Annotated in this window: 61 protein-coding genes and 1 tRNA gene (2 of these 62 only partly in view); 36 read left to right on the forward strand and 26 right to left on the reverse strand. The window is 74.0% G+C overall.

Translation table 11 applies throughout. The annotated features are described in order from the left end of the window. Window positions 1-325, forward strand: partial view of an ABC-F family ATP-binding cassette domain-containing protein gene (locus O2W18_RS05200; protein WP_269186491.1) — the end only. The gene continues 1,295 nt to the left of window position 1, outside the view; the window shows 325 of its 1,620 coding nt (coding positions 1,296-1,620); the start codon falls outside the window, past its left edge; it ends in the stop codon at window positions 323-325. Window positions 326-367: 42 nt separating this feature from the next. After that, window positions 368-703, forward strand: coding sequence for a PASTA domain-containing protein (locus O2W18_RS05205; protein ID WP_269186492.1), 336 nt, complete (start codon window positions 368-370; stop codon window positions 701-703). Between the two features lie 110 nt (window positions 704-813). Here the strand turns inward: O2W18_RS05205 and O2W18_RS05210 are convergent, their stop codons facing one another. From O2W18_RS05210 to O2W18_RS05220, 3 genes are all read right to left on the reverse strand, one after another. After that, on the reverse strand, window positions 814-1,704 hold the full coding sequence (locus O2W18_RS05210; protein ID WP_269186493.1) for an oxidoreductase: 891 nt from the start codon (window positions 1,702-1,704) through the stop codon (window positions 814-816). 38 nt (window positions 1,705-1,742) lie between these two features. Continuing rightward, window positions 1,743-2,957, reverse strand: coding sequence for an MFS transporter (locus tag O2W18_RS05215; protein WP_269186494.1), 1,215 nt, complete (start codon window positions 2,955-2,957; stop codon window positions 1,743-1,745). 172 nt (window positions 2,958-3,129) lie between these two features. Continuing rightward, the gene (locus O2W18_RS05220; RefSeq protein WP_269186495.1) at window positions 3,130-4,311 is read right to left on the reverse strand and encodes a zinc-dependent alcohol dehydrogenase; all 1,182 of its coding nucleotides are present in this window, start codon (window positions 4,309-4,311) and stop codon (window positions 3,130-3,132) included. Window positions 4,312-4,604: 293 nt separating this feature from the next. On the opposite strand from O2W18_RS05220, the gene O2W18_RS05225 reads away from it, so the two are divergent. The 4 genes from O2W18_RS05225 (at window position 4,605) to O2W18_RS05240 (ending at window position 7,890) form a co-directional block, all read left to right on the forward strand. Continuing rightward, window positions 4,605-5,474 (forward strand): M23 family metallopeptidase, encoded by an 870-nt coding sequence (locus O2W18_RS05225; RefSeq protein ID WP_269186496.1) that lies wholly within the window; start codon window positions 4,605-4,607, stop codon window positions 5,472-5,474. Window positions 5,475-5,561: 87 nt separating this feature from the next. Further along, window positions 5,562-6,485, forward strand: a complete 924-nt coding sequence (locus O2W18_RS05230) for a cation diffusion facilitator family transporter (RefSeq protein WP_269186497.1) — start codon at window positions 5,562-5,564, stop codon at window positions 6,483-6,485. Between the two features lie 44 nt (window positions 6,486-6,529). After that, window positions 6,530-7,048 (forward strand): metallophosphoesterase family protein, encoded by a 519-nt coding sequence (locus O2W18_RS05235; protein WP_269186498.1) that lies wholly within the window; start codon window positions 6,530-6,532, stop codon window positions 7,046-7,048. A 32-nt stretch (window positions 7,049-7,080) separates the two neighbouring features. Then, window positions 7,081-7,890 carry a putative RNA methyltransferase gene (locus tag O2W18_RS05240; protein WP_442929127.1) on the forward strand — a complete coding sequence of 270 codons (810 nt, stop codon included), beginning with the start codon at window positions 7,081-7,083 and terminating at the stop codon, window positions 7,888-7,890. An 81-nt stretch (window positions 7,891-7,971) separates the two neighbouring features. Here the strand turns inward: O2W18_RS05240 and O2W18_RS05245 are convergent, their stop codons facing one another. Continuing rightward, window positions 7,972-8,247: a GlsB/YeaQ/YmgE family stress response membrane protein gene (locus tag O2W18_RS05245; RefSeq protein ID WP_269186500.1), complete on the reverse strand. Its 276-nt coding sequence runs from the start codon at window positions 8,245-8,247 to the stop codon at window positions 7,972-7,974. 274 nt (window positions 8,248-8,521) lie between these two features. Here O2W18_RS05245 and ctaD point away from each other — a divergent pair, with 274 nt between their 5' ends. Beyond that, on the forward strand, window positions 8,522-10,282 hold the full coding sequence (ctaD, locus tag O2W18_RS05250) for an aa3-type cytochrome oxidase subunit I (RefSeq protein WP_269186501.1): 1,761 nt from the start codon (window positions 8,522-8,524) through the stop codon (window positions 10,280-10,282). A 176-nt stretch (window positions 10,283-10,458) separates the two neighbouring features. Next, complete coding sequence (gene serB, locus O2W18_RS05255; RefSeq protein WP_269186502.1) at window positions 10,459-11,709, forward strand: phosphoserine phosphatase SerB; 1,251 nt, start codon at window positions 10,459-10,461, stop codon at window positions 11,707-11,709. Between the two features lie 112 nt (window positions 11,710-11,821). Here the strand turns inward: serB and O2W18_RS05260 are convergent, their stop codons facing one another. Further along, a complete protein-coding gene (locus O2W18_RS05260) occupies window positions 11,822-12,382 on the reverse strand; it encodes an isochorismatase family protein (RefSeq protein WP_269186503.1) in 561 nt (186 codons plus the stop codon). Window positions 12,383-12,436: 54 nt separating this feature from the next. Continuing rightward, window positions 12,437-13,732 carry a nicotinate phosphoribosyltransferase gene (locus tag O2W18_RS05265; protein ID WP_269186504.1) on the reverse strand — a complete coding sequence of 432 codons (1,296 nt, stop codon included), beginning with the start codon at window positions 13,730-13,732 and terminating at the stop codon, window positions 12,437-12,439. A 62-nt stretch (window positions 13,733-13,794) separates the two neighbouring features. On the opposite strand from O2W18_RS05265, the gene clpS reads away from it, so the two are divergent. After that, window positions 13,795-14,091 carry an ATP-dependent Clp protease adapter ClpS gene (clpS, locus tag O2W18_RS05270; protein WP_269186505.1) on the forward strand — a complete coding sequence of 99 codons (297 nt, stop codon included), beginning with the start codon at window positions 13,795-13,797 and terminating at the stop codon, window positions 14,089-14,091. Continuing rightward, window positions 14,088-14,600, forward strand: coding sequence for a DUF2017 family protein (locus O2W18_RS05275; RefSeq protein ID WP_269186506.1), 513 nt, complete (start codon window positions 14,088-14,090; stop codon window positions 14,598-14,600). The genes clpS and O2W18_RS05275 overlap by 4 nt, the downstream gene beginning before the upstream one ends. On the opposite strand, the gene O2W18_RS05280 is transcribed toward O2W18_RS05275, so the two are convergent. Beyond that, window positions 14,539-14,892 (reverse strand): hypothetical protein, encoded by a 354-nt coding sequence (locus O2W18_RS05280; RefSeq protein ID WP_269186507.1) that lies wholly within the window; start codon window positions 14,890-14,892, stop codon window positions 14,539-14,541. The two genes, O2W18_RS05275 and O2W18_RS05280, sit on opposite strands and share 62 nt — an antisense overlap. Window positions 14,893-15,015: 123 nt before the next feature. Between O2W18_RS05280 and O2W18_RS05285 the strand changes: the two genes are divergently transcribed. The 7 genes from O2W18_RS05285 to O2W18_RS05315 all read left to right on the forward strand — a co-directional run bounded on the left by O2W18_RS05285 (window position 15,016) and on the right by O2W18_RS05315 (window position 20,205). Continuing rightward, a complete protein-coding gene (locus O2W18_RS05285; protein WP_269182279.1) occupies window positions 15,016-15,489 on the forward strand; it encodes a M67 family metallopeptidase in 474 nt (157 codons plus the stop codon). A 137-nt stretch (window positions 15,490-15,626) separates the two neighbouring features. After that, on the forward strand, window positions 15,627-15,905 hold the full coding sequence (locus tag O2W18_RS05290) for a MoaD/ThiS family protein (RefSeq protein ID WP_036333445.1): 279 nt from the start codon (window positions 15,627-15,629) through the stop codon (window positions 15,903-15,905). Between the two features lie 43 nt (window positions 15,906-15,948). Next, the gene (locus O2W18_RS05295; protein ID WP_269171238.1) at window positions 15,949-16,899 is read left to right on the forward strand and encodes a PLP-dependent cysteine synthase family protein; all 951 of its coding nucleotides are present in this window, start codon (window positions 15,949-15,951) and stop codon (window positions 16,897-16,899) included. Further along, complete coding sequence (locus O2W18_RS05300; RefSeq protein ID WP_269186508.1) at window positions 16,896-17,552, forward strand: HAD-IA family hydrolase; 657 nt, start codon at window positions 16,896-16,898, stop codon at window positions 17,550-17,552. Before O2W18_RS05295 ends, O2W18_RS05300 begins: the two co-directional genes overlap by 4 nt. Before the next feature lie 71 nt (window positions 17,553-17,623). Next, complete coding sequence (murI, locus tag O2W18_RS05305) at window positions 17,624-18,451, forward strand: glutamate racemase (protein WP_269171240.1); 828 nt, start codon at window positions 17,624-17,626, stop codon at window positions 18,449-18,451. Then, entirely contained in the window at window positions 18,448-19,188 is a 741-nt protein-coding gene (locus O2W18_RS05310) for an MBL fold metallo-hydrolase (protein WP_269186509.1), read from the forward strand. Before murI ends, O2W18_RS05310 begins: the two co-directional genes overlap by 4 nt. 57 nt (window positions 19,189-19,245) lie before the next feature. Continuing rightward, a complete protein-coding gene (locus tag O2W18_RS05315; RefSeq protein ID WP_269186510.1) occupies window positions 19,246-20,205 on the forward strand; it encodes a DNA polymerase domain-containing protein in 960 nt (319 codons plus the stop codon). Between the two features lie 10 nt (window positions 20,206-20,215). Here O2W18_RS05315 and O2W18_RS05320 read toward each other — a convergent pair whose 3' ends face one another. Next, window positions 20,216-20,596 carry a VOC family protein gene (locus tag O2W18_RS05320; RefSeq protein ID WP_269186511.1) on the reverse strand — a complete coding sequence of 127 codons (381 nt, stop codon included), beginning with the start codon at window positions 20,594-20,596 and terminating at the stop codon, window positions 20,216-20,218. 282 nt (window positions 20,597-20,878) lie between these two features. Here O2W18_RS05320 and O2W18_RS05325 point away from each other — a divergent pair, with 282 nt between their 5' ends. Next, a complete protein-coding gene (locus O2W18_RS05325) occupies window positions 20,879-21,091 on the forward strand; it encodes a hypothetical protein (RefSeq protein ID WP_269186512.1) in 213 nt (70 codons plus the stop codon). Window positions 21,092-21,134: 43 nt separating this feature from the next. Here O2W18_RS05325 and gndA read toward each other — a convergent pair whose 3' ends face one another. From gndA to O2W18_RS05350, 5 genes are all read right to left on the reverse strand, one after another. After that, a complete protein-coding gene (gene gndA / locus O2W18_RS05330) occupies window positions 21,135-22,574 on the reverse strand; it encodes an NADP-dependent phosphogluconate dehydrogenase (protein WP_269186513.1) in 1,440 nt (479 codons plus the stop codon). A 110-nt stretch (window positions 22,575-22,684) separates the two neighbouring features. Then, window positions 22,685-23,185, reverse strand: coding sequence for a thioredoxin-dependent thiol peroxidase (gene bcp, locus O2W18_RS05335; RefSeq protein ID WP_269171245.1), 501 nt, complete (start codon window positions 23,183-23,185; stop codon window positions 22,685-22,687). A gap of 48 nt (window positions 23,186-23,233) precedes the next feature. Further along, window positions 23,234-23,638, reverse strand: coding sequence for a YjbQ family protein (locus tag O2W18_RS05340; protein ID WP_269171246.1), 405 nt, complete (start codon window positions 23,636-23,638; stop codon window positions 23,234-23,236). Between the two features lie 61 nt (window positions 23,639-23,699). Further along, window positions 23,700-24,497, reverse strand: a complete 798-nt coding sequence (locus O2W18_RS05345) for an SRPBCC family protein (RefSeq protein ID WP_269186514.1) — start codon at window positions 24,495-24,497, stop codon at window positions 23,700-23,702. Continuing rightward, window positions 24,494-25,072 (reverse strand): ArsR/SmtB family transcription factor, encoded by a 579-nt coding sequence (locus O2W18_RS05350; RefSeq protein WP_269186515.1) that lies wholly within the window; start codon window positions 25,070-25,072, stop codon window positions 24,494-24,496. The genes O2W18_RS05345 and O2W18_RS05350 overlap by 4 nt, the downstream gene beginning before the upstream one ends. Before the next feature lie 105 nt (window positions 25,073-25,177). Here O2W18_RS05350 and rph point away from each other — a divergent pair, with 105 nt between their 5' ends. Together rph and rdgB are read left to right on the forward strand one after the other, a co-directional pair. After that, window positions 25,178-25,900: a ribonuclease PH gene (gene rph / locus O2W18_RS05355; RefSeq protein WP_269186516.1), complete on the forward strand. Its 723-nt coding sequence runs from the start codon at window positions 25,178-25,180 to the stop codon at window positions 25,898-25,900. Further along, entirely contained in the window at window positions 25,897-26,505 is a 609-nt protein-coding gene (gene rdgB, locus O2W18_RS05360) for an RdgB/HAM1 family non-canonical purine NTP pyrophosphatase (protein ID WP_269186517.1), read from the forward strand. Before rph ends, rdgB begins: the two co-directional genes overlap by 4 nt. Here the strand turns inward: rdgB and O2W18_RS05365 are convergent. Then, complete coding sequence (locus O2W18_RS05365) at window positions 26,502-26,627, reverse strand: hypothetical protein (protein ID WP_269186518.1); 126 nt, start codon at window positions 26,625-26,627, stop codon at window positions 26,502-26,504. The two genes, rdgB and O2W18_RS05365, sit on opposite strands and share 4 nt — an antisense overlap. Window positions 26,628-26,664: 37 nt before the next feature. Here O2W18_RS05365 and O2W18_RS05370 point away from each other — a divergent pair, with 37 nt between their 5' ends. Further along, window positions 26,665-26,913 (forward strand): hypothetical protein, encoded by a 249-nt coding sequence (locus O2W18_RS05370; RefSeq protein ID WP_269186519.1) that lies wholly within the window; start codon window positions 26,665-26,667, stop codon window positions 26,911-26,913. A 41-nt stretch (window positions 26,914-26,954) separates the two neighbouring features. Continuing rightward, window positions 26,955-27,875 (forward strand): DUF6910 family protein, encoded by a 921-nt coding sequence (locus tag O2W18_RS05375; RefSeq protein ID WP_269186520.1) that lies wholly within the window; start codon window positions 26,955-26,957, stop codon window positions 27,873-27,875. Here the strand turns inward: O2W18_RS05375 and O2W18_RS05380 are convergent. Together O2W18_RS05380 and O2W18_RS05385 are read right to left on the reverse strand one after the other, a co-directional pair. Continuing rightward, entirely contained in the window at window positions 27,868-28,566 is a 699-nt protein-coding gene (locus tag O2W18_RS05380; RefSeq protein WP_269186521.1) for a hypothetical protein, read from the reverse strand. The two genes, O2W18_RS05375 and O2W18_RS05380, sit on opposite strands and share 8 nt — an antisense overlap. Before the next feature lie 51 nt (window positions 28,567-28,617). Then, a tRNA-Leu gene (locus tag O2W18_RS05385) sits at window positions 28,618-28,698 on the reverse strand. Window positions 28,699-28,762: 64 nt separating this feature from the next. Here O2W18_RS05385 and O2W18_RS05390 point away from each other — a divergent pair. The 5 genes from O2W18_RS05390 to O2W18_RS05410 are packed head-to-tail and all read left to right on the forward strand — an operon-like array spanning window position 28,763 to window position 32,454. Further along, complete coding sequence (locus O2W18_RS05390) at window positions 28,763-29,065, forward strand: DUF3618 domain-containing protein (RefSeq protein ID WP_269186522.1); 303 nt, start codon at window positions 28,763-28,765, stop codon at window positions 29,063-29,065. 38 nt (window positions 29,066-29,103) lie between these two features. Continuing rightward, a complete protein-coding gene (locus O2W18_RS05395; protein WP_269186523.1) occupies window positions 29,104-29,601 on the forward strand; it encodes a DUF427 domain-containing protein in 498 nt (165 codons plus the stop codon). 31 nt (window positions 29,602-29,632) lie between these two features. Continuing rightward, window positions 29,633-29,926 (forward strand): metal-sensitive transcriptional regulator, encoded by a 294-nt coding sequence (locus O2W18_RS05400; protein ID WP_269157380.1) that lies wholly within the window; start codon window positions 29,633-29,635, stop codon window positions 29,924-29,926. Between the two features lie 39 nt (window positions 29,927-29,965). Next, the gene (locus O2W18_RS05405; protein WP_269186524.1) at window positions 29,966-30,172 is read left to right on the forward strand and encodes a heavy-metal-associated domain-containing protein; all 207 of its coding nucleotides are present in this window, start codon (window positions 29,966-29,968) and stop codon (window positions 30,170-30,172) included. After that, window positions 30,169-32,454 carry a heavy metal translocating P-type ATPase gene (locus tag O2W18_RS05410; protein ID WP_269186525.1) on the forward strand — a complete coding sequence of 762 codons (2,286 nt, stop codon included), beginning with the start codon at window positions 30,169-30,171 and terminating at the stop codon, window positions 32,452-32,454. Before O2W18_RS05405 ends, O2W18_RS05410 begins: the two co-directional genes overlap by 4 nt. Window positions 32,455-32,478: 24 nt before the next feature. Here O2W18_RS05410 and O2W18_RS05415 read toward each other — a convergent pair whose 3' ends face one another. Further along, window positions 32,479-33,099, reverse strand: a complete 621-nt coding sequence (locus tag O2W18_RS05415; RefSeq protein ID WP_269186526.1) for a TetR/AcrR family transcriptional regulator — start codon at window positions 33,097-33,099, stop codon at window positions 32,479-32,481. 120 nt (window positions 33,100-33,219) lie between these two features. Here O2W18_RS05415 and O2W18_RS05420 point away from each other — a divergent pair, with 120 nt between their 5' ends. Next, window positions 33,220-34,299, forward strand: a complete 1,080-nt coding sequence (locus O2W18_RS05420; protein WP_269186527.1) for an EAL domain-containing protein — start codon at window positions 33,220-33,222, stop codon at window positions 34,297-34,299. 51 nt (window positions 34,300-34,350) lie between these two features. On the opposite strand, the gene O2W18_RS05425 is transcribed toward O2W18_RS05420, so the two are convergent. Both O2W18_RS05425 and O2W18_RS05430 read right to left on the reverse strand, forming a co-directional pair. Beyond that, window positions 34,351-34,950 (reverse strand): histidine phosphatase family protein, encoded by a 600-nt coding sequence (locus O2W18_RS05425; RefSeq protein WP_269186528.1) that lies wholly within the window; start codon window positions 34,948-34,950, stop codon window positions 34,351-34,353. Next, entirely contained in the window at window positions 34,943-36,226 is a 1,284-nt protein-coding gene (locus O2W18_RS05430) for an MFS transporter (protein WP_269186529.1), read from the reverse strand. Before O2W18_RS05430 ends, O2W18_RS05425 begins: the two co-directional genes overlap by 8 nt. Before the next feature lie 168 nt (window positions 36,227-36,394). On the opposite strand from O2W18_RS05430, the gene O2W18_RS05435 reads away from it, so the two are divergent. Then, window positions 36,395-37,249, forward strand: a complete 855-nt coding sequence (locus O2W18_RS05435) for an aldo/keto reductase (protein ID WP_269186530.1) — start codon at window positions 36,395-36,397, stop codon at window positions 37,247-37,249. Window positions 37,250-37,319: 70 nt separating this feature from the next. Then, complete coding sequence (locus tag O2W18_RS05440) at window positions 37,320-38,474, forward strand: acyl-CoA dehydrogenase family protein (protein ID WP_269186531.1); 1,155 nt, start codon at window positions 37,320-37,322, stop codon at window positions 38,472-38,474. Window positions 38,475-38,562: 88 nt separating this feature from the next. On the opposite strand, the gene O2W18_RS05445 is transcribed toward O2W18_RS05440, so the two are convergent. From O2W18_RS05445 to O2W18_RS05465, 5 genes are read right to left on the reverse strand one after another with little or no spacing between them, the layout of a single operon-like run. Continuing rightward, window positions 38,563-39,642, reverse strand: a complete 1,080-nt coding sequence (locus O2W18_RS05445) for an NAD-dependent epimerase/dehydratase family protein (protein ID WP_269186532.1) — start codon at window positions 39,640-39,642, stop codon at window positions 38,563-38,565. 52 nt (window positions 39,643-39,694) lie between these two features. Beyond that, window positions 39,695-41,065, reverse strand: a complete 1,371-nt coding sequence (locus O2W18_RS05450; RefSeq protein WP_269186533.1) for an MFS transporter — start codon at window positions 41,063-41,065, stop codon at window positions 39,695-39,697. Between the two features lie 53 nt (window positions 41,066-41,118). Further along, a complete protein-coding gene (locus O2W18_RS05455; protein ID WP_269186534.1) occupies window positions 41,119-41,952 on the reverse strand; it encodes an alpha/beta fold hydrolase in 834 nt (277 codons plus the stop codon). 49 nt (window positions 41,953-42,001) lie between these two features. Then, complete coding sequence (locus tag O2W18_RS05460) at window positions 42,002-42,445, reverse strand: PPC domain-containing DNA-binding protein (protein WP_269186535.1); 444 nt, start codon at window positions 42,443-42,445, stop codon at window positions 42,002-42,004. Window positions 42,446-42,451: 6 nt separating this feature from the next. Continuing rightward, entirely contained in the window at window positions 42,452-42,682 is a 231-nt protein-coding gene (locus O2W18_RS05465; protein ID WP_269186536.1) for a hypothetical protein, read from the reverse strand. 178 nt (window positions 42,683-42,860) lie between these two features. On the opposite strand from O2W18_RS05465, the gene O2W18_RS05470 reads away from it, so the two are divergent. From O2W18_RS05470 to O2W18_RS05485, 4 genes are all read left to right on the forward strand, one after another. Further along, on the forward strand, window positions 42,861-44,648 hold the full coding sequence (locus tag O2W18_RS05470) for a thiamine pyrophosphate-requiring protein (RefSeq protein WP_269186537.1): 1,788 nt from the start codon (window positions 42,861-42,863) through the stop codon (window positions 44,646-44,648). A gap of 3 nt (window positions 44,649-44,651) precedes the next feature. After that, the gene (locus O2W18_RS05475; RefSeq protein WP_269186538.1) at window positions 44,652-47,741 is read left to right on the forward strand and encodes an FAD-binding and (Fe-S)-binding domain-containing protein; all 3,090 of its coding nucleotides are present in this window, start codon (window positions 44,652-44,654) and stop codon (window positions 47,739-47,741) included. Continuing rightward, window positions 47,741-48,871, forward strand: a complete 1,131-nt coding sequence (locus tag O2W18_RS05480) for an enolase C-terminal domain-like protein (protein ID WP_269186539.1) — start codon at window positions 47,741-47,743, stop codon at window positions 48,869-48,871. Before O2W18_RS05475 ends, O2W18_RS05480 begins: the two co-directional genes overlap by 1 nt. 64 nt (window positions 48,872-48,935) lie before the next feature. Further along, window positions 48,936-49,322 carry a DUF2267 domain-containing protein gene (locus O2W18_RS05485; protein ID WP_269186540.1) on the forward strand — a complete coding sequence of 129 codons (387 nt, stop codon included), beginning with the start codon at window positions 48,936-48,938 and terminating at the stop codon, window positions 49,320-49,322. Between the two features lie 39 nt (window positions 49,323-49,361). Here O2W18_RS05485 and O2W18_RS05490 read toward each other — a convergent pair whose 3' ends face one another. Next, window positions 49,362-51,926 (reverse strand): EAL domain-containing protein, encoded by a 2,565-nt coding sequence (locus O2W18_RS05490; protein WP_269186541.1) that lies wholly within the window; start codon window positions 51,924-51,926, stop codon window positions 49,362-49,364. A gap of 149 nt (window positions 51,927-52,075) precedes the next feature. On the opposite strand from O2W18_RS05490, the gene idi reads away from it, so the two are divergent. Further along, window positions 52,076-52,627 carry an isopentenyl-diphosphate Delta-isomerase gene (gene idi, locus O2W18_RS05495; protein WP_269186542.1) on the forward strand — a complete coding sequence of 184 codons (552 nt, stop codon included), beginning with the start codon at window positions 52,076-52,078 and terminating at the stop codon, window positions 52,625-52,627. 15 nt (window positions 52,628-52,642) lie between these two features. Here the strand turns inward: idi and O2W18_RS05500 are convergent, their stop codons facing one another. Next, window positions 52,643-53,650: an ATP-binding protein gene (locus tag O2W18_RS05500; RefSeq protein WP_269186543.1), complete on the reverse strand. Its 1,008-nt coding sequence runs from the start codon at window positions 53,648-53,650 to the stop codon at window positions 52,643-52,645. A gap of 133 nt (window positions 53,651-53,783) precedes the next feature. Between O2W18_RS05500 and O2W18_RS05505 the strand changes: the two genes are divergently transcribed. Beyond that, on the forward strand, window positions 53,784-54,568 hold the 5' portion of the coding sequence (locus tag O2W18_RS05505; protein WP_269186544.1) for a methylenetetrahydrofolate reductase C-terminal domain-containing protein. 253 nt of this gene lie beyond the right edge of the window; only the first 785 of its 1,038 coding nucleotides appear in the window; it begins with the start codon at window positions 53,784-53,786; its stop codon lies off the right edge, out of view.

A 54,568-nucleotide genomic window follows, 5' to 3' on the forward strand; every position in this document is an offset into this window, starting at 1 on the left:
GCGCCGGTACGGGCTCGCCCCCTCCGGCGACCAGCTGTTCCGCTCGCTGTCCGGTGGCCAGCAGGCCCGGTTCCAGGTGCTGCTGCTCGAGCTCTCCGGCGCCACCCTGCTGCTGCTGGACGAGCCGACCGACAACCTCGACGTGCTGTCGGCTGAGTCGTTGGAGGAGGCGCTGGACGCCTTCGACGGCACGGTGGTCGCGGTGACCCACGACCGCTGGTTCGCCCGCAGGTTCGACCGGTTCCTGCTGTTCGGCGCCGACGGGCACGTACGAGAGGTGCCCGAGCCGGTCTTCGACGAGGGCCGGGTCCAGCGCGCCCGCTGAACGCCCTTGCCGGCAGGCGGGCCCGCGCGGGACCGTGACGGCATGGACGGCGAGGGACGTGACGGCACGGAGCGCCACGCTGAGCTGGTGCTCGTGCCGTCGGTCGTCGGGCTGGAGGTCCAGGCGGCCCGCCGGGTGGCGAACACCGCCGGCGTGGAGCTGGCCCAGCCGGACCCGGACGGTCCACCGCTGGGCGCGCTGACCTGGCCGGGGCGGTACCGGGTGGTGGGGCAGGAACCCGCCGCCGGCTCGGTGCTGCACCGGTGGGACAGCCTGGTGGTGCGCACGGAGCCCGTGGACGACGGCGCCGCCGGGATCCGCGAGCCGCGCCGTCCGCACCCCGACTCCCAGGCCGGGCGTGCCACGCCCACCGAGTGAGCAGTTTCGGTCGTCGACACGGGCGGACGCGCCGAGCCGGACGACCAGAACCCCTCACTCACGCAGCGGGCGGCCGAGGCCGACCTCGCGAGCTGACCGCGAGGACCGGGTCAGAGGTCGGGGTCGAGGGTGCCGTCACCGCCGATCCGGTCCAGCTCGGTCAGCTCCTCGGGGCCGAGCACCCGGGCCGCCGCCTCCAGGTTCTGCTCCAGGTGGGCGACCGAGGAGGTGCCCGGGATGGGCAGCAGGTTGGGGGAGCGGGCCAGCAGCCAGGTCAGCGCCACCTGCATGGGGGTGGTCTCCAGCCGGCGGGCCACCGTCTCCAGCGCCGCCGACTGGATCGGGCTGAAGCCGCCGAGGGGGAAGAACGGGACGTAGGCGACGCCGTCCCGGGCCAGGGCGTCGACCAGCGGGTCGTCGGCCCGGTGCACCAGGTTGTAGTGGTTCTGCACGCAGACCACCGGGGCGATGCCGCGGGCCTCGGCGTACATCTGCGGCGTCACGTTGCTGATCCCGATGTGCCGGACCAGCCCCTCCTGCTGGAGGCCGGCGAGGGCCTCCATCGGCTCGGCCAGCGAGCGCTGCACCGGCTCGGCGAACCCGGGCATCCGCAGGTTCACCACGTCCAGGACGTCGAGCCCCAGGTGGTCGAGGTTGTCGCGCACCGCCTGCCGCAGTTCGTCGGCGCCCAGCGCCTCGGGCCAGTCGCCCTCCGGCGTCCGCCGGGCACCGACCTTGGTGACGATCGTGAGCTGCTCCGGGTAGGGGTGCAGCGCCTCGCGGATGATCTCGTTGGTCACGTGGGGGCCGTAGTAGTCGCTGGTGTCGATGTGGTCGACGCCCAGTTCCACCGCGCGGCGCAGCACCGCCACGGCGCCGTCCCGGTCGGCGGGCGGGCCCATGACGTGCGGGCCGGCGAGCTGCATGGCGCCGTAGCCGATGCGGTGCACCGTGCGGTCACCGAGGGCGAACTGACCGGACTTCTCGGCTGTCGTCGTCATGGGCGGTGCCTACCCGCGGGCGGCGGGCGTGCACACCGTCAGGCGGCGCGGACCGGGACGGGGTTCGCCATCGGGGTCGCGACCGTCGCTCCGGCGGCGTCGCGGGCCGTCTCGGCCCGCTGGCTGCGCAGCGCGATCACCGACAGACCTGCGCCCAGCAGCGCCAGCACCGCCCCCACCCACATCGGCGCGCGGTAGCCCCAGCCGGCGGTGAGGGTGGCCGCGCCCAGGGCTGCGCCCAGGGCGTTGGCCGCGTTGAACGCGCCCTGGTTGGCTGCCGACACCATGCTGCCGCCCTGGACCCGGGCCGCCTCGATGGCCCGGTTCTGCACCACCGGCCCGCCGGAGAAGGTGATCGCGCCGAAGAGCACGAGCAGGACGACGGCGGCGACCTGGTTCACCACCACGACGGTGAACACGGCGAGGAGCGCGGCGGTGACCAGCAGCCCGACGGTGACGAAGGCGAACCCGTACCGGTCGCCCAGCCGGCCGCCGAGCAGGGTGCCCACGGTGGTGCCCACCCCGAACAGCGCGAGCACGACGGTGACCCGGCTCTCGGGCATCCCGGCGAGGTCGGTGAGGATCGGGCTCACGTAGCTGTAGACCGAGAACAGCGCGGCGAAGCCGATGGTGGTCACGCCGAGGGTCAGCCAGACCTGACGGCGGCGGAAGGCGCCCAGCTCCTGCCGGAGGTCGGTGGGCGCGGCGGCCACCCGGGGCAGCCAGGCGATGAGCCCGGCGATGGTGAGCAGCCCGATGACCGCGGTGCCACCGAACACCAGCCGCCAGCTCAGCTGCTGGGCGACGAACGTGCCGATGGGGACGCCGATGACGTTGGCCAGGGTCAGCCCGACGAACATCAGCGAGATGGCCTGGGTGCCCTTCTCCTTGGCCACCAGCCCTCGGGCTGCGACGGCCCCCACGCCGAAGAACGAGCCGTGCGCCAGTGCGGTGACCACCCGGGCGGCCATCAGCGTCTCGTAGGTCGGGGCGACTGCGGAGAGGGTGTTGCCGACGGTGAAGACCAGCATCAGCCCGATGAGCGTCTGCCGCGGGGTGAACCGCACGCCCAGCGCGGTCAGCGTCGGTGCCCCGATGACGACCCCGAGGGCGTAGGCGCTGATCAGGATCCCGACCGCGGCGACAGAGACGGAGAAGTCGTCGGCCACCTGGGGGAGCATGCCCATGATCACGAACTCGGAGGTGCCGATGCCGAAGGCACCGATGGACAGGGCGAGCAGTGCGCGGGGCACGGCGGGGCTCCTCAGGGGCGGTGCGGGGACGGCGGGGACGGCGCCCCGGTCCAGCCAAGAGCAGCGACACCGGTTGCGCTGCCCCCGACGCACATGAGGCTGGTCACGTCGCCGCGCGCGCCACGGGCCGCGCCGGGACAGCGGTCCCGTGCGCGGCCCGTGGACGTGCAGGTCAGGGCTGCAGCAGCACCTTGACCGCGCCGTCCTGCTTCTGCCGGAAGGTCTCGTAGGCCTGGGGTGCCTGCTCCAGCGGCACGCGGTGGGTGGCGAAGGAGTCGACGCCGAGCGGGTCGGCGTCGGTGAGCAGCGGCAGGATGTCGGGCACCCAGCGCCACACGTTGGCCTGGCCCATCCGCAGCTCGACCTGCTTGTCGAACATCCGCATCAGCGGCATCGGGTCGGTCGCCCCGCCGTAGACGCCGGACAGCGAGATGGTGCCGCCGCGGCGCACGGCCTCGATCGCGGTGTTGAGCGCGGCCATCCGGTCGGCACCGACCACCGTCATGACCTTCTCCATGATGGCGTCGGGCACCAGGGCGCTGGCCTTCTGGGCGAACTTGGCGCCGGGGGAGCCGTGCGCCTCCATGCCGACGGCGTCGATCACGGCGTCCGGGCCACGGCCGTCGGTCTTGTCGCGCACCCAGGCGACGACGTCGGCCTGCTCGGTGGAGTCCAGGACGTCGATCCCGTTCGCGCGGGCCCGGGCCAGCCGCTCGGGCACGACGTCCGCGGCGAGGACCTGGGACGCACCGAGGTGCTTGGCGATCCGGGTGGCCATGTCGCCGATCGGGCCGAGGCCGAGCACCAGCACCGACCCGCCGGGGACGACGCCGGCGTACTGCACGGCCTGCCAGGCGGTGGGCAGCACGTCGGAGAGGTAGACGAAACGGTCGTCGGCGGGCCCCTCCGGCACCTTGATCGGCAGCGTGTTGCCGAAGGGCACCCGCAGGTACTCGGCCTGGCCGCCGGGCACCTGCCCGTAGAGCTTGGTGTAGCCGAACAGCGAGGCGCCGAAGCCCTGCTCCCGGTTCTGCGTCGTCTCGCACTGGCTCTGCAGGCCCTGGTCGCACATCCAGCAGGTGCCGCAGGAGATGTTGAAGGGGACGACGACCCGGTCGCCGGCCTTGAGCTCGGTGACCCCGGGTCCGACCTCGCGGACGATGCCCATCGGCTCGTGGCCCAGGACGTCGCCGACGGTCATGAACGGGGCCATGACCTCGATCAGGTGGAGGTCCGAACCGCAGACCCCGCTGGAGGTGATCTGCACGATCACGTCGGTGGGGTCCGTGATCTCGGGGTCCGGGACGGTGTCGACCCGGACGTCGTCGCGGCCGTGCCAGGTGACTGCGCGCATGGGGGGAACTCCTCGGATAGGGGTGCTCCGGACGGCCGCGAGGGGGTCAGCAGGCCGTTCACCGGGGCGTGACGTTCCTCGCTCATACCCGTCACGGCGCGTTCGATTCCTCGGCAGCACGCAGTGATGACGTGACAGAGGGTGTTCGTTTGGCACTAAGTGTTGTGACCTCAGTCACTTGACCGGTCGTGCATACCCCTCGGCTCACATCTCGAACCCATCACGGCGTGTTTACATGGGCCCCGCTTTTGCACTGCCCCCACTCGAATCGCCCCCGACGGAAAGACAGGTGCATGGACCCGCAACACCTCGACCGGCTGGACGACGAGGGGACGGTGCGCCCGACCGGCACCGGCACCGAGGGCGGCTCCGTCGCCACCCCGCCGTCCGACCGCACCGAGGTGCTGGCTCGCGTGCTGTCCTCCTGTCGAGCCGTCCGCCGCCGCCACGGCGGCCGTCCGGCGCTGTTCGTGGCCGCCGCGATCATCGGGGTCGCCGGCCTGGGGCTCACCGCCGCCGGCGCACCGTCCCCGGTCGCCCGGGCGGCAGGCGGGGAGTCGGTCAGCGTCGCCGAGGAGCTGGGGATGATCGCCGACGAGCAGCCCGCGCTCACCGGTGAGGAGGCCGCCGCCCGGCTGCAGGAGATGGCCGCCACCCGTGCCCAGCGCGAGGACGCCGAGGCCGCCGCGGCCCAGGTGCAGGCCGACGCGGACCGGGTCGCGGCCGAGGCGGCTGCGGCAGCCGCCGCGGCCGCTGCGGAGGCGGCTCGCCCCCAGGCCGTGCTCCCCGTGCAGGGGCGCCTGACCAGCCAGTTCGGCTCCCGCTGGGGCACGCTGCACGCCGGCATCGACTTCGCCGCACCGCTGGGCACCCCGGAGTACGCCGTGATGGACGGTGTCGTGCTCCGTGCCGGCGCGGCCAGCGGCTTCGGGCTGGCGGTCTACATCCAGCACGCCGACGGCGACGTCTCCGTCTACGGCCACATGCAGGAGATCCTGGTCCAGGAGGGGCAGACCGTGCGGGCGGGCGACACCATCGCGCTGTTGGGCAACGAAGGGCAGTCGACCGGGCCGCACCTGCACTTCGAGGTGCACGACGGCGGCCTGGACGGCCCTCGGATCGACCCGCTCCCGTGGCTGCGCGAGCGCGGCGTCGCGATCTGAGACCGGGGGCGGCCAGTCGTTCCTGGCGTTCTGCGCTCACATGCGGCACCCTGCATGTGAGCAAGCGGATCGGCTGAGGGGACGGCGATGGGTCACGACCACGGTGCGGGGCACGGCGCCGGCACCACGGCCGCGGGGCACCGCGGGCGGCTGGCGATCGTCCTGGTCCTCACCGGCTCGGTCTTCGTGTTCGAGCTCATCGGCGCGCTGATCTCCGGTTCGCTGGCCCTGCTCGCCGACGCCGCCCACATGGCCACCGACGCGCTGGGCATCGGGATGGCCCTGGGTGCCGTCACCCTGGCCCAGCGCCCCGCCCGCGGCCGGCGGACCTTCGGCTGGCAGCGGATGGAGGTCCTCGCCGCAGTCGGCAACGGCCTGCTGCTGCTCGCGGTCGGCGGGTACGTCGTCGTGGAGGCGGTCCGCCGGATCGGCGACCCGCCGGACATCGACTCGGGCTGGATGCTCGGCGTCGCCCTCGTCGGCCTGGCGGTCAACCTCGGGTCGCTGGCCCTGCTCCGGTCCGGCCAGCGCGAGTCGCTGAACACCCGCGGCGCCTACCTCGAGGTGCTCGGCGACGCGCTGGGGTCGGTCGCGGTGATCGTCGCCGCCGTGGTCATCCTCACCACCGGCTGGACCGGCGCCGACGTCGTCGCCTCGTTCGCCGTCGGCGCACTCGTGCTGCCCCGCGCCTGGTCGCTGCTGCGCGAGGCGCTGGACGTGCTGCTGGAGGCGGCGCCCAAGGGGGTCGACCTCGAGCAGGTCCGCGACCACGTGCTCGGTGTCCCCGGCGTCCTGGACGTGCACGACCTGCACGCCTGGACGATCACCTCCGGCCTGCCGGTGCTCTCCGCCCACGTGGTCGTCAGCGACGAGGCGCTGGCCGACGGGCACGGCGGCCGGGTGCTCGACGCGCTCTGCCACTGCCTGGGTGACCACTTCGACCTGGAGCACTGCACCTTCCAGCTCGAGTCACCCGGCCACAGCAGCCACGAGTCGCCCGTCCACGACTGACGGCGCCCGCCTCCGAGGTGGTGGGCGGCTGCGACGATGGCGTCGTGCCGGTCTCCGTGGTGTTCATCGCCGACACCCACGTCCCCAAGCGCGCCCGTGACCTGCCCGATCCGCTCTGGGACCGGATCGAGGCGGCCGACGTCGTGGTGCACGCCGGCGACTGGGTGGACGTGGCGCTGCTCGACGAGCTGACGCAGCGGGCGCGGCAGCTGGTGGGGGTCCACGGCAACAACGACCACGGGGTCCTGCGGGACCGGCTGCCGGAGGTCGCCCGGGTGGAGCTCGACGGCGTCCGGCTCGCGGTGGTGCACGAGACCGGGGACGCCAAGGGCCGGGAGCAGCGGTGCGCGGCGCGGTTCCCGGACGCCGACGTCCTGGTGTTCGGGCACAGCCACATCCCCTGGGACACCACCGCGCCCACCGGGCTCCGGCTGCTCAACCCCGGGTCGCCCACCGACCGGCGCCGCCAGCCGTTCGCCACCTACCTCACCGCCACCGCCGAGGCCGGGCAGTTGCGGGACGTCGCACTGCACCGGCTGCCCGTGCGCCCGCCGCGCCGGTGAGCCCGCCCCCGCTCCCACCGGCCGCGGTCGCCCTGCTCGCCTGTCCGGTCTGCGGACGGCAGCTCACCACCGACCCGGCCGGCCTCCGCTGCGCCGCCGGGCACGCCTTCGACCGGGCGCGGCAGGGCCACGTCACGCTGCTGCCGCCGGGCGGCAGCCCGCACGAGGGCGACTCCGCCAGCATGGTGGCCGACCGGGCGGACTTCCTGGCCGCCGGCCACTACGCCGGCATCACCGCGGCCCTGGCCGACGCCGCCCTCGCCGGGTCGCCGCGCACCCTGCTCGACCTGGGCGGTGGCACCGGCGCCCACCTCGCCGGGGTGCTGGACCGCGCGCCGGACGCCGTCGGGGTGGTGGTGGACGCCTCTCGCTACGCCGCTCGCCGGGCGGCCCGAGCGCATCCCCGGGCGATGGCGGTGGTGGCCGACTCCTGGGCGTGCTGGCCGGTGCAGGACGCCGCCGTGGACCGGGTGCTCGTCGTGTTCGCCCCGCGCAACGGCGCGGAGACCGCCCGGGTGCTGGCCCCGGACGGCCGGCTCGTGGTGGTGACCCCCGCCACGGACCACCTGGCCGAGCTCATCGGCCCGCTGGGTCTGCTGCGCGTCGACCCGGCCAAGGCCGACCGGTTGGCCGCCGCCCTCGAGCCACACCTGCACCCGGCCGGGACGGCGGGCCACCGGTCGGTGCTGGAGCTGGACCACGCCGCGGTCCGGACGCTGGTCGGCATGGGGCCGCACGCCCGGCACCTCACCGCGGGGGAGCTGGCCGCCCGGGTGGCCACGCTGCCCGAGCCGGTCGGGGTCACCGTGGCGGTCGACGTCGGCAGCTGGACCCGCGGCTGAGTCCACCGCAGGACGGCCGAGGGCCCGGCCTCGCGGCCGGGCCCTCGGAGGAGCTGCTGGTGCCCGCCTGCGGGCGGCGGGTCAGCGGGTGACGCGGCGCTGCTTGCCGGTGGCGGCGACGTAGATCGCCAGCACCAGGACGGCGCCCACGATCGACGCCCACCAGCCGCCGAGGTCGAACTGCAGCCCGTCGCCCTGGACGAGGCTGAAGACCAGGTTGCCCACCACCGAGCCGATGAGGCCGAGCAGGAGGGTGGCGACGAGGCCGAGGTCCTGCTTGCCGGGGACGACGGCGCGGGCGATCAGGCCGGCGACGAAGCCGATCAGGATCGCGAGGAGAACTCCACCGATGCTCATGGGTGACCTCCGGTGCACGACGGTCTAGCCGTCTTGCGCTGGTCCGTCCAGCGCAAGATCATCAGTAGCCGCGCACGGACGTGAGCAAACTCCCCGGGGGCGTCGCGTCGCGGCGTCCGGAGCGCCCGTCCGGCCTGCCCCACAGGCCCCGTACCGCGCCGACCTGCGGTTCTCCCCGACGCCGCGCCGGGCCCCGCCGGACGTCCCTGGGGCGCGCCGCACCGACTCCTGCTCCCGCCGCGTCGGCCGTGACGTGACGGTCTAAGCTCCGACCGTGACGATCGCACCTGCCCCGATCGTGAGCCGGCCGAGCCCGGCCCACGAGGCCGAGAAGGGATCGCGGCTCCTCGGTCTGCTGCGCACCACCGACCACAAGACCATCGGCCTGATGTACACCACGGTGGCGTTCATCTGGTTCTTCCTCGGTGGCTTCATGGCGCTCCTGATGCGTGGTGAGCTGGCCCGCCCGGAGCTGCAGTACCTCTCGCCCGAGCAGTACAACCAGCTGGTCACGATGCACGGCACGATCATGCTGCTGTTCTTCGCGACGCCGATGTTCTTCGCGTTCGCGAACCTGATCATGCCGCTGCAGCTGGGCGCGCCGGACGTCGCCTTCCCGCGGTTGAACGCCTTCTCCTTCTGGCTGTTCTTCTTCGGCGCCTCGATCGCCGTCTCCGGCTTCCTGACCCCGGGTGGCGCAGCCGACTTCGGCTGGTACGCCTACACCCCGCTGTCGACCGGGGTGCACAGCCCGGGCGCCGGTGGTGACCTGTGGATCGCCGGCCTGGCGGTCAGTGGTCTGGGCACGATCCTCGGTGGCGTCAACTTCATCGCCACGATCGTCTGCCTGCGCGCCCCGGGTCTGACGATGTTCCGGATGTCCATCTTCACCTGGGCGTCCCTGGTCACCAGCATCCTGATCCTGCTGGCCTTCCCCATCCTGACCGCCGCGCTGATGGCGCTGCTGGCCGACCGGCACCTCGATGCGCAGATCTACACGCCGGAGAACGGCGGGCCGCTGCTGTGGCAGCACCTGTTCTGGTTCTTCGGGCACCCCGAGGTCTACATCATCGCGTTGCCGTTCTTCGGCATCATCAGCGAGGTCATCCCGGTCTTCAGCCGCAAGCCGCTGTTCGGCTACAAGGGCATGGTCTTCGCGCTGATCGCCATCACCGCGCTCTCGCTGGCGGTGTGGGCGCACCACATGTTCGCCACCGGCGCGGTGCTGCTGCCGTTCTTCGCCTTCCTGACGTACCTGATCGCGGTGCCGACCGGGATCAAGTTCTTCAACTGGATCGGCACCATGTGGCGGGGCCAGATCACCTTCGAGACGCCGATGCTCTTCTCGATCGGCTTCCTGATCACCTTCCTGCTCGGTGGTCTGACCGGTGTCCTGCTGGCCAGCCCGCCGCTGGACTGGCACGTCAACGACAGCTACTTCGTCGTGGCGCACTTCCACTACGTCGTCTTCGGCACCGTGGTGTTCGCGGCCTACGCCGGGCTCTACTTCTGGTTCCCGAAGATGTGCGGCCGGATGATGGACGAGAAGATCGGGAAGCTGCACTTCTGGCTGACCTTCGTCGGCTTCCACGCCACCTTCCTCATCCAGCACTGGCTGGGCAACGAGGGCATGCCGCGCCGGTACGTCGACTACCTGGCACTCGACGGCGGTGGCTCCTTCACCACGATGCACACGATCTCGACGATCGGGTCGTTCATCCTGGGCGCCTCGGTGATCCCCTTCGTCTACAACGTCGTGAAGTCGTGGAAGCACGGCCGGCTGGCGCTGCGCGACGACCCCTGGGGTCACGGCAACTCGCTGGAGTGGGCGACCTCGTCCCCGCCGCCGCGGCACAACTTCGTCGAGATCCCCCGGATCCGGTCGGAGCGGCCCGCGTTCGAGCTGCACTACCCGCACCTGCGGGACCGCCTGGAGATGGAGGCCCACGCCGGCAAGGGCCACCAGCCCTACGCCAGCGAGGCCGGTCTCACCGGAGGCGCCCGCCAGGGAGCCGACGACAAGGACCCGACCTGAGCTGAGGTCGGCGCCCTCTCGGGGGCGGCCGCCCCGCACCGGGCCCACTCGGACGCCCCGTCAGCCACTGGCTGACGGGGCGTCCGCGCGTCGGGGCCGGGGTGCGGCGGACCGAGCCGAGGTGCGGCGGGCGGGGTGCGGTCGGGAGGCGATCCCCGGTCCGGCACGATGACCGGGTGACCGACCGCGCCGCCGCCCCAGCGCCGACCGACCCGACCGCTGTGCCGCCGGCGTCCGACGGCGCCCTGCTGACCGTGACCGGCAGCGACCGGCCGGGGGTGACCGCAGCGCTGTTCGCCGCGCTGGACGAGCTCGGCCCGCACCCGGTCGAGGTCCTCGACGTCGAGCAGGTCGTGGTGCACGGCCAGCTGGTGCTCGGCGTCGTCGTCGGCAGCCCGGAGAGCGCGGTCGACGGGCCGCTGGCCGATCGGCTGCGCGCCACCGCGGCCCAGGTGGCGGCGCAGACCGGCGTCCAGGTGAGCGTGCAGCCCACCGCGGCCGGCAGCGCCCGGCAGGAGCGCACCGCGCGCCACCACGTCATCGTGCTGGGCCGCCCCGTCCCGCCGGCTGCGGTCGCCGGCGCCGCGCGCGCCATCGCCGGGGTGGGCGGCAACATCGAGGCGATCCGCCGGCTGTCCGACTACCCGGTCACCAGCTTCGAGCTGACCGTCTCCGGCGCCGCGTCCACCGAGCTGCGCACGGCGCTGGCCACGGTCGCCGCCGAGACCGGCACCGACATCGCCGTGGAGCGGGTCGGGCTGGCCCGGCGCGGCAAGCGGCTGATCGTGCTGGACGTCGACTCGACCCTGGTGCGCGGGGAGGTGATCGACGAGCTGGCCGCCCGCGCCGGCCGGGCCGCCGAGGTCGCCCGGATCACCGCGGCGGCGATGAACGGAGAGCTGGACTTCGAGGAGTCCCTCCGCGCGCGGGTGGCGGTGCTGGCCGGGCTGCCGGTCGGCGTGCTGGACGAGGTCCGGGCGCACCTGGTGCTGACCCCGGGCGCCCGGACCCTGATCCGGACGCTGCAGCGGCTGGGGTTCCGCTGCGGGATCGTCAGCGGCGGGTTCACCCAGATCACCGATCCGCTCGCCGCCGAGCTCGGCCTGGACTTCGCCGCCGCGAACACCCTCGAGGTGGCCGACGGGCGGCTCACCGGCGGGCTGGTCGGGGAGGTCGTCGACCGGGCGGGCAAGGCGCGGGCGCTGGCCCGTTTCGCCGCCGAGCACGGGGTCCCGCTGGACCAGACCGTCGCGGTCGGCGACGGCGCCAACGACCTCGACATGCTCAACGCGGCCGGGCTGGGCATCGCCTTCAACGCCAAGCCGTTCGTCCGCGACCAGGCACACGCGGCGCTGAACCAGCCCTACCTGGACGCCGTCCTCCAGGTCCTCGGCTTCACCCGGGACGAGGTGCTGGACGCCAGCTGAGCGGGAGTCAGCACTGGTGACTGGCGACGACGGGAGGCCGGAGGCCTCCCCGAGGAGGCAGCTCAGCGGCTCCACGTGAGTCGGGCACGGCTGCTGACCGCGCTGTCGTTCGTCAGGACGACGATGTGCTGAGCTCCACCCCGGCGGTGCGGAGCTGGTCCAGGGCGGCATCCGTCGTGGCGGGGGAGACCCCGGCGGTGAGGTGCAGCAGCACCCGGGTGGCGAACCCGGCGCCGACCGCGTCCAGCGCGGTCGCCCGGACGCAGTGGTCGGTGGCGACGCCCACGATGTCGACGGCGTCGACCTCGTGCGCCCGCAGCCAGTCGGCCAGGGACTGCCCGTCGAAGGAGCCCTCGAAGCCGGAGTAGGCGGCCTCGTACTCGCCCTTGTCGAAGACCGCCTCGATCGGGCGCCGGTCCAGGTCCGAGTGGAGCTCGACCCCGGACGTCCCGACGACGCAGTGCGCCGGCCAGGTCTCCAGGAAGTCGGGCTGCTCGGCGAAGTGGCCGCCCGGGTCGACGTGGTGGTCCCGGGTGGCGACGACGTGTGCGTAGTCGGTCGCGGCGGCGTGGGCGCTGATCGCCCGGGCGACGGCGGTGCCGCCGTCGACCGCGAGGCTCCCGCCCTCGCAGAAGTCGTTCTGCACGTCCACGATCACCAGGGCCCGGGTCATGGACCCATCCTGCCCCGACGACGTCCCTCCCGGCGGGTGGCCCCCCCTCGGCCACTACTCGGTGACGGTGTCGACCGCCGGCTCGCCCCGGGAGAGCGACCACGCCTCCGTGGGCAGGGCGCCGCGCGCCCGGACGTGCAGGTCCTGCGCCACGGCCAGGGAGTCGGCGGGGGACCGCGGCTCGACCAGTTCCCCGCCACGGACCAGTGGCCGGATCAGCTCGCGGTCGTGCTCCCGGGGGGTGACAGGTGCCGCGCTGACCACCTCCGCGGTCGCCGTCCCGGCGGCGTCGTGCCGGCGCACGGCGTGCTTGCGGCCACCCACCGAGCGCTTGCCCACGGAGTTCTTGGCCACCGGGACGCCGTCCCGGGCCACCAGCTTGTAGACCATCCCGACGGTGGGCGAGCCGGAACCGGTCACCAGGGAGGTGCCGACCCCGTAGCCGTCGACCGGGGCGGCCGCCAGCGCAGCGATCGCGTACTCGTCCAGGTCGCTGGTGACGATCACCCGGGTGCCCGTCGCGCCCAGGGAGTCCAGCAGCTCGCGGGCGCGGGTCGCCTCGATGGCGAGGTCGCCGGAGTCCAGCCGGACGGCGCCGAGCTCCGGGCCGGCCACCTCGATCGCCGTCCGGATGCCCTGCTCGGTGTCGTAGGTGTCGACCAGCAGCGTCGTCCCCACGCCCAGCGTGTCCAGCTGCGCGCGGAACGCCGACGCCTCGTCGTCGTGCAGCAGGGTGAACGCGTGCGCGCTCGTGCCGGTCGTGGGGATGCCGTAGCGAGCGCCGGCGGCCAGGTTCGACGTCGCCGAGAAGCCGACCAGGGCGGCGGCCCGGGCGGCGGCGACGGCGGCCTCCTCGTGGGTGCGCCGGGAGCCCATCTCGATGCACGGCCGGCCACAGGCGGCGCCGACCATCCGTGCCCCGGCCGCGGCGATGGCGCTGTCGTGGTTGAGGACCGACAGCACCAGGGTCTCGAGCAGGACAGCCTGGCCGAACGGGGCTCGCACGGTCAGCACCGGGGAGCCGGGGAAGTAGAGGTCGCCCTCGGCGTAGCCGTCGACGTCCCCGGTGAACCGGAAGTCGGCCAGGTGCTTCAGCAGCCGGGGGTCCTCGACGCCCTGCTGCCGGAGCGCGTCCAGCTCGGCCTCGCCGAACCGGAAGCCCGCCAGGGCCTCCAGGAACCGGCCGGTGCCGGCGAGCACCCCGTAGCGCCGGCCGTGCGGCAGCCGGCGGGCGAACACCTCGAAGACGCAGTCCCGGTCGGCGGTGCCGTCGGCCAGGGCGGCGGCCAGCATCGTCAGCTCGTAGCGGTCGGTGAACATCGCGGGGCTGAGCGGTGAGCTCTGCGGCATGGAGCAGCACGATAGGTGCCCACCGACTGCGTCGCTGGAGGCGGTCGTCCTAGAGTGCTCACGTGGCCGGACCGCTCGCGCCCGAACGGGTGTCGGAGACGTCGACGGGGGAGGAGTCCGCCCTCGACCGCCCCTGGGTCACCCTCGTCTGGGACGACCCGGTCAACCTGATGACCTACGTGACCTTCGTGCTCCAGGAGCTGTTCGGGTACGACGAGGCGACCGCGACGGAGCTCATGCTGCAGGTGCACAACGAGGGCAAGGCGATCGTGAGCTCCGGTCCGCGGGAGCGGATGGAGCACGACACCAACCGGCTGCACGCCTACGGGCTGTGGGCCACCTACCAGCGGGACGCATGAAGCCGTTCCGCCGCAAGGGCGACCAGCTGGTGGCCCGGCTGGTCGACGCCGAGGCCGACATCGTGAACCTGCTGCTGGACCAGCTGGAGCAGCTGCTCGTGGCCGATGCGGCCGACTCCGGCGGCGACCCGGTCCTCGCCCGGCTGCTGCCCAGTGGGCACGCCAGCGACCCGCAGCTGGCCGCCGAGTACCGCGACCTCACCGAGGCCGGGCTGCGCAGCGGCAAGGCCGACGACCTGGCGATGGTCCGGGCCACCGTGCCCCCCGAGGGTGGCGAGGTGCGGCTGGACGCCGAGCAGGCACGGGCCTGGCTGCGCACCACCAACGACCTCCGGCTCGCGATGGGCACCCGGCTGGGCATCACCGCGGAGACCGAGCCCCCGGACATCGACCCCTCGGGCGAGGGGGCGGACGACGAGAACTCGCAGCTGGCCGTCTACTACTGGCTCACCGCGGTGCAGGGCTCGTTGATCGACGCCTTGGCCGCCGGTCGAGGCGACCGACGGTGAGCAGCACCAGGATGGCGACGAGCAGGTCGGCGACGAAGAACACGTAGACCAGGCTGTGCACCGTCACGTCCTGCACGATCGCCCCGATGCAGGACACCAGGGTGATGCCGGACAGGGCGGCCAGCAGCACCAGCCCGATGAGCCGGCCGACCACCACCAGCACCAGCTCGACCCGGTCGGTCCGCTGGTCCGTGGCGCGGCCACTGCGGTGGAGCAGCCGGGCCGACCCGAGGGCCAGGGCCGGCAGCGCGACCAGGACGACGCCGAGCACCATGAGAACCTCGATCACCACGGTCGGCGACGTTATCGTCCGGACACCCCTGGGACGCAATCCGTTCCCCTGGCGGTCACCCGTTCCGGCGCTCGTCCCGGGCCGGGGAGGACGTCGGGCGGCGACGCTGCCTACACTTGGCCCGTGCTGCGCATCGACCGCGCGACCTACGACGCCATCGTGGCCCACGCCCGGGAAGACCACCCGGACGAGGCCTGTGGTGTCGTCGCCGGCCCCGAGGGCAGCGACCGGCCCGAGCGCTTCATCCCGATGCTCAACGCGGCCCGCTCACCGACGTTCTACGAGTTCGACAGCGGCGACCTGCTGAAGCTGTACCGAGCGATGGACGACCGGGACGAGGTCCCCGTGGTCATCTACCACTCGCACACCGCCACCGAGGCCCGTCCCTCGCGCACCGACATCAGCTACGCCTCCGAGCCCGAGGCGCACTACGTGCTGGTCTCCACCCGCGAGCACGGCGACCGGACCGGCCTGGCCGGGGACACCGTGGAGTTCCGCAGCTTCCGGATCGTCGACGGCGAGGTGCGCGAGGAGGACGTCGAGGTCGTCGAGTCCTACCTGTTCGGCCACTCGCCGACCACCGTCGTCTACGACTGAGCGCCAGCTCACCCCGCGGCCGGCGGAATCGCCGGCCGCCCACCGGCGTTCCTCCGAGCAGCCGGCTCTGCGCGCCCTGCGCGCGACCCCTGTCCCAGCCCGATCCCGCACATCCCCACCCGAGGAGTTCTCACGCCATGGCCATCGAGGTCCGCATCCCGACCATCCTGCGCACCCACACCGGCGGCAACAAGACCGTCCAGGGGAACGGCGACACGCTCGGCGCGCTGGTCGACGACATCGACAGCCAGCACCCCGGGATCAAGGGCCGTCTGGTCACCGACGAGGGCAAGCTGCACCGCTTCGTGAACGTCTACGTCAACGACGAGGACGTGCGCTTCACCGGCGCGCTGGACACCTCGGTCAAGGACGGCGACTCGGTCACCATCCTGCCCGCCGTCGCCGGCGGCTGCTGACCCGGAGCCCCCCGCCCGGCACCGCGACCCCAGGAGACCCGTCATGGCCCGCTTCGCCTCCCTCGTCGACTCGCTCGGCAACACCCCGCTGGTGGGGCTGCCGGCGCTGTCGCCCACGCCCGACGTCCGGCTGTGGGCCAAGCTCGAGGACCACAACCCCACCGGTTCGATCAAGGACCGGGCCGCCATCGCGATGATCGAGGCGGCCGAGAAGGAGGGGCGGCTGCAGCCGGGCAGCACGATCCTGGAGCCCACCAGCGGCAACACCGGCATCTCCCTGGCGATGGTCGCCCGGCAGCGCGGCTACGAGCTGATCTGCGTGATGCCGGAGAACACCTCGATCGAGCGGCGCCAGCTGCTGGAGATGTACGGCGCGCGGATCATCAGCTCCCCGGCCGCCGGTGGCAGCAACCAGGCCGTGGCCGTCGCCAAGGGGCTGGCCGCCGAGCACGAGGACTGGGTGATGCTGTACCAGTACGGCAACCCGGCCAACGCCGAGGCGCACTACACCGGCACCGGCCCGGAGATCCTGGCAGACATGCCCTCCATCACCCACTTCGTGGCCGGGCTGGGCACCACCGGCACGCTGATGGGCGTCTCCCGGTACCTGCGGGAGAAGAAGCCCGGCGTCCAGGTGATCGCGGCCGAGCCGCGCTACGGCGAGCTGGTCTACGGCCTGCGCAACATCGACGAGGGGTTCATCCCCGAGCTGTACGACGCCGACCTGCTGGACTCCCGGTTCTCCGTCGGCCCCGACGACGCGATCCACCGCACCCGCCAGCTGGTCGAGCGCGAGGGCATCTTCGCCGGCATCTCGACCGGGGCGATCCTGCACGCGGCCCTCGGGGTCGCCGACAAGGAGGTCGCGGCCGGCCGCAAGGCCGACATCGTCTTCATCGTCTGCGACGGCGGGTGGAAGTACCTGTCCACCGGGGCCTACGCCGGCACCCTCGAGCAGGCCAGCGCCGCGCTCGAGGGCCAGCTCTGGGCATGAGCGGGCTGCTCCTGCCGGCACAGGGCCTGCTGTTCGACAACGACGGGGTGCTGGTCGACTCCGAGCCGAGCGTGGTGCGCTCCTGGTCCCGCTGGGCGGTCGACTCCGGGCTCGACCCGGACGAGGTCATGGCGGCGGTGCCCGGTCGCCGGGCCGCCGACACGGTGGCGCTGTTCGTCAAGCCCGAGGACGTCGAGCAGTCGACCGCGCTGATCACCCGCTACGAGCTGGAGGACGTCGCCGGCACCCTCGCCGTGCCCGGCGTCCTGGACCTCGTCGCCCAGCTGGCCGACGTGCCCTGGGCGGTCGTCACCTCCGGGGTCCGTGAGCTGGCGGCGGCGCGGCTGCTGGCCGCCGGGGTCCCGGCGCCGGACGTCGTGGTCACCGCCGAGGACGTCGTCATGGGCAAGCCCCACCCAGAGCCGTACCTGACCGGGGCGAGCCGGCTGGGGCTCCCGCCGGGCGAGCTGATCGTGCTGGAGGACAGCCCGAGCGGGGTCCGCGCGGGGCTGGCCGCCGGTGCGACGGTCCTGGGCATCGGGGAGACCGCGCTGGTCAGCGAGGCGCCCGCCGTCGTCCGCGACCTGACCGGGGCCCGCTGGACGTCCGACGGGCTGCTGCTCCCGGACGCGGCGCTGCTGCGTCGCCCCTGACCGGGCTGAGACGGCCGTCTCGGCCCGGACGCGCGGCGTCGTCCGACCGGGCCGTTAGCCTGGCTGCCGACATGAGCACTGCGACAGCGGGGGCAGACGCGCCCATCGGGATCTTCGACTCCGGGGTCGGTGGGCTCACCGTGGCCCGCGCCGTCCTCGACCAGCTCCCGCACGAGGCCATCCGGTACCTCGGCGACACCGCGCACAGCCCCTACGGGCCCCGGCCGATCGCCGACGTCCGCCGGCACTCGCTGGCGGCGATGGACCAGCTGGTCGCCGACGGGGTCAAGATGCTCGTCATCGCCTGCAACTCCGCCAGCGCCGCCTGCCTGGGCGACGCCCGGGAGCGCTACGACGTCCCGGTGGTCGAGGTGGTGCTCCCCGCCGTCCGCCGGGCGACCGCGGCGACGCGCAACGGCCGGGTGGGCGTCATCGCCACCCAGGCAACCGTCACCAGCGGTGCCTACGAGGACGCGTTCGCCGCGGCGCCGCAGCTCAGCGTCACCAGCGCCGCCTGCCCCAGCTTCGTCGACTTCGTCGAGCGCGGGATCACCAGCGGCCGGCAGCTCGTGGGGTTGGCGCAGTCCTACCTGGACCCACTGCTGGGGGCCGGCGTCGACACCGTCGTGCTCGGCTGCACGCACTATCCGCTGCTCACCGGCGTGCTGTCGCTGGTGCTGGGTGAGGAGGTCACGCTGGTGTCCAGCGCGGAGGAGACGGCCAAGGACGTGTACCGGGTGCTGACCCGGACCGACCTGTTGCGCGACCCGGAGGGCCCACCGCCGGTGCACCGGTTCCTCGCCACCGGCGATCCCGAGCCCTTCGCCCGGCTCGGCCGGCGGTTCCTCGGCCCGGAGGTCGACGCCGTCCTGCCTGCGGGTGCGGAGGCCGGGGCGTGAGGCTCACCGTCGTCGGCTGCTCCGGCAGTGCACCCGGCCCGTCCTCCCCGGCGTCCTGCTACCTGGTGGAGCACGAGGAGTTCGCCCTGCTCCTGGACCTGGGCAACGGGTCCTTCGGCGCCCTGCAGGGGCTCACCGACCCCAGCCGGGTCGACGCCGTCTACCTCAGCCACCTGCACGCCGACCACTGCCTGGACGCGGCGCCGTTCATCGTGTGGCACCGCTACTCGGGCCGCTCCGACGGCCGCGCCGTGCCGCTGTACGCACCCGTCGGTGCCGACCGCCGCCTGGCCGCCGCCTACGACGCCGACGGCGGGCCGATCGACGACGTCTTCGACGTCACCCCGGTCGGCCCGGGCACCTGGTCCATCGGGCCGTTCGAGGTCCGGACGGCGCGGACGGCCCACCCGGTCGAGTGCTACGCCGTGCGGCTGACCGTGGGTGGCCGGTCGCTGGTCTACACCGGTGACACCGGCCCGTCGGACGCCGTGGTCGAGCTGGCCCGGGGTGCCGACGTGCTGCTGGCCGAGGCCGCCCACCCCGACGTCCCCGACCTGCCGCCCGCGCTGCACCTGACCGGCCGGCAGGCCGGTGAGCACGCGGCCGCCGCCGGGGTGGGCCGGCTGCTCGTGACGCACGTGCCCGCCTGGGTGGACGCGGAGGCGCAGCTGGCCGCGGCCCGGTCGGTCTTCCCGGCCGCCGAGCTGGCCCGGCACGCCGCCGTCTACGACATCTGAGGAAGAGGCCCGTCCGGACCGGTTGCCCCGTGCGGATGGGCGCGGCACGGTGACCGGGTGGCCAGCAGCGACGAGGAACGGGACGGCGTCCGGCTGAGCAGCCTGGACTCCCCGCTGGGCGACGGGCTCGAGGTGACCAAACGGGAGCTCGTCGACCACCTGGACGCCTTCGCCGACCGGCTCGTGCCGCTGCTCGCCGGGCGCCCACTGACGATCAAGCGGGTCCGGCCCGGCGCCGCGCCGTTCATCCAGCGCGACGTGCCGAAGGGCGCACCGGAGTGGGTCCGGACGGTGGCCACCTGGTCCGACCGGGCGCACCGTGAGGTGCACCAGGTGCTGGTCGAGGACCGCCGCACCCTGCTGTGGCTGGCCAACCAGCGGGCCGTCGAGTACCACGTGCCGTTCAGCCGGGTGGGGGAGGAGCAGCCCACCGGGCTGGTGCTGGACCTCGACCCGCCCGAGGGTGCGCCGTTCGACGTGGTCGTGCGCACGGCGCTGCTGTGCCGCCGGGTGCTGGCCGAGGCCGGTCTGTCGGCGGCGGTGAAGACGAGTGGGTCGACGGGGCTGCACGTCGTCGTCCCGGTGCACGGGTCGCCGGCCGAGGACGTCGCCGCCGCCACCCGGGCCCTGGCCGCCCGGACCGAGCGGCTGGACCCGGAGCTCGCGACCACCGCCTACGTGGTGGCCGAGCGGGGTGACCGGGTGTTCGTCGACTCGACCCGCTCCGGCCGGGGGACGGTGGCGGCGGCGTACAGCCCCCGGGTGCGGCCCGGGCTGCCGGTGTCCACGCCGGTGGACTGGGAGGGGCTGGACGGCGTCCGGCCCGGCGACGTCACCGTGCGCACCGCCCGGGAGCGGATCGGGGACGGCGACCCGTGGGCCGCGGCGCTGCCGGAGCCCCAGCAGCTGCCCGCCGACCTGGTCGCCGAGGGCCACACCATCCCGGTCGCCCGGGTGGCCGCCATGCACGAGGGCAAGCGCCGCGCCCGCGCCAAGGCGGCCGAGAGCGGGTCGTGAACGGGCGGTCTCAGCGGGCCGGGTGACCCAGGTCGACGACGCAGAACAGGTTGTCGTCCGGGTCGGCGAGGACGACGAAGTCCGGGTCGTCCGGGTAGCTGTCCCAGTTGACCCGTCGGGCGCCGAGCGCGATGAGGCGTTCTGCCTCGACGGCCTGCTCGGCCCGGTCGGCGACGTGGAGATCCAGGTGCAGGCGGGGATGGGAGGGCGGCGGTGTGGTGCTGGTCTGCAGCGCCAGCCGGGCGCCCGGCGCGCCGGGTGGTGGCGCCAGGACGTTCGCACAGCCACCGAAGCCGCCGTCGACGAACTCGTAGCCCAGGGCAGCGCGCCAGAACTCGACGGCGCGCTGGACGTCGGTGACGCCGAGGACGACCTGCCCGACGGTGACCATCCGGTGATCGTGGCACGACAGCCGGAGGTCGTGGCCTTCGCGGTGGGGTGGGGTTCTCTACGGTGGCGGCCGTGATCGTCTGGCTGAACGGTGCGTTCGGCGCGGGGAAGACGGCCGCCGCTGCCGAGCTGCGACGCCGCCGGCCGGAGCTGTTCGAGTACGACCCCGAGATGGTCGGGTACCTGCTGCGGTGCGCGCTGCCGGTCCCGACCGGCGACTTCCAGGACCTGCCCGAGTGGCGGGACCTCGTCGTCGCAGCGGGGCGTCGAGGTGCGGCACGTCGTGCTCGACGTCGCCGACGACGAGCTGACCCGCCGGATCCGCACCGACGAGGTCGAGCCGGGCGCCCGGTCATGGCGGCTCGAGCACGTTCGGGCGTACGCGGATGCCCGGGCGTGGCTGGTCGCAGCGGCCGATCTCGTCGTGGACTGCACGACGATGACGGTCGAGCAGGTGGCCGACGAGGTGGCGGGCGTGCTGCCCCCCGCCGGCTGACCGCCGGGCCCGCGGTGGGGGCCCGGCGGTCACGCGACCGCGGTCAGGCGGTCTGCACCTCGCGGCCGTCCTCGCCCCACATGGTGTGGAAGGAGCCCTCGCGGTCGGTGCGCCGGTAGGTGTGCGCGCCGAAGAGGTCGCGCAGGCCCTGGATCAGCGCGGCCGGCAGCCGCTCGGCCCGCAACCCGTCGTAGTAGGCCAGCGCACTGGCGAAGCCGGGCACCGGCACCCCGTGCCGGGCCGCACCGGCCACGACCTGCCGCCAGCTCTCCTGGCCCTCGCTGACCGCGTTCCGGAAGTACTCGTTGGTCAGCAGGGTGGTGACGTCGGGCTCGTCGGTGAACACCTGGCTGATCCGGTCCAGGAAGCGCGCCCGGATGATGCAGCCACCGCGCCAGATCTTGGCCAGCGCCGCCCGGTCGATGTCCCAGCCGTGCTGGTCGGCGCCCTGGGTGATCTGGTCGAACCCCTGGGCGTAGGCGACCACCTTCGAGGCGTACAGCGCCTGGCGCACCGACTCGATGAAGGCGTCCTTGTCGGCCACCTGCTCGTCCCACTCGCGGTCGGGCCCCGGCAGCACCTTCTGGGCCGCCTGCCGCTGCTCCCGGTGCCCGGACAACGCCCGGGCGAAGACGGCCTCCGCGATGCCGCTGACCGGCACGCCCAGGTCGAGCGCAGACTGCACGGTCCAGCGACCGGTGCCCTTCTGCTCGGCCTCGTCCAGCACGATGTCGACGAACGGCCCACCGGTCTCGGCGTCGGTGTGCCGCAGCACCTGCGCGGTGATCTCGATCAGGTAGCTCTCGAGGTCGCCCTCGTTCCAGCTGGCGAAGACGTCACCGATCTCCGCGGGCGTCAGCCCCAGCCCCTGGCGCAGCAGGTCGTAGGCCTCGGCGATGAGCTGCATGTCGGCGTACTCGATGCCGTTGTGCACCATCTTCACGAAGTGGCCGGCGCCGCTGGCCCCGATGTGGGTGCAGCACGGCTCGCCGTCGACGACGGCGGCGATCGACTCCAGCAGCGGGCCGACCAGCGCGTAGGCATCCTTGGAGCCGCCGGGCATGATGCTCGGCCCGTTGAGCGCGCCCTCCTCACCGCCGCTGATCCCGGTGCCCATGAAGTGCAGGCCCCGGGCGGTGAGCGCCTCGGTGCGGCGGATGGTGTCGGTGAACAGGGCGTTGCCGCCGTCCATCAGCACGTCGCCCTCGTCCAGCAGCGGGGCGATCTCCTCGATGACGCCGTCGGTGGCCGCGCCCGCCTGCACCATGACGATGATCTTGCGCGGGCGCTGCAGGGCGCCGACGAACTCCGCCATCGAGCCGGTCGGCACGAAGTCGCCCTCGCTGCCGTGCTGCTCGACGAGGGTGTCGGTGCGCCCCCTGCTGCGGTTGTGCAGGACCACCTGGTGGCCGTGCCGGGCGAGGTTGCGGGCGAGGTTGGCACCCATGACCGCGAGCCCGGTGACGCCGATCTGATCACTCATGCCACGACCCTGCCCGACCAGGTGCCGTGCTGACCAGTCGCCGTCCACTCCGTGGACTCACGGCCGTCCCGCCGCTGCTCCTCGCGGACCGTGCGGGACAGGAGGGACGGTCAGTCGATGCCGAGGTCGCGCATCAGCTTCGCCACGTGCCCGGTCGCCTTGACGTTGTAGGCGGCCTTCTCGATCCGGCCGTCGGCGCCGACCACGAACGTCGACCGGATGACCCCGACGACCTCCTTGCCGTACAGCTTCTTCGGGCCGTAGGCGCCGTAGGCCGTCAGCACCTGCTTCTCCGGGTCGGAGACCAGGGTGATCGACAGCTCCTCCTGCTCCCGGAACCGGCTCAGCTTCTCGGGGACGTCGGGGGAGACGCCGATGATGTCCAGCCCGGCTTCGGCCAGGTCCCCGGCCGCCGCGGTGAAGTCCACGGCCTGGGTGGTGCACCCCGGGGTGAGCGCGGCCGGGTAGCAGTACACGATGACCCGCCGACCCCGGTAGGACGACAGCGAGACGGGCGTGCCGTCGGCGTCCGGGAGGGTGAACTCGGGCGCCGGGTCACCGGGGGCGAGGCGGACGGGGGCCGTGTCGATGCCGGGGTCGGTCTCGGTCATGGGGGGATCGTGCCGCACCCGGCCGGCGGTGCCCAACCCGGCTTCCGCTCAGCCGGCCAGGAAGCTGAACCGCACGTGCCGTGAGGGGTTGTCGACGTTGGTGTCGACGAAGCAGATGCGCTGCCACGTGCCCAGGGTCAGCCGCCCCTCGAGCACCGGCACCGTGGCGTGCGGCGGGACGAACGCCGGCAGCACGTGGTCGCGGCCGTGCCCGGGGGCGCCGTGCCGGTGCCGCCAGCGGTCGTCGCGGGGGAGCAGCTCGTCCAGCTGGGCGAGCAGGTCGTCGTCGCTGCCGGCACCGGTCTCGATGATCGCGATCCCGGCGGTCGCGTGCGGGACGAACACCTGGAGCAGGCCGTCGCCCTCGCCGCGGACGAACTCGGCGCACTCGTCGGTGAGGTCGACGATCGAGGGCACGCCCCCGGTGCGGACGGCACGGAGCTCTGAGCGCATGGGGACACCATGGCATCCGCGCCCGCCGGGGACATCCGGGCGGTCGGTCCCGCGCCGGGCATCAGGCCGGGACGGCGAGCCCTTGCAGCCAGGTCTGCCAGGCGGGCTCCTCGCGCCGCACGTAGTCCGCCGCGTCGGCGGAGAACAGGTACCCGCGCACGCCCGCCGTCGCCGTGCCGTCGCCGTCGCCGTAGGCGTGGGCGAAGACGCTGAGCATCCCGGGTACCGGCGAGGTGAGCCGGACGAGCGCCTGTCGCTCGCCGACCCGCTCGACCGTGCCGGTGGCACCGCGCACCTCGATCGCTGCGCCCTCGTCGCCCAGTCCGAGAGCGTCGTGCAGGGCCGACCAGACCGTCTCCGCGTCGCCGGGGTGGGAGGCGGTGGCCTCCAGTTGCCTGGCTTCCTGGCCGGGGAAGTGCGCCAGGTAGAGGCGCAGGTTGTCGAAGAACGGCATCCAGTTGGGGCCCAGGCTGTCCCACCACTCCGACTCCCAGGCGGCGCCGGTCCCGAAGCCGCTGCTGGTGACGCGCACGATGCAGGTGCCGCCGGACTGCGCCTCGACGAGGAACTCCGACGTGAGCGGGCTCAGCGCGTCCGGGTCCTTGCCCATCAGGGCGGCCCAGTCCTCGTCGTAGGCGAGGCGGCGCGGTGGGTCCCAGCCGGTGACCCGGCCGTCCGAGCCCATCTCGGGGCCCATGGAGAAGCGCAGGGAGCCGCCCTCGTGCTCCTCGATCTCGGTCGGCAGGAACCAGGCGCTCATGCCCTGGGCGGTCGCGATGGCCTGCCAGACCTGTTCGGGTGTGCCCGGGACCTCGACGCTGAACTCCAGGCGGTACGGGACGTCCGTGGTCGTGCTCATGTTCTCTCCTCGGGAACGGGATGGGCGGCGACGACGAGCCGGTGCGGGCGCCCGTCGTCGTGGTGGTACCGAGCGGCCAGGTCGAGCACCGCCGCGGTCAGGTCGTCGGCGAAGGCAGCCCGGTCGGCGGCCGACCGGAAGCCGATCCGGGTGTCGATGGTCAGCGTCGGCAGGCGGGTGCCCGATGCGCCGGCCCGGCGCGCCAGGGCGCCGACCTCGCGCACCAGCCGGCCGGCCAGCGCGACGAGATAGCCCGCCGACAGGTGGTCGGCGTTGGCGTCCGGGTCGGCCGCGGACGCGCTGACGGCCGCCGGTGACACGACGTACGACGCCGCCGACGCCTGCAGCACCCGCTCGGTGATCCCGCCGTGCCGGCGCGTCTCGGACAGCGCCACCAGGCCGTGCGCCTCGAGCGCCTTGAGGTGGTAGTTGACCTTCTGGCGGGTGATGCCGACCCGCGCGGCGAGCCCGGAGGCGGAGGCCGGAACGGCCAGCTCGCCGAGCAGCCGCGCCCGGACCGGGTCCAGTGCGGCGGCGGCTGCCTCCGCGTCCTCGATGACCTCGACGGCCTGCATGACGCCACGATGCTCTTGACAAGAAAAACTGTCAAGGGTCCGTCCGCTCGTCGGCGGAGACGATGTCGGCAGGCCACCGCGGGGGCGTCAGTACCCTCGGACGACGTGACCCGCCCCGACGGCCGCGCGGCCGACCAGCTCCGCCCGGTGACCATCACCCGCAACTGGCTCGACCACGCCGAGGGCTCGGTGCTCGTCGAGTTCGGTCGCACCCGCGTGCTCTGCGCGGCCAGCGTCACCGAGGGGGTGCCCCGCTGGCGCCGCGGCTCGGGCCTGGGCTGGGTCACCGCCGAGTACTCGATGCTCCCGCGGGCCACCCACACGCGCAGCGACCGCGAGTCGGTCAAGGGCAAGGTCGGTGGCCGCACCCACGAGATCAGCCGGCTCATCGGCCGGTCGCTGCGGGCGAGCATCGACCTGGCCGCACTGGGGGAGAACAGCATCGCGCTGGACTGTGACGTCCTGCAGGCCGACGGTGGCACGCGCACCGCCGCGATCACCGGTGCCTACGTGGCCCTGGCCGACGCGGTGAGCTGGCTCGGCGAGCGCGGCAAGCTGGCCAGCGCGACCCCGCTGCCGAACTCGGTCGCCGCGGTCAGCGTGGGCGTCATCGACGGCGAGCCGCGGCTGGACCTCGCCTACGAGGAGGACGTCACCGCCGGCACCGACATGAACGTCGTGTGCACCGGCACCGGCGGCTTCGTCGAGGTCCAGGGGACGGCGGAGGGCGCCGTCTTCGACCGGGCCACCCTCGACCAGCTGCTCGACCTGGCCGTCGCCGGCTGTGCGGAGCTGACCCTGGCCCAGCAGGTGGCGTTGTCGGCGTGAGCCAGCTGCTGCTCGCCACCCGCAACGCCGGCAAGCTCGCCGAGCTGCAGCGGCTGCTGGCCACCGCCGTCCCCGGGGTCGAGGTGCTGGGCCTGCGCGACGTGCCGGAGTACCCCGAAGCGCCGGAGACCGGGGCGACGTTCGAGGAGAACGCGCTGCTCAAGGCGCGGGAGGCGGTCCGGTACACCGGCCTGCCGGCGGTCGCCGACGACTCCGGGCTGGCCGTCGACGCGCTCAACGGGATGCCGGGGATCCTGTCCGCCCGCTGGTCCGGGCGGCACGGGGACGACCCGGCCAACACCGCGCTCCTGCTCGGGCAGCTCGCCGACGTGCCCGACGAACGGCGCGGTGCGGCGTTCGTCTGCGCGGCTGCGCTGGTCACGCCGGACAGCGGCGAGCACGTGCTCGAGCGGCGCTGGCACGGCACGGTCGTCCGGGAGCCCCGGGGCAGCAACGGCTTCGGCTACGACCCGGTGTTCGTGCCGACCGGTCTGACCGTGACGTCGGCGGAGCTGGAGCCGGCGGAGAAGGACGCGATCAGCCACCGGGGGCGGGCGTTCGCCGCGCTGCTGCCGGTCATCGGCGAGGTGCTCGGCGGCAGCTAGCGGCGCTGCGTCCAGTCGGTGAACCAGAGCGCGAACGCCGCCAGCACCGGGTGGAACGCGAGCACGAGGAAGGCCGCGTCGACGGCGGGCGGTGGCGGCACGTCGCTACCGTCGGGCTCCATCGGCCGCAGCGGGCGACCGGGGACGGGGGAGTGGCCGATGGCCAACCTGGAGCAGCTGCGCAGGTTCGGGCTGGTGCTGGAGATGGCCGAGGCGGCCGGGGACGGTGACTGGCGGGCCTGGACGGCGGTGCTGAGCGGCCTGGACGAGGACACCCGCGCGGACGTCGTCCGGCAGTCCTCCCTGGTGATCGCGATGCTCTGCGAACGGGAGGCCGAGCGCCGGGGCATCACCCGGGACCAGTTCCTGGCCCAGTTCCGGGCCGAGGCGATGGACTCCCTCGGCTGATCGGAGGCGTGCCGGGTCGTCCCGGCGGGCACGATGGCGAGATGCGGATCACGGTGGAGCACGTCCGGACCCTGACCTTCGACGACGGGACGCCGGTGACGGCCGCCTCCGCGATCGCGCCGCTGGGTGACGGCTGGCTGGTGGCCCCGGACGACGCGACGATCGCCGCCTGGGTGCGGCCGGGCGGGGTGACGCCGGTACGCGTGCTGCCGCCGGTCGAGGGGCTGGACCACTTCAGCGAGCCGGCGGGCACCAAGCACCTCAAGCCGGACCTGGAGGTGGCCTGCCCGGCCGAGGTGGACGGCGAGCCGGCCGTCCTGCTGCTCGGGTCCGGGTCGACGCCGCGGCGGATGCGCGGGGTGCTGGTCCGGCTGGAGGGCGGCGAACCGGTCGTGCAGGCCGGCGAGCTGAGCCCGCTCTACGCCCGGGTGGCGCAGCTGCTGGAGGTCCCGGCCGACCAGCTGAACCTCGAAGGGGGCAGCCGGCACGGGGACACCGTCCGCTGGTTCCACCGGGGCAACCTCGCCGCCGGGGCGGGCCCGGCCAGCGTCGACCTCCCGCTGGCCGACCTGGTCGCCGCCGTGCTGGGCCGGGGCGGCGCCGACGCGGTGCCGATCTCCTCGCCCCGGTCCTACGACCTCGGCCGGGTGGCCGGGGTGGGGCTGGCGATCACCGACGCGGTCGCGCTGCCGGACGGGCGGGTGCTGCTCTCCGCGGCCGCCGAGGACACCCCGAACGCGGTCGACGACGGCCCGGTGGTCGCCGCCGCCCTCGCGCTGGTCGACGGCGGGACCGTGCTCGACATCGCGGCGGTGCCCGAGGTCGACGGCCGCGTGCACAAGGTGGAGGGGCTGGCGCTGTGCGCGGTCGAGGACGCCCGGGTGTGCCTGCTGGGCGTCGTGGACGACGACGACCCGACAGCGCCGTCGGTGCAGCTGGAGCTGCTGGTCGAGTTCACCTGATCCCCCTGGCCTGCGGCACCGCCTCGTCGGCTCCCGCCTCGCGGCGTCCCTCGAGGAAGTAGGCGCCCAGTGCGCCGGCCAGCGTGGCGAACACCGCGACCGAGTAGACGGCCAGGGCGACCTCGAGGAAGCGGGCGAGACCGTGGTCGGTGTCGAGCACCTGCCCGGTGATCGTCGCCAGCGCGGCGTCGTGCAGGGCCGGTCCGTAGGTGTCGTAGGCCCCCACGACGTAGAGCAGCTGGCTGCTGGCCAGGACGACGACGCCGGTCACCGCGGTGAGCCAGCCGATCCGGCCGGTGAGCAGCCGGCCGGCCGACCGTGAGCCGCGGACGGCGGCGGACAGCACGCCGCCGATGCGAGCGGTCCGCAGCAGCGTGAGGGCGCGGGCGAACCGGAGGAACGGCAGCGCCAGGAAGACCAGCTGCCACCAGTTGCGCAGCCAGAAGCGCCGCTGGCTGGGCGCCCGGACCGCGCGGAAGACGAACTCGGCCACGAAGACCGCCCAGCAGATCCAGCCGAGGACGGTCAGCGTCGTGACCAGCCAGGGCTCCCGGGCCAGCGCCTGGCCCAGGACGATGAGCACGAACACCAGGCCGAGTGCGCCCATCGGCCGGTCGAGCCGGGTGGCCAGCCCCTCGGTCTCGACCGACGGATCGGGAGGGGGTCTGCGGGTCGTGCCCTCGTCGCGCATGGGACAGCCCTACCCGCCGGGGTCCGTCGGCCGCACGTCGGTGTCCGCCCGTGCGGGAGGCGGGAGTCGAACCCGCACGCCCGAAGGCACCAGATCCTAAGTCTGGCGTGGCTGCCGTTACACCACTCCCGCGTCGGAGGGAGTCTAGGAGGCTCCCGTTCGGCCGGGGCCGATGCCATCTGGCAGGCTGTCGCCCGTGCCGAGGACCCCTGAGCAGATCCAGCAGGAGATCGACGCCGCCCGCGAGTCGCTGGGGGCCACCCTGGACGAACTGGCGTTCCGTACGAACCCGCAGCGCCTGGCCGACCAGGGCAAGGCGAAGGTGCAGGAGTTCCTGCAGAGCCCGCCCGGGATCGCGCTCGTCAGCGTGGTCGGCCTGACCGTCACCTTCGTCGTGACCCGGAAGGTCGTCCGCCGCGTCCGGGGCACCGACCGCCGGGTGGAGCCCGTGGTCACCTACCGCCGGGAGCCCGTGGTCACGTACCGCCGGGTGCGCTGACCCGACCGGCCCCCGCCGGTGAGGCGCACACTCGGGGCGTGTACCCACCGCCGCGTGACCCCGTCGGACCCGGCCAGGAGTCGGTCTGGAGCTACCCGCGCCCGCCGTCGGCCGAGGTGACCGGACGACGCCTCGAGCTCACCCTCGGCGGGCGGGTCATCGCCCGCACCGACCGGGCGGTCCGGGTCTGCGAGACCAGCCACCCGCCGGTCTTCTACGTGCCGTCCGCCGACGTCGAGGCCGGGGTGCTGGAGCGGGGCACCGGCTCGTCGTGGTGCGAGTTCAAGGGCATGGCCACCTACTGGGACGCCGTCGTCGACGGGGTGCGGCACCCGTCGATCGCCTGGTCCTACGAGCAGCCCACCGCCGGCTACGAGCAGCTGCGCGGTGCGCTCGCCTTCTACCCGAGCCGGCTGGACGGCGCGACGGTCGACGGCGAGCCGGTGCGGGCGCAGGCCGGCGACTTCTACGGCGGCTGGATCACCGACGAGGTGGTCGGCCCGTTCAAGGGCGAGCCCGGCACGCGCGGCTGGTGAACCCCTACCCCCTAGGGGTATGGTGGTCGGCATGACGGGCTACGACGGCAACAAGGACCAGTTGCTCGCGCGGCTCAAGCGCGTGGAGGGCCAGGTCCGCGGCATCGCGCGGATGGTCGAGGACGACACGTACTGCATCGACGTCCTCACCCAGGTCTCCGCCGCGACCAAGGCGTTGCAGGCGGTCGCCATCGGCCTGCTCGACGACCACCTGGCGCACTGCGTGCGTGAGGCCGTCGCCAGCAGCGCCGAGGACGACGGCGCCGCCGCCGACGCCAAGATCGCCGAGGCCTCCGCGGCCATCGCCCGGCTCGTCCGTTCCTGACCCAGCTGCCCTGATCCATCCAGCGAGGAGAGAACCACCGTGCAGACCCTGGACTTCACCGTCACCGGCATGACCTGCCAGCACTGCGTCGCCTCCGTCACCGAGGAGGTCAACGAGCTCGCCGGCGTCCAGGAGGTCGACGTCGACCTGGCCACCGGCCGGCTGCACGTCGTCGGCGACGTCACCACCGACCAGGTGCAGGCCGCCGTGGCGGAGGCGGGCGACTACACCGCCCAGCCGGCATGAGCGTCGGGCCCCAGGCGGAACGGCCGGCAGCCGGGGCCCCGGCCGGCGAGGGCCTGGTTGCGGAGGACGAGGTCCGCCTCGACATCACCGGCATGACCTGCGCTAGCTGCGCGAACCGGATCGAGCGCAAGCTCAACAAGCTCGACGGCGTGCAGGCCAGCGTCAACTACGCCACCGAGGCCGCCACCGTCCGGTTCGATCCGACGCGGGTCGACCCGGACCAGCTGGTGGCCACGGTCGCGGCCGCCGGCTACTCCGCCGCGCTGCCGGCCCCGCCGGTCACCGAGGACGACGCCGGTGCACCGGAGGAGGCGGCCCGGACGCCGGAGGCCGCGCTTCGGCAGCGGCTGCTGGTCAGCGCCGCGCTCACCCTGCCGGTCCTGGTGCTGTCGATGGTCCCGGCGCTGCAGTTCGACAACTGGCAGTGGCTGGCCCTCACCCTGGCCAGCCCGGTCGCGGTCTGGGGCGCCTGGCCGTTCCACCGAGCCGCGGTGGTCAACGCCCGGCACGGCGCCAGCACGATGGACACCCTGGTCTCGATCGGGATCAGCGCGGCCTATCTCTGGTCGCTCTGGGCGCTGTTCCTCGGTGACGCGGGGATGCCGGGCATGCGGATGGAGTTCACCCTCCTCCCCGAGCGCGGCGCCGGCACGCACGAGATCTACCTGGAGGTGGCCGCGGCGGTCACCGTCTTCCTGCTCGCGGGCCGCTGGGCCGAGGCGCGCGCCAAGCGCCGGTCCGGGGCCGCGCTGACCTCGCTGCTCGAACTGGGGGCCAAGGACGCCGCGGTGCTGCAGGACGGGCGCGAGGTGCGGGTGCCCATCGCCCAGCTCGCCGTGGGGATGCGGTTCGTCGTCCGGCCGGGGGAGAAGGTCGCCACCGACGGCGTCGTCGTCAGCGGCAGCTCCGCGGTCGACCTGTCGATGCTGACCGGGGAGAGCGTGCCGGTCGAGGTCTCCACCGGCGACCGGGTCACCGGGGCCACGGTCAACGTCGGCGGCCGGCTGGTCGTCGAGGCGACCCGGGTGGGCACCGACACGACGCTGGCCCAGCTCGGCCGGCTGGTCACCCAGGCGCAGAGCGGCAAGGCGCCGGTGCAGCGGCTGGCCGACCGGGTCTCGGCGGTCTTCGTCCCCGTCGTCCTGCTCATCGCGGTGGGCACCCTGGTCACCTGGCTGCTCGTGACCGGCGACGTGACAGCGGCCTTCACTGCCGCGGTCGCGGTGCTGGTGATCGCCTGCCCGTGCGCCCTGGGCCTGGCCACGCCCACCGCGCTGCTGGTCGGCACCGGTCGCGGCGCCCAGCTCGGCGTGCTGATCAAGGGCCCGGAGGTGCTGGAGAGCACTCGCCGGGTCGACACCGTGCTGCTGGACAAGACCGGCACCGTCACCACCGGGCAGATGAGCCTGGTGGAGGTGGCCGGGCACCCGGACACGCTGCGACTGGCGGCTGCGGTGGAAGCCGGGTCCGAGCACCCGATCGCCCGGGCCATCGTCGCCGGCGCCGGTGAGCTCCCCGAGGTCGAGGGCTTCGCCAGCGAGCAGGGGATCGGGGTGCAGGGCCGGGTCGAGGGCCGGGACGTCGTCGTCGGCCGGACCTCGGCGATGCCGGGCCCGGTGCCGGCCGACCTGGCCGGGGTCGTTCAGCGCGCCGAGCAGGCCGGGCAGACCGCCGTCCTGGTCGCCGTGGACGGCGCGGTCACCGGGGTCTGCGTCGTCGCCGACACCGTCAAGCCCACCAGCGCGGCGGCGATCGTGCGGCTGCGGGAACTGGGCCTGGCCCCGGTGCTGCTGACCGGTGACAACGCCGGTGCCGCCGCGGCGGTGGCCCGCTCGGTGGGGCTGGACCCCGACCGCGGGGAGGTCGTCGCCGGGGTGCTGCCGGCGGGGAAGGTCGAGGTCGTCCGGGAGCTGCAGGCGCAAGGTCGGGTGGTGGCGATGGTCGGGGACGGCGTGAACGACGCCCCCGCACTGGCCCAGGCCGACCTCGGACTGGCGATGGGCTCGGGCACCGACGTCGCGATCGAGGCCAGCGACCTGACGCTGGTGCGCGCCGACCTGGACGCCGCGGTCGACGCCGTCCGGCTCTCCCGGCGGACCCTCGCGGTGATCAAGGGCAACCTGTTCTGGGCGTTCGCCTACAACGTCGCGCTCGTGCCGTTGGCAGCCCTGGGGTTCCTCAACCCGCTGCTGGCCGGGCTGGCCATGGCGGCGTCCTCGGTGCTGGTGGTCACCAACAGCTTGCGGCTGCGGGCCTTCCGGTCCAGCGCGCCGGTGGCCTGAGGCCGCCGGCGCGGGCGGGGCGTCTCAGGCCACGCGGCGGGCCTGGACCAGCGGCAGGACGACGTCGGTGAGCACCTCGTCGGCGAACTCCACCGAGACCGGCTCCCCGCCGAAGAGCCAGCGCTGCAGGATCGGCGAGCTCGCCGTCGAGGCCACCGCGGTGCCCAGTGCGGCCGGGTGCACCTCGCCGCGGGCCTCGGCCCGCTCCCACACCTGACGGAACGTCGAGCTCCAGACCTCCATCGGGCCCTGGTGGAAGGCCTCGCGCAGCTCCGGCTCGTGCGGCAGGGCCGACAGCAGCGACAGCGTGGCGGCACCGAGCGGGCCGTTGACCGCCTCGACCAGCCAGCGCAGCAGCAGCCGGAGGTCGCCCTCCAGCGAGCCGGTGTCCGGCGCCTCGATCGACTTCTGGCTCAGCTCGGCCACCGCGTCGGCGACCAGCTCGGACTTGGTCCGCCACCGCCGGTAGATCGTGGCCTTGCCGACGCCGGCGGCCGAGGCGACGGCGTCCATGGTCAGCGCCCCGTAGCCGGACTCCGCCAGCACCTGGAGGATCGCCGCACGGATGGCCCCGTCACGGGAGGGGTCGCGGGGCCGGCCGCCGCGGCCGGAGGGTGCACCGTCGGCGGGAGTAAGGGGAGGCACACCTGGGACAGTAACCGAGTTGATCTTCGGTGGCGTGTGATCCTCCGCGACCTGGACGCGGTGGCACCCGGGTCAGCGCGCCTGCGTGTTCGCGGAGTCACCGTCGGTCATCCTGCAGCGGTGAACGGGCCTGCCGACGTCGTCCGTCCCTCCTGGGGGACCCCCCAGCGCGCTCGCCGGCTGTTGCTGGCCAGCACGCTCAGCCACGTGCTGCCCAGCATCTCCCGGATCGCCGGGGCCATGGGGCTGCGGATCGGCACTGCGCCCGGTCTCCTGGACGTCGTCGACGACGAGGGCGGCCGGCGGATCGACCGGTTGTTCCAGCGGCTGGCCCGCGAGCTCACCGCCGCCGAGACCGAGGCCGTCCGGGTGACCACCGACCCGCCCAGCGACGGGGTCGCCCTGGCCACCCGTCTGCTCACCGCCCCCACGCTCGCCGTCGAGCTGGCCCGCCGCGGGGTGACCGTGGAGATGGCGCTGCTCACCGATGCCGAGCTGTGGCCGGTCTACCAGCCGATCATGTCCCTCACCACCGGTGGCATGGTCGGCCACGAGGCGCTGCTGCGCGGCCGGGTGGACGGGCGTGAGGTCGGCGGCGGCGACCTGTTCTTCCTCGCCGAGCGGGCCGGCTGGCTGCGCCGGCTGGACCGGGTGGCCCGCGAAGCGGCGATCCGCGGCGCGGCCGGCTGGCTGGGCAGCGCCGACCTCTACGTGAACTCCGACCCGGCGGCCGTCCACCGGCCCTCGGTCTGCCTGGCCAGCACCGAGCGGGCGGTGCACGACAGCGGCATCGACCCACGGCAGCTGGTCTTCGAGGTGGTCGCCTCGCACGCGGTGATCGACCACGAGCACCTGCTCTCGGTGCTGGAGCACCACCGGTCGCTGGGCTGGCGGGTCGCGCTGGACGACGTCGGCGTCGGCTGGTCGAGCCTGGCGCTGGTGAGCGTGGTCCGCCCCGACGTCGTCAAGCTCAGCAAGGCCCTGGTGTCCCGGCTGCACGAACCCGGTGCACACGCCATCGCCCGGGCCCTCACCGAGCTGACCCACCTGCAGGGCGGTGTGGTGGTCGCCGAGGGGATCGAGTCCGAGCGGATCGCCGACCAGGCGCGTGCGGTGGGGGCCGACCTGGGGCAGGGCTGGCTGTTCGGCCGACCAGTGCGCCCGGAGCCCGAAGCCGAGCCGGAGCTCGCCTTCGCCTGAGCGAACGTCCCCCGCCACTCGCGAGCTGCGGGGGGCGAGGGGGTCCTTACCTCAGGGGCAGCCGGCGTTCCAGCTGGTCAGCGCAGGCCACTCGTGCTCGAACCCGAGCGTCCCGTACCGGCCGGTGGCGAGGGGGAGCAGGGCGCCCTGCTCGGGGCCGAACCCGATCCAGCGGGCGGCGAGGACCCGGAGCACGTGCCCGTGCGCCACCAGTGCGACATCGCCGTCGGCGAGCAGCGGGCGGGCCTTCTCCAGCACCCGGTCGACCCGCTCGGCGACCTGCGCCAGCGTCTCGCCGGGGGTTTCGCCGGGGACCGTGCCGTGGTGCCACAGCGACCAGGACCGGCCGACCCGCTCGCTGATCTCCGGTGTCGTCAGCCCCTCCCAGCCGCCGTAGTCCACCTCGACGAGGTCGGGCTCCAGCCGGGCGTCGATGCCGTCCTCGAACAGCCCGGCGAGCTCGGCGGTGTGCCGGGCCCGGACGAGCGGGCTGACGAAGGCGTGCCTGATCTCCCGCTGCTCGAGCACCGAGCGCAGCCGCCGGCCGTCGTCCTCGCCGGTCGGCAACAGCGGCAGGTCGGTCAGGCCGGTGTGCTGCCCGCTCGCGCTCCACTCGGTCTGTCCGTGCCGGACGACCACCAGTTCACCCACGGTGTTCCTTCCCCGCGGGAACCGGTACCGGCCCCGCCGCGGTTGCGTTCTCGGTCCGGCCACCGGCGGATGCCGTGCCGGCCACTGCCATGACGATCACGGCGCCCAGGATGACCAGCAGCGGTGCGCCCCAGCCACCGCTCGCCTCGTGCACGGTCCCGACCACCAGGGGGCCGGTCGCGGCCACGACGTAGCCGCCACCCTGCACCATCGCCGAGAGGCGACGGTTCTCGGTCAGGTCCCGGGACCGGCGCACGATCGCGATGAAGACGACCGTGATGCCGCCGCCCTGGGCGATCCCGGCCAGCGAGCACCACAGCGCCCACTGCGACGGGGCGGCCAGCAGCCCCAGCGGGAGCGCGGCCCAGACCACGGTGACTGCGAGCAGCACCAGCGACGGGCGCTTCCACCAGGCCACCAGTGCAGGCACGGCGAAGGCTCCGACGACGGCGAACACCTGGAACAGCGCGGAACTGGCGCCTGCTGCCGCCCGGGTCATCCCGTTCACGTCGGCCAGCAGAGTGGGCAACCAGGCGGTCGCCCCGTAGTAGCTGAACGCCTGGCCGGCGAAGGCCAGGGTCAGGCCCCAGGCCGCCGGCTGCCGCCAGACCGAGCGGCCGGGCGCGACCGGTACCGGCGGCGGCGGTGCGGTGCCCGCCGCCTCGGCCGCGGCGGTGCGGGCGACCTGCTGGCGCAGTGCGGCGGTCCAGACGATGGCCGCGACGACGACCAGGAGCCCCCAGGCGGCCAGGGCCAGCTGCCAGCCGACCAGGTCCGCCAGTGGTGCGGTGAGCGCGGAGGTGAGCGTGGAACCGATGTTCAGCGCAGCCGTGTAGGCGGCGGTGACCACGTTCGTGGCACCGGGGAAGTCGCGGCCGATGACGACCGGGACGACGACGTTGCCGACGGTGATCGCGAGGCCGATGACGACGGTGCCCGCGATCGCCGCCGTGGGGCTGCCCAGCGAGCGGAGCAGCGTGCCGGCGAGGACCCCGGCCATCGAGACGACGACCGCCCGGTGGACCCCGGTGCGGGCGATGAGCAGCGAGGCCAGCGGGGCGGCCAGCCCGAAGCAGAGCACCGGGATGCTGGTCAGCAGCCCGATCGTGCCGGTGGAGACCTGCAGGTCGGCCCGCATGGCGTCGACCACGGGGGCGATCGCCACCAGCGGGCCGCGCATGTTCAGTGCGACCAGGACCACTCCGGCCAGCAGCAGGAGCGGCAGGGCCGTCGTCCCGGCCCGCCCTCTCGGCTGGGCCAGCCCTCCTCGTTGCACCGGGTCACCTTCCTCCAGCCGTGGGTGCCGGTCGACGGCGGGGGACGGCGGGTGGGGCCGGTCACAGTCGACGGAGTCGGGAAGGGTCGGTCAACGGGACTGCTTGTGCACGACACGACCCGCTGGCACGGCCCGCGGGCACCGGACACCCGATGCGCAGGAGGACCCATGACGACCGCCATCACCCCGCAGACCTTCGACCTCGGTGGGGACCTGACCGTCCACCGCCTCGGCTACGGCGCCATGCAGCTCACCGGCCCCGGTGTCTGGGACGAGCCGGCCGACCGCCCGGGCGCGATCGAGGTCGTGCGGGCCGCGATCGAGGCGGGGGTCGACTTCATCGACACCGCGGACTCCTACGGCCCGCAGGTCAGCGAGCAGATCATCGCCGAGGCGGCGTTCCCCTACCCCGACGGCCTGGTCATCGGCACGAAGGCGGGCCTGACCCGGACCGGCCCCGGCGTGTGGCCGGTCTGTGGGCGCCCCGAGTACCTCACCCAGCAGGTCGAGCTCTCGCTGCGCAACCTGAAGGTGGACCGGATCGACCTGATCCAGCTGCACCGGATCGACCCGCAGGTGCCGCTCGCCGACCAGCTCGGCGCCTTCGCCGACCTCAAGGAGCAGGGCAAGGTGCGCCACATCGGCGTCTCCGAGGTCTCCGTCGACCAGCTGAAGGCCGCCCGCGCGATCACCGAGATCGTCAGCGTGCAGAACCTCTACAACCTGACGAACCGGCAGTCCCAGGACGTGCTGGACTACGCCGAGGCCGAGGGCATCGCCTTCATCCCGTGGTTCCCCATCGCCACCGGTGACCTGGCCAAGCCCGACAGCCCGGTCGCGGCCGTGGCGAAGGAGCTCGGCGCCACCCCGTCGCAGGTCGCGCTGGCCTGGCTGCTGCAGAAGTCGCCGGTGATCCTGCCGATCCCGGGCACCAAGTCGGTCGACCACCTGACCGAGAACCTGGGTGCTGCGCAGCTCACGCTCTCCGCCGACGAGATGGCCCGGCTCGACCAGCTCGCGTAGTCGTCCGCAGGACGACGATCTGCTGGACCCCCGGTCGCGATCCCCGCGCCCGGGGGTTCAGCATGTCGGCATGGACAACGATGTCTTCCGCCAGGTCAGGGACGCCGTCCGGCAGCTGGTCCGGGAGGTGGTCGTCCCCCGCGAGGAGGAGATCGACCTCGACGACCGGATCCCCGACGAGCTGCGCAGCGCCGCCGCGGAGATGGGCCTCTTCGGCTACGCGCTGCCCGAGGAGCACGGCGGCCTCGGCGTCACCATGAGCGAGGACGTCCAGCTGGCCTTCGAGTTCGGCTACACCACCCCGGCGTTCCGGTCGCTGTTCGGCACGAACAACGGCATCGCCGGGCAGGTGATCGCCAGGTTCGGCAACGAGGAGCAGCAGAAGACGTACCTGCCGCGGCTGGCGGCGGGGGAGCTGATCGGCTCGTTCGCGCTCACCGAGGCCGAGGCCGGCTCCGACCCGGCCGGGCTGCGCACCACCGCCCGCCGGGACGGCGACGGGTGGGTGATCAGCGGTGGGAAGCGCTACATCACCAACGCCCCCATCGCCGACCTCTTCGTCGTCTTCGCCCGCACCGACCCGGCCGAGCGCGGTGGCCGGGGGATCTCCACCTTCGTGGTGGACGCCAACGCCCCCGGGGTCACGGTCGGGCCGAAGGACAAGAAGATGGGCCAGTCCGGCGCCTGGACCGCCGAGGTGTTCTTCGACGACGCCCGGGTCGACGCCGGCGCGCTGATCGGCGAGGAGGGCCGCGGCTACGCCAAGGCGCTGACCGTGCTCTCCCGCGGGCGGCTGCACATCGCGGCGCTGTGCGTCGGGATGGCGCAGCGGGTGCTCGACGAGTCGGTCGCCTACGCCGCCACCGCCAAGCAGGGTGGGGCGCCGATCGGCCGGTTCCAGCTGGTGCAGGCGATGCTCGCCGACATGCACACCGAGCTGCTGGCCGCCCGCAGCATGGTGGTCGACGTGGCCGCCCGGTACGACTCGGGCGAGGACACCTCGGTCGGCCCCTCGGCCGCGAAGCTGTTCTGCAGCGAGATGGTCGGCCGGGCCACCGACCGTGCGGTGCAGGTGCACGGTGGGCTGGGCTACCTGCGGACGACGCCGGTCGAGCGCTTCTACCGCGACGCCCGGCTGTACCGCCTGTACGAGGGCACCAGCGAGGTGCAGAAGGTGATCATCGGGGGCGCCCTGCTCCGCGCCGCAGGCATGCCGCGGGGCTGACGCCGCCGCTCTCGCGCAGTTCCGGCTGCTACCGCGGTGCTGCAACGGCGCGGGAGTGCCTGGAACTGCGCGAGAGCGGCCGTCGAGGCTAGGCCGGGGTGTGGTCGGGGCCGGTGCCGGCGTGCAGCAGTGGGCCGGTGTGGCCCTGGCCCTTCCCCAGCGCGGCGACGAACTCGCGCAGCAGGTCGCCGCCGCGGTGCCGGGCGACCCACTCCAGGTGGGTGCGGGCACGCGTGGTGTCCAGCGGCGGCACCCCCAGCCCGAGGTCGAGCCAGCCGGGCTCGATCTGCAGCAGGTGCGCGAGGAACGCCGCCTGCATGCCGGTGCGCAGGACGGGGGCGGGCACCGGCACCCGCCGCACGCCCAGCGCGCCGGCCAGCCCGTCGGCGTCGAAGTTGGGCGGCGCCGAGAGGTTGAACGCGCCCGGCGCCCGGCGGTCGATGATCCGGACGATCGCGTCGGCGACGTCGTCGGCGTGCACGAAGCCGAGGTGCAGGGAGCCCGGCAACGGCAGGGGCAGCAGCTTGGCCACCGCCCCGGGCAGGGCCCGCGCGGCCGGGAAGAAGACGGGGCCGAGGAAGTACCGGCCGATCTCACTGGCCGCATCGGGCTGCAGCACCAGCGTCGGGCGGGTCACCGAGACGGTGGTGTCGGGGTGCGCGGCGTCGAACTCCCGCACGAACTGCTCGCACTGCACCTTCTGCCGGCTGTACTGGGAGCTGGGGACGCCCGTGGTGGGCCAGTCCTCGCGCACCGGGTGGGTCTGCGGGCCGGCTGCGTAGGTGCCGATCGAGGACATGTGCACCACGTGCCGGACGCCCGCGGCGCCGGCGGCGTCGAGCACCCGGCGGGTGCCCTCGACGTTGACCGCGTGCAGCAGATCCGGGTCCCGGTCGGGGGTCAACGCCCAGGCCAGGTGGACGACGGCGTCGACGCCGTCGAGGAACTCGGCCAGCACCGGCTCGCTGTCCGGGGAGCCCAGGTCGGCGCGGGACCACCGCACCCCGGCGTAGGGCTCCTCTTCCGGTGGGCGCCGGCGGGCCAGCCCGCGCACCTCGGCCACCCCGGTGTCGGCGAGGGCCCGCAGCACCGCGGTCCCCACGTTGCCGCTCGCGCCGGTGATCGCCACGGTCATGCCCGGGAGGAGTCCGCTGTTCAGCTCAGCCATGCCCCGGCGCTACCCGCACCACCCCGCCGTCACCCGTCGCCTGACCGGAGGATCAGTGCTCCGCGACCTCGGGAGCCCGATCCTCCAGCGCCAGCCCGCGGAGCTCCGGCAGGCCCCGGGTCGCGACCGCCGCCATCAGGAAGAACGCGGCGAAGGTGCCGAACACCAGGCCGGTCCCACCGGCGGCGAGCAGCGGGGGGACGCTCAGCGGCGCCGCGATCGAGGCGATCCGGCCGAACCCGGCCGCTGCGCCGGCGCCGGTGGCCCGCAGGGCGGTCGGGTAGACCTCCGGCGTGATGGCGTACAGCGCGCCCCAGGCACCCAGGTTGAAGAAGGACAGCACCATCCCGGTGACCAGCACGGCGGTCTCCCCGGCCGCCCCGGCGAACAGCCCCGCGCCGACCGCAGAGCCGACCAGGAAGGTCGACAGCGTCGGCCGGCGTCCCCAGCGCTCGATGAGAAACGCAGCAGCGGCGTAGCCCGGGAGCTGGGCCAGCGTGATCACCAGGGTGAAGCCGAAGGACCGGACCAGGGAGAACCCGGACTCGACCAGCAGGGTGGGCAACCAGATGAAGGCGCCGTAGTAGGCGAAGTTGATCCCGAACCAGACCGCCCACAGCGCGGCGGTGCGCCGCCGGGTGCCGGCGGCCCACAGCGCCCGCGGCCCGGGCGGGGTGCTGGGCTCGGGCACCGGCGAGGGCACCGCCGCGACGCCGGCCGACCGCTCGAAGCGACGTACGGCCGCCTCGGCCTCGGCTTCCCGGCCGCGGAGCTCCAGGAACCGGACCGACTCCGGCAGCCCCCGCCGGACGACGATGGCGTACAGCGCGGGGGCCGCCCCGAGCGCGAAGGCCCAGCGCCAGCCGGCGTCGCTGCGCGGCACCACGAAGTAGCCGATCAGCGCCGCGAGCAGCCAGCCGACTGCCCAGAAGGCCTCCAGGGCCACGACCACCCGGCCGCGCAGCCGCGCCGGCGCGAACTCGCTGACCAGGGTGGACGCCACCGGCAGTTCGGCACCCAGTCCGAGGCCGATGAGGAAGCGGAACACCAGCAGGGCACCGACCGACCAGGCCAGGGCCGCCGCCCCGGTCGCCAGGCCGAAGACCAGCAGGGTCAGCGCGAACACCTGGCGCCTCCCGATGCGGTCGGCGAGCAGTCCGCCCAGCGTGGCGCCCAGTGCCATCCCGACGAAGCCGATCGAGCCGATCCACGACAGCTCGGTCGGCGTGAGGGACCACTGCACGGCCAGCGCTGCCATCACGAAGGAGATGAGGCCGACGTCCATCGCGTCCAGGGCCCAGCCGATCCCGGACCCGATGACGAGCTTGCGGTGCTCCCGGGTGACGGGGAGTCGGTCCAGCCGTTCGGCCCGGGTGAGGGGGGCAGCGGTCGACGGGTGCTCGGTCCGGTGATCGGCACTCATCCTGGGCGCCTACCCCCGGGGCGCGGCGGTCTAGTCACGGCACCCGGCAGGTGTCAGCCGGCCGTGCGCACGTGCGCGGTGATCAGCTCCGCGGTCCGCTCGGCGGCGACTTCGGGGACCCAGTGGCCGACGTCCTCGAGCACCTCCAGGGCGTAGGCGGCGGTGACGAACTCGGCGGTCGCCTCGGTCGCGGCCCGGCCCAGGTAGGGGTCCTGGGCACCCCAGACGTGCAGGGTGGGCACGCTCACCGAGCCCACCGGTGCACCACCGGCGAGCGGCAGCGCGCGGTACCAGTTCAGCGCCGCGGTGAGCGCCCCCGGCTGGCGCATCCGGGCCACGTAGCGGTCGACCAGGTCGGCCGGCAGCCCGCCCTGGCCCAGCATCCGGCGCAGCAGCGCGCCCTGGCCGGCCAGCAGCGTGGCCTCCGGGACGGCGGGCAGCTGGAAGAACCCGACGTAGGCCGACCGGGCCGCCTGGTCGCTGTGCCGAAGCGCCTGGGTCATCGCCGCCGGGTGCGGCACCGACAGGGCGGTCAGCGTGCGCACCCGCCAGGGGTGCCAGGCCGCCAGCGCCCACCCCGCGATCCCGCCCCAGTCGTGGCCGACGACGTGCGCGCTGGAGAGGCCGGCGGCGTCCAGCATCGCCAGGACGTCGTCGACGACCGCCCGCAGCCGGTAGGCCGACCGGCCGGTCGGCCGGGCGCCGGGGGAGTACCCGCGCTGGTCGGGGGCGAGCGTGCGCAGCCCGGCCTGGTGCAGGGCCGGGCTCAGCCGGCCGAAGGCGCCGGCGTCCTGCGGGAAGCCGTGCAGCAGGACGACGGGCTCGCCGTCGGCCGGCCCGGAGTCGCGGACGTCGAAGACCAGGTCGCCGTTCCGGAAGGTGTCCATGCCCGGCTCACTGCCCGCTCCGCCCGGGGCTCACGCGGGGAACGGCTCCTCAGGAGGCGTCCGGGTCGATCAGCGCCAGGCCGGAGGCCGGGTCGTGCCGGCGCTGCAGGTGCCGTGCGCCGGTGGTGACCACCACCTCGAGGGTCGGGCGGGTCACCGCGCGGAGCAGGTGCCCACCGACGGTCGACCCGTCCCGGCGGCCGCACACGACGTGTGCGTGCACCTGCCAGCCACCCTCGCCGTCCCGGGTGATGTCGCCGGCCAGGGTCAGCACCTCGACCTGGTCGGGCACCGGGATCTCGGCGTACTCCTGCTCGTCGAGGTCGTAGTACCCGAGCGTCGCCGAGGAGAAGGCGCCGATGCCGGTGAAGGAGCTGCCCGGCAGGTCGTTCTCCTCGGCCCAGCCGGCGAGCCCGGCCACGACCTCGTCGTCGGTGGCGAGGACGACGGCGTGCTGCCGTGGCGGGCCGTCGGTGAGCAGTCGCGTCCGCATCCGGCGTCAGCTGCCCAGCCGGGCCTGGAGCATGGCCTTGCCCTGCTCGCCCCCCTTGCGGCTCTCGTTCTGCGCCTTGCGGAAGAACTCCGCCAGCTCGGAGTCGCCGGCGCGTTCGGCGTCCTGGACGTAGGTCTCCAGGCGCAGCGCGTTGTCCAGGCTGGCCTGGGTGAACCAGAGCAGGTTGTAGTCCTTGTCAGCGGTGCCGGTGACGGTGCCGGTCTCGTGGGTGCTCATGGCGTGGTCCTCCGTTCCGTCGGTGATGTGGACCACTTCTCCCTACCCCTTCGAACCGGATCGAACATCCGGACCGGGCTCTGTGCGCCGGCCCGGTTCCGAGCGGGTCGTCGTTTTCGGTCCCGGGCCACGGGTAGGCGGGCGAAGGACGATGAAGTCGACGCGAGGGGATCTCGCCATGAGTCGCACTGTCGCTGACGTCCTGCTGGAACGACTGCACGAGTGGGACGTCGAGAAGGTCTTCGCCTACCCGGGGGACGGGATCAACGGGATCCTGGCGTCCTTCGGCAAGCAGGACCACCTGCAGTTCATCCAGTCCCGGCACGAGGAGATGTCCGCCTTCGAGGCGGTCGGGTACGCCAAGTTCACCGGCCGCGTCGGCGTCTGCATGGCCACCTCCGGCCCGGGCGCCATCCACCTGCTCAACGGCCTCTACGACGCCAAGCTCGACCACGTGCCGGTCGTCGCGATCGTCGGCCAGACCGACCGCAGCGCGATGGGCGGCTCCTACCAGCAGGAGGTCGACCTGCTGTCGCTGTTCAAGGACGTCGCCCATCACTACGTGCACGTGGTCAACGTCCCCGAGCAGCTGCCCAACGTCCTGGACCGGGCGATGCGGATCGCGGCCGCCGAGCACGCGCCGACGGCGATCATCATCCCGGCCGACGTCCAGGAGCTGGACTACAGCCCGCCGACGCACGAGCACAAGATGGTGCCCTCGGCCGGCGTGCACACGTCCACCCCGCAGGTGACCCCCGACGACCCCTCGATCCGCGCCGCCGCCGACCTGCTGAACTCGGGGGAGAAGGTGGCGATGCTCGTCGGGCAGGGTGCCCGGGGTGCCCGCGCCGAGGTGATCGAGGTCGCCGACCTGCTGGGCGCCGGCGTGGCCAAGGCGCTGCTGGGCAAGGACGTGCTCCCCGACGACCTGCCGTTCGTCACCGGGGCGATCGGGCTGCTGGGCACCCGCCCGACCTGGGACATGATGAAGGACTGCGACACCCTGCTGACGGTGGGCTCGAACCTGCCCTACAGCGAGTTCTTCCCCGAGTACGACCAGGCCCGCGGTGTGCAGATCGACCACGACGCGAAGTTCATCGGGATGCGTTACCCCTACGAGCTCAACCTCGTCGGCGATGCGGCGGCCACGCTGCGGGCGCTGATCCCGCTGCTTCAGCGCAAGCAGGACCGGTCCTGGCGGGAGGGCATCGAGGACGGCGTCCGGCGGTGGTGGGAGACCATCCACATGCGGGCGATGACCGACGCCGACCCGGTCAACCCGATGCGCCTGTTCTGGGACCTGAACGACCGGCTGCCCGGCAACGCGATCCTCACCGCGGACTCCGGGTCGGCGGCGAACTGGTACGCCCGGCACCTGCGGTTCGGCCCGGACAACCGGGGTTCGCTCTCGGGCACCCTGGCCACCATGGGGCCGGCCGTGCCCTACGGCATCGGCGCCAAGTTCGGCCACCCCGACCGGCCGGTCATCGCCTTCGCCGGTGACGGCGCGATGCAGATGAACGGGATGGCCGAGCTCCTCACGATCGCCCACTACTGGCACGAGTGGACCGACCCGCGGCTGGTCGTGGCGGTGCTGCACAACAACGACCTCAACCAGGTGACCTGGGAGATGCGGGCCATGGGCGGGGAGCCGAAGCTCGCCGAGTCCCAGACCCTGCCGGACGTCTCCTACGCGGCCTTCGCCGCCGGGCTGGGGTTCGAGGCCATCACGGTCGACCACCCCGACCAGCTCGGGCCGGCCTGGGACCGGGCGCTGGCCGCCGGGAAGCCCGCGGTCATCGACGTGCTGTGCGACGGAGACGTCCCGCCGATCCCGCCGCACGCGACGCTGGAGCAGATGACCGAGACCGCCAAGTCGCTGTTCAAGGGCGACGAGAACGCCTGGGGAGTGGTCAAGCAGGGCGCCAAGACCAAGATCCAGGAGTTCCTGCCGCACCGGAGCTGAGCCGTGGCCACCACCGATCTCCCCGATCCGCGCACCGTGTGGCCGGCGCCCGCCGGTGAGCGGGACGTCGACGTGGCCGCGCTCGAGGCGGAGCTGGCCCGCCGGGTCGACGGCGACGTGCGGTTCGACGCCGGCACCCGGGGCGCGTACTCCACCGACGCGTCCAACTACCGAGTCCCGCCGCTGGGTGTGGTCGAGCCCCGCACCGTGGAGGACGCCGTCGAGGCGGCCGCGGTGTGCCGCGAGCACCGGGTCCCGCTGCTGTCCCGCGGCGGCGGGACCAGCCTGTCCGGCCAGACCACGAACGCCGCCGTCGTCCTGGACTGGAGCCGGCACTGCAACCGGCTGGAGTCGGTGGACGTCGACAGCCGGACGTGCGTCGTGGAGCCGGGCATGGTGCTGGACCACCTCGACGACCGACTGGCCGAGCACGGCCTGACCTGGGGGCCGCAGCCGGCCACCCACTGGACCTGCACGGTCGGCGGGATGCTCGGGAACAACGCGTGCGGTTCGTCCGCGCAGATCTATGGCAAGGCCGTGGACAAGGTGTCCCGGCTGGAGGTGCTGCTGGCCGACGGCACCCGGATGTGGGTGGGCCCCACGTCGGACGAGGAGTACGTCCGGGTCGTCCAGGCCGGCGGGCGCCCGGCCGAGGTGTACCGGGGTCTCCGCGAGCTGCGGGACGAGCACCTGGCCCAGATCCGCACCGGGTACCCGCAGATCCCGCGGCGGGTGTCCGGCTACAACCTGGACTCGCTGCTGCCGGAGAACGGGTTCGACCTGGCCCGGGCGCTGGTCGGCAGCGAGGGGACGCTGGTGACCGTCCTCCGCGCCGAGCTGCAGCTCTCCGAGCTGCCCGGGCACCGGCGGCTGGCCGTGCTCGGGTACCCGGACGTGGTGGCCGCCGGGCGGGAGGTCACCCGAGCGCTGCCCTGGGGACCGCACCGGCTCGAGGGCGTGGACGACGTCCTGCGCCGCAACCAGGCCGAGGAGGGGATGAACCCGCGGGCGCTGGAGAAGCTGCCCGAGGGGAAGGCCTGGCTGCTCGTCGAGCTCGCCGACGACGACCCCGACGAGCTCGGACGGCGGATGGACGGGCTGGTCGCGGACGTCTGCGGGGCGCCGGAGCCGCCGTCGGTCCTGGTGCTCGACGACCCCGGGGAGCAGGCCGATCTCTGGGCGTTCCGGGAGGCCGGGCTGGGCGCCACGGCGCACCCGCCGACCGGGCGTGACACCTGGCCCGGCTGGGAGGACTCCGTGGTCGCGCCGGAGGACCTGGGGTCCTACCTCGCCGACCTGCGGGACCTGCTGGACCGGCACGGGCTGACCCCGGCGTCGACGTACGGGCACTTCGGGCACGGGTGCGTGCACCTGCGCATCCCGTTCGAGTTGGGTTCCCCCGGCGGTGCCGCGGGATACCGGTCCTTCCTGGAGGAGGCCGCGGACCTGGTCACCCGGTACGGCGGCTCGCTGTCGGGCGAGCACGGCGACGGGCAGGTCCGGGGTGAGCTGCTCGCCCGGATGTTCCCCCCGGAGCTGATCGGCGCCTTCGAGCAGGTGAAGCAGCTCTTCGACCCGGAGAACCGGATGAACCCGGGGAAGGTGGTCGTCCCGCGGCCGCTGGACGCCGACCTCCGGGTCACCCCCGACTACCCGGCGTGGGAGCCGGAGGTCACGTTCGGCTACCCCGAGGACGGCGGGTCCTTCGCCCAGGCGGCGGCCCGCTGCGTCGGCGTCGGCAAGTGCCGGGCCACGCTCGGCGAAGGAGCGGAGGGCGCCGTGATGTGCCCGAGCTACCAGGTGACCGGCGACGAGAAGCACTCCACCCGGGGCCGGGCCCGCCTGCTGTTCGAGATGCTCCGCGGCGACCTGATCCGGGACCGGTGGCGCTCGACCGCCGTCCGGGACGCCCTGGACCTCTGCCTGGCCTGCAAGGGCTGCAAGAGCGACTGCCCGGTCGACGTCGACATGGCGACCTACAAGGCGGAGTTCCTGTCCCACCACTACGCCGGCCGGGTGCGCCCACGCACGCACTACTCGCTGGGCTGGCTGCCGCTGGTCGCCCGCGTCGCGGCGCTGGCTCCCGGGATCGTGAACGTCGCGACCCAGACGCCGGGGCTGCGCCGGCTCGCGCAAGCGGCCGGCGGGCTCACCCCCGAGCGGGAGCTGCCGCTGTTCGCGTCCGAGCGGTTCACCCACTGGTACCGGGAGCGCGGACCGCGCGGGGACGGCCGGCGCGGTGAGGTGCTGCTGTGGCCGGACACCTTCACCGAGTTCTTCCACCCGGCCATCGGCCGGGCGGCGGTCACGGTGCTGGAGGACGCCGGCTTCCGGGTGCGGCTGCCGGAGCAGGAGCTCTGCTGCGGGCTCACCTGGATCTCCACCGGCCAGCTGGGCGTGGCCTCCCGGGTGCTGCGGCGCACGGCGCAGGCGCTCGGCCCCGCGGTGCGGGACGGGGTGCCGGTGGTCGGGCTGGAGCCCAGCTGCACCGCGGTCTTCCGGGCCGACGCGCCGGAGCTCCTCCCCGAGGACGAGGACGTGCGCCGGCTCGCCGAGAGCACCCGGACCCTCGCCGAGCTGCTCACCGAGCGGGCCCCGGACTGGTCCCCGCCGCCGGCCGAACGGACGGCGATGGTGCAGACCCACTGCCACCAGCACTCGATCATGGGGTTCGACGCCGATCGCGAGCTGCTGGCCAGGGCCGGGTTCGACGCAGACGTGCTGGACTCCGGCTGCTGCGGGCTCGCCGGGAACTTCGGGTTCGAGCAGGGCCACCACGAGGTCTCGATGGCGTGCGGTGAGCAGGTGCTGCTGCCGGCTGTGCGGGAAGGCGATCCCCGGTCGGTGGTGCTGGCCGACGGCTTCAGCTGCCGCACGCAGATCGAGCAGGGCGACACCGGACGGCGCGCGGTGCACTCCGCGGAGGCGCTGGCCGGCCTGGTCGAGGGGGCGCGGCTGGCCGAGCACCCCGAGCAGGTGCTGGCCGACCGGCCGCAGCCGCCCGGCCGGGTCGCGCAGGGCGCGGTGCTGGCCGCCGCGGCCGGCCTCGCGGTGGCTGCTGCGGCGGCGGGACTGCGCCGGGTGCACGGCTGATGCCCGCGCCACCGGGGAAGCGCGGGACGCCGTCGGACCCGCGGGTCGACGCGGTGGAGGTCGCCGTCTACCGGCTGCCCACGGACCGCCCGGAGGCGGACGGGACGCTGAGCTGGGACGCCACCACCGCCGTCGTGGTGCATGCCTCCGGCGGCGGCAGCACCGGGGTCGGCTGGACCTACGCCGACGCCTCGGCCGCGGCGGTGGTCCGCGGCCTGCTGGCCGAGGTGGTGCTGGGCTGCCCGGTGCTCGACCCGCCGGGCGCGGCGTTCGACATGGCGCGGGCGGTCCGGAACGCCGGCGCGCCGGGCCTGGTGGCGATGGCGATCTCGGCGGTCGACGTCGCCCTGTGGGACCTCAAGGCGCGGCTGCTCGACGTCCCGCTCGCCGGCCTGTTGGGTGCGGTGCGCCCGGACGCCGCGGTCTACGCCAGCGGCGGCTTCACCAGCTACGACGACGACGCCACCCGCGACCAGCTCGGCGGCTGGCTGGCCGCCGGCCACGACCAGGCGAAGATCAAGATCGGTGAGTCGTGGGGGACGGCGGTGCCCCGGGACCTCGCCCGCACCCGGCTGGCCCGCGAGGTGCTGGGGGACGACGTCGCGCTGCTCGTCGACGCCAACGGTGGCTACACCGTGAAGCAGGCGGTCCGGGTCGGCCGGGAGCTCGACGGCCTCGGCGTCGTCTGGTTCGAGGAGCCGGTCTCCTCCGACGACCTGGCCGGGCTGCGGCTGGTCCGCGAGAGCCTGGACTGCGACGTCGCCGCCGGGGAGTACGGCGCCCGGCTGCCCGACTTCGCCGCCCTGTGCGGTGCCGGTGCGGTCGACTGCCTGCAGGTGGACGCCAGTCGCTGCGGCGGCGTGACCGAGTGGCTCCGGGCCTGCGCGGTGGCCGCCGGGCACCAGCTGGAGGTATCGGCGCACTGCGTGCCCACCCTGCACGCGCACCTCGGGCCGGCGACGCCGAACCTGAGGCACCTGGAGTGGTTCCACGACCACGAGCGGTTCGAGCGACGGCTCTTCGACGGCGTCGTCGAGCCGGTGCGCGGGCGCGCCCGGCCGCCGGGCGACGCGCCCGGGCTCGGGCTCTCGCTGCGCACCGAGGACGTCGAGGACCTCCGCATCGGCTGACCGGTGCGGTTCGGCGCCCCGCGGACTCGCGGGCGCGTCATCCGAGGAACGAGGAGGAACGACCATGCAGGAACACGAGTTCGTCTCCGCCGTGCAGCAGTCCGCCGGCATCCCCGACCACGAGCACGCCCAGCAGGCGGTCCGGGCCACCCTCAGGGTGCTGGGCCAGCGGCTGTCGACCGAGGCGGCCGACCTGGCGGCGCAGCTGCCGGGGGAGCTGGCCGGCGCCGTCCCGACCGACGGGTCGGTCGAGCGCTTCGACCTGGTGGAGTTCTACCGCCGGGTGGCCGAGGCCGAGGGGCGGGGCTGCACGCCCGAGCAGGCGCGTCAGCACGCCCGGGCGGTCACCGCGGCCCTCCGGGAGGCAGTGGGAGCCGAGTACCTGCACGTGCTCGACCAGCTGCCCGCCGACTACGGCGACCTGATGCACACCGAGAACGCCCAGCACTGACCGGGCGGCCCGCCGGCCGCCGAGCTCACCGCACGCGGCTCAGGCCGTGGGGGCGGGGGCCGGCGCCGGCTCGGGCAGGACGTGCGAGAAGACCGACGTCGGCTCCCCGGCCTGGTCCCGGACCACCGAGACGCGCACCAGCACGGGCACCTCGCTGCCGTCCGCGTGCCGCAGGCGGGTGGAGAGCTCGGTGACGCCGATGAACTCGGTGAACAGCCGGCCGACGGCGGCCCGGCCGTCCGCAGGGGTGAGGTCCTGGACGCGGCGGGCGGCGAGCGCCTCGGTCGTGGTGCCCAGCAGCGCCGCGAACGCCTTGTTCACCCGCACCAGCGAGCCGTCCATCCGGGTCAGCGTCATCCCGATCGGGGCGTCGTCGAACGCGTGCCGGAGCATCAGCTCGCTGTCGGCCAGGTCCCGCCGTGCCTCCACGGTGGCGGTGACGTCCCGGGAGACCGACAGCACCTCCCGCACCGTGCCGTCGTCGGCGGCCAGCCGCCGGGTGTCGCTCTCCAGCCAGCGGACGCTGCCGTCCCGGTGCAGGACCCGGTGCACGCCCATGCCGGTGGCGAACCGGGCAGCGAGTTCGGGGTCCGCGCTGACCCGGGCGGCGTCCTCGGGGTGCATGAAGTCGCCCACGGACATGCCCACCATCTCCTGGGGCAGCCAGCCGAGGATCGGCCCGCTGCTGGCCGAGGCGTAGGTGATGACCCGCGCGGGAGTGGTCACCAGGACGAGTTCGTCGTTGCCGCCCAGCGGCAGCACGGCGTCGGTGGCCAGCGGCTCGGCCAGTGCCCGGGAGGTGAGCAGTGCAGCGAGCCGGGGCGAGGCCGGCTCCGGGCGGCCGAACAGCCAGCCCTGCGCCGAGTCGCAGCCCATCGAGACCAGCTGCTGTGCCTGCTCGGCGGTCTCCACTCCCTCGGCGCAGACCCGACGGCCCAGGCTGTGCGCCGCCTCGATGACCAGCCGGACCAGCACGGCGTCCGCGGTGTCGCTGGCGACCCGCTCGATGAAGGAACGGTCGATCTTGACCAGGTGCACCGGCAGGGCGCGCAGCAGCGTCAGCGCGGAGTGCCCTGCCCCGAAGTCGTCCAGCGCCAACCGCACGCCGAGGTCGCGCACCTGGGTGAGCCGCGCCGCGGTGGCGGTGAGGTCGGTGATCGCCGCGGTCTCGGTGATCTCCAGGCACAGCCGGTCCGGTGCCAGCCCACTGTCGTTCAGCGCCTGCGTGACGTCGTCGATGAAGCCCCGCTGGGCCAGCTGGACCGGGGAGACGTTGACGGCCACGGTCGGGGGCAGCCCGGAGGGTCCGGCCGGCCACCCGGCGGCCTCGCGGCAGGCCGTCTGCAGGACCCACCGCCCGAGGTCGACGACCAGGCCGGTCTGCTCGGCGAGCGGGATGAACTGGTCCGGGGCCACCCGGCCGAGCTCGTCGTCCTCCCAGCGGGCCAGCGCCTCCACCCCGGTCACCCGGCCGGACGGCAGCGTGACGACGGGCTGGTAGTGCAGGGAGAGCGAGCGCGACTCGATCGCCAGCCGCAGCCGCCGCTCCATCCGGTGCCGGGCACGCACCGCGTCGGTGGTCTCGGCGTCCTCGAGCAGCTCCGTACCGAAGTGCGCCACCCGGCCGCGGCCCAGTGACTTCGCCCGGAGCAACGCCAGGTCAGCGCGGTGCAGCAGCTCGTCCGGCGAGTGCACCTCCGCCGTGCAGCCGGCCACCCCGACGCTCGCCCCGAGGCTGACCAGCTGCTCGGCGTCCCGGTCCGCGTTCCGCGGGGAGACGACGAACGGCGCTGCCGCGGTCAGCACGATCCGCTCCGCGAGCGCGGTGCTCTGCGCGGTGGTCAGCGGCGGCGTCAGCAGCGCGAACTCATCGCCGTTGAGCCGGACCACCAGGTCCTCGCTGCGGGCGACGGTGCGCAGCCGCTGCGCGAAGTCGGTGAGCACGTCGTCCCCGGCCGCGTGGCCGAGGTGGTCGTTGATGTCCTTGAACCGGTCGAGGTCGATGACGAACAGCACGGCCGAGGAGCCGGGGCACACCGCCTGCCGCAGCCGTTCGAGCAGGAACAGCCGGTTCGGCAGCCCGGTGAGCGGGTCGTGCAGGGCCTGGTAGGCGTACTCCTGGGCGAGCTGCTCGAACACGGCGGTCACCGGTGCGACGCCCAGCCGGCCGTCGGGCCAGGAGACGAGCACGCCGTCGAGCAGGTCCTCGCCCGCGGCGCGCCGGTGGATGACAGCGGCGGCCGCACGGCCGACGGGGCAGTCGGCGGGGTACCGCAGCGTGTCCGGCGGGGCGGCGTCCCGGACCCGGCGCCGCTGCTGCAGCAGCCGGCCGTAGCCCAGCCGGCCGGTCATGGACAGCTCGAACCAGGAGCGGCTGACCAGCACCGGTTCGCCGGGCCCGTCGACGACGATCCAGCGGAGGGCGGCATCACGGCGGAAGAGCGCGTCGACCGAGGACATGGTGGCGCCCTCCGACACCCGGTGGACGGGCTGCGCGAGCTCGCGGAGGGTCCCGCCGGCGTCGACGCGGCCCAGGTCGGCGGAGAGCGCGACCTGGAGGGCCACGTCGGGGACGGCGACGATCGATGCCGTGGTGCTGCTCATCCGTGCTGGTCCTCTCGGGTCGCCTGCCGTGGTGACGCGGTCAGTGTGCAAACGATTGCTCAGCGTGACGATGCGGCCTCACCCGTCCGAGGCGGTCCCGATCGGAACCCGTACGCGCGCAATGCGCGCCCGTCGGGGACGATGGAGGCGTGGTGGCATCCCCGACGGCAGAGCTGATCGTGCTGGTCGACGAGGACGGGGCGGAGATCGGCACCATGCCCAAACCGCTCGTGCACACCGGCGAGACGCCGTTGCACCGCGCCTTCTCCGCCTACCTCTTCGCCGACGACGGTCGGCTGCTGGTCACCCGGCGTGCACAGGACAAGGCCACCTTCCCCGGGATGTGGACCAACACCGTCTGCGGGCACCCGGGGCCGGGGGAGGGCGACCTGCAGGCGATCGCCCGGCGCGCCCGGTACGAGCTCGGGGTCGACGTGACCGACCTGCGTGCGGCGCTGCCCTCCTACCGCTACCGGGCCGAGTTCCGAGGCGTCGTGGAAAACGAGATCTGCCCGGTCTACCTGGGCCGGTTCGCCGGCACGCCGGCGCCCGAACCCACCGAGGTGGGGGAGTGGGAGGTGGTCGACTGGGCCACCTTCCGCGCCCGGCAGGAGACCCAGCAGTACGACGCGTGGTCGCCCTGGTGCCGGGAGCAGGCCCGGCTCATCGAGGCCGCCGGCCTCGTCCCCGCCACCGGCTGACCAGGAGGCGGTGCTTCAGCACGCGTTGACGACCAGGCGCACGGTGCAGCCGTCGCCGGACTCGTCGGCCGGCGCCGCGGTCAGGCTGTCGACCGAGCGGCGGGCCAGCCACAGGCCCATCCCGCCGACCGCCATGTCCCCGTGCGCCGGGCCGTAGCCCACCAGCGGGTCGTCGAAGGCGGTGCCCCGGTCGGTGACCGCGCACAGCAGCCGTTCCGGGGTGCACCACAGCCGCACGTCGACCGGGGGGACGCCGTGCTCGGAGGCGTTGGCGGTGATCTCGTCGATGGCGAGCACGAAGTCCTGTGCCGCGTCCGGGGACAGTGCGCTGTCGGCCAGCACCTCGTGCAGCGCCCGGCGCAGGGCCCGCATGTCGTCGAGGTCGACCATGGCCAGCGTCGGCTCGGTCTCCTCCAGCGGGTCGGGGACCGTGGCCCGCTGGACCTCGCGGAGCAGCTCGTCGGGTGACCGGAACGCCGGGCTGCGGACGACGCCGTCCTCGGTCAGCAACCAGGGGTGGGTGGCCGCAGCGACGGCGTCGACGTCCGGACCGCCCTCGGCCGTCGGGCTGAGCAGGCACACGTGGTCGACCGGCCGTCCGGCGAGCACGTGGTTCAGCAGCGCCTCCGTCTGCACCCACACCGCCGGATCGGCCTCGGGACCGCCCGGCCCGGTCACCAGGTGCAGCCGGCGTCCGGCGCCGGGCGCCCGTTCGTCGACCAGTCCGGCGATCGCCGCGAGCACGGTCGGCGGCCGGTCGTCGATCCGCTGGGTCGGGGCGACGTGCACGTCACCAGCCCCGCGCAGGGCCCCCACCAAGGCATTCGCCACAGCCTCGGGGCAGGCGACCACCACCGGCTCTCCGGCGGCCAGCGCCTCCCGGAGCACCGGGCCGACCACTCCGGTCAGGTCCTGGCCCGGCCGGAGCACGTGCCCGATGTGCCGGTACCCCTGCTGCGGGACCGCCTGCTGCTCGACCCGCTGGTGCTGGGACGTCTGGTGCTCCTCGTTGCGCTGCGTCACGGGACCACCTCCTCGTCGTCTTCTCCGACTCACCGCCAGTGCCCGAGGAGCGTGATCGGGACACATCGGGGCCGGCCCGACACCAGCGGCGGCTCGGGGTTTGGGCCGGCGCACGCCGGGTCAGCGACCAGGAATGGGTGCAGCGGAGCAGACGGGCACCGCCGAGGAGCGGCCCGGCTGCCCCAAGCGGATGGTCTTCGGGCCCTGCGGTGGGGTGCGGGACGACGGGAGCTGCGAGCTGGCGGCACACCCGTGCGTCTTCCTCGAGCCGCCGCTGCCGCGCTGGACCGGCCCGGCGCTGCCGGCCCCGCTGCCGTCCCCGGGTGGGTTGCTGGAGCGGGCGCGGACCGGGCCGGTGGTGCTCACCGACCTGACGGTGCGCCCGTTCGACCCGGCGTCGGTGCAGGCGGTCGTGGCCGCGCTGGCCCCGGTCAGCGACGGCCTGCTCATCGGGGAGCACCAGAACCGGCCCGACCTGCCGCCCACGCTGATGGCGCAGGAGGTGCTGGCCGCCGGGGGCCGGCCGTGGACGACGCTGGCCTGCCGGGACCGCAACCGGGTCGTGCTGGAGCAGGAGCTCGCCGGTCTCGCCGCGGTGGGGGTCGACGGGGTGCTGTGCGTGACCGGCGACGGCCGCGGCCCGGGCGTGCGGCCCGGGGCCAGCTCTGTGTTCGACCTCGACGGGACCCGGCTCGCCGCACTGGCCGCCGCGGCCGGGCTGACCGCGGCGGTGCCCGAGTCGCCGGACGCACCGCCCGTGCCCCTGCGCCCGCAGCGGGTGGCCGAGAAGGAGCGCGCCGGAGCCCGGCTGTGCGTGCTCAACCACGTGGCCGGCCCGGCGCGGCTCGCCGCCTTCACCGCGGCCGCGCGGGCCGCCGGTGCGACCCTGCCGTTCGTCGCGTCGGTCGCGGTCTACAC

Source organism: Modestobacter sp. VKM Ac-2983, from assembly GCF_026967885.1.
Lineage (GTDB): Bacteria > Actinomycetota > Actinomycetes > Mycobacteriales > Geodermatophilaceae > Modestobacter.

Bases quoted from the DNA above. Each gene is read 5' to 3' on its own strand.
- O2W18_RS05485 (WP_269186540.1), top strand. From the start codon at position 48,936: ATGCAGGAACACGAGTTCGTCTCCGCCGTGCAGCAGTCCGCCGGCATC.
- O2W18_RS05365 (WP_269186518.1), bottom strand. From the start codon at position 26,627: ATGGAGCCCGACGGTAGCGACGTGCCGCCACCGCCCGCCGTCGACGCG.
- O2W18_RS05220 (WP_269186495.1), bottom strand. From the start codon at position 4,311: ATGCGCGCAGTCACCTGGCACGGCCGCGACGACGTCCGGGTCGACACC.
- O2W18_RS05450 (WP_269186533.1), bottom strand. From the start codon at position 41,065: ATGAGTGCCGATCACCGGACCGAGCACCCGTCGACCGCTGCCCCCCTC.
- O2W18_RS05340 (WP_269171246.1), bottom strand. From the start codon at position 23,638: ATGCGCTCAGAGCTCCGTGCCGTCCGCACCGGGGGCGTGCCCTCGATC.
- O2W18_RS05410 (WP_269186525.1), top strand. From the start codon at position 30,169: ATGAGCGTCGGGCCCCAGGCGGAACGGCCGGCAGCCGGGGCCCCGGCC.
- O2W18_RS05350 (WP_269186515.1), bottom strand. From the start codon at position 25,072: ATGCAGGCCGTCGAGGTCATCGAGGACGCGGAGGCAGCCGCCGCCGCA.
- O2W18_RS05260 (WP_269186503.1), bottom strand. From the start codon at position 12,382: ATGACCCGGGCCCTGGTGATCGTGGACGTGCAGAACGACTTCTGCGAG.
- O2W18_RS05400 (WP_269157380.1), top strand. From the start codon at position 29,633: ATGACGGGCTACGACGGCAACAAGGACCAGTTGCTCGCGCGGCTCAAG.
- O2W18_RS05480 (WP_269186539.1), top strand. From the start codon at position 47,741: ATGCCCGCGCCACCGGGGAAGCGCGGGACGCCGTCGGACCCGCGGGTC.
- O2W18_RS05265 (WP_269186504.1), bottom strand. From the start codon at position 13,732: ATGCCGCAGAGCTCACCGCTCAGCCCCGCGATGTTCACCGACCGCTAC.
- O2W18_RS05205 (WP_269186492.1), top strand. From the start codon at position 368: ATGGACGGCGAGGGACGTGACGGCACGGAGCGCCACGCTGAGCTGGTG.
- O2W18_RS05230 (WP_269186497.1), top strand. From the start codon at position 5,562: ATGGGTCACGACCACGGTGCGGGGCACGGCGCCGGCACCACGGCCGCG.
- bcp (WP_269171245.1), bottom strand. From the start codon at position 23,185: ATGACCGAGACCGACCCCGGCATCGACACGGCCCCCGTCCGCCTCGCC.
- O2W18_RS05225 (WP_269186496.1), top strand. From the start codon at position 4,605: ATGGACCCGCAACACCTCGACCGGCTGGACGACGAGGGGACGGTGCGC.
- O2W18_RS05245 (WP_269186500.1), bottom strand. From the start codon at position 8,247: ATGAGCATCGGTGGAGTTCTCCTCGCGATCCTGATCGGCTTCGTCGCC.
- gndA (WP_269186513.1), bottom strand. From the start codon at position 22,574: ATGAGTGATCAGATCGGCGTCACCGGGCTCGCGGTCATGGGTGCCAAC.
- O2W18_RS05300 (WP_269186508.1), top strand. From the start codon at position 16,896: ATGAGCGGGCTGCTCCTGCCGGCACAGGGCCTGCTGTTCGACAACGAC.
- O2W18_RS05290 (WP_036333445.1), top strand. From the start codon at position 15,627: ATGGCCATCGAGGTCCGCATCCCGACCATCCTGCGCACCCACACCGGC.
- O2W18_RS05345 (WP_269186514.1), bottom strand. From the start codon at position 24,497: ATGAGCACGACCACGGACGTCCCGTACCGCCTGGAGTTCAGCGTCGAG.
- O2W18_RS05320 (WP_269186511.1), bottom strand. From the start codon at position 20,596: ATGGTCACCGTCGGGCAGGTCGTCCTCGGCGTCACCGACGTCCAGCGC.
- O2W18_RS05380 (WP_269186521.1), bottom strand. From the start codon at position 28,566: ATGCGCGACGAGGGCACGACCCGCAGACCCCCTCCCGATCCGTCGGTC.
- O2W18_RS05445 (WP_269186532.1), bottom strand. From the start codon at position 39,642: ATGGCTGAGCTGAACAGCGGACTCCTCCCGGGCATGACCGTGGCGATC.
- O2W18_RS05370 (WP_269186519.1), top strand. From the start codon at position 26,665: ATGGCCAACCTGGAGCAGCTGCGCAGGTTCGGGCTGGTGCTGGAGATG.
- O2W18_RS05460 (WP_269186535.1), bottom strand. From the start codon at position 42,445: ATGCGGACGCGACTGCTCACCGACGGCCCGCCACGGCAGCACGCCGTC.
- O2W18_RS05375 (WP_269186520.1), top strand. From the start codon at position 26,955: ATGCGGATCACGGTGGAGCACGTCCGGACCCTGACCTTCGACGACGGG.
- O2W18_RS05440 (WP_269186531.1), top strand. From the start codon at position 37,320: ATGGACAACGATGTCTTCCGCCAGGTCAGGGACGCCGTCCGGCAGCTG.
- O2W18_RS05275 (WP_269186506.1), top strand. From the start codon at position 14,088: ATGAAGCCGTTCCGCCGCAAGGGCGACCAGCTGGTGGCCCGGCTGGTC.
- O2W18_RS05435 (WP_269186530.1), top strand. From the start codon at position 36,395: ATGACGACCGCCATCACCCCGCAGACCTTCGACCTCGGTGGGGACCTG.
- O2W18_RS05210 (WP_269186493.1), bottom strand. From the start codon at position 1,704: ATGACGACGACAGCCGAGAAGTCCGGTCAGTTCGCCCTCGGTGACCGC.
- O2W18_RS05465 (WP_269186536.1), bottom strand. From the start codon at position 42,682: ATGAGCACCCACGAGACCGGCACCGTCACCGGCACCGCTGACAAGGAC.
- O2W18_RS05490 (WP_269186541.1), bottom strand. From the start codon at position 51,926: ATGAGCAGCACCACGGCATCGATCGTCGCCGTCCCCGACGTGGCCCTC.
- murI (WP_269171240.1), top strand. From the start codon at position 17,624: ATGAGCACTGCGACAGCGGGGGCAGACGCGCCCATCGGGATCTTCGAC.
- O2W18_RS05470 (WP_269186537.1), top strand. From the start codon at position 42,861: ATGAGTCGCACTGTCGCTGACGTCCTGCTGGAACGACTGCACGAGTGG.
- O2W18_RS05295 (WP_269171238.1), top strand. From the start codon at position 15,949: ATGGCCCGCTTCGCCTCCCTCGTCGACTCGCTCGGCAACACCCCGCTG.
- O2W18_RS05455 (WP_269186534.1), bottom strand. From the start codon at position 41,952: ATGGACACCTTCCGGAACGGCGACCTGGTCTTCGACGTCCGCGACTCC.